Source organism: Shewanella zhuhaiensis (assembly GCF_022484835.1).
GTDB lineage: Bacteria > Pseudomonadota > Gammaproteobacteria > Enterobacterales > Shewanellaceae > Shewanella > Shewanella khirikhana.
On the sequence record NZ_JAKUDL010000006.1, the window covers coordinates 173,014 to 230,684 of the forward strand.

42 protein-coding genes (2 of these 42 only partly in view) are annotated in these 57,671 nt (G+C 54.8%); 29 read left to right on the plus strand and 13 right to left on the minus strand.

The features are described from left to right. Positions 1-777: the 3' portion of an acetyl-CoA carboxylase biotin carboxylase subunit gene (locus tag MJ923_RS16350; protein ID WP_240591993.1), read on the plus strand. Its footprint begins 561 nt before the window's first position; 777 of the gene's 1,338 nt are visible here — the last part of the coding sequence; its start codon lies off the left edge, out of view; it ends in the stop codon at positions 775-777. A 65-nt stretch (positions 778-842) separates the two neighbouring features. Here the strand turns inward: MJ923_RS16350 and MJ923_RS16355 are convergent, their stop codons facing one another. The 3 genes from MJ923_RS16355 to MJ923_RS16365 form a co-directional block, all read right to left on the minus strand. Then, entirely contained in the window at positions 843-1,898 is a 1,056-nt protein-coding gene (locus MJ923_RS16355; RefSeq protein WP_240591994.1) for an MJ1255/VC2487 family glycosyltransferase, read from the minus strand. Between the two features lie 19 nt (positions 1,899-1,917). Beyond that, complete coding sequence (locus MJ923_RS16360) at positions 1,918-2,430, minus strand: phosphatase PAP2 family protein (RefSeq protein ID WP_240591995.1); 513 nt, start codon at positions 2,428-2,430, stop codon at positions 1,918-1,920. A gap of 102 nt (positions 2,431-2,532) precedes the next feature. Then, complete coding sequence (locus MJ923_RS16365; RefSeq protein ID WP_126168371.1) at positions 2,533-2,781, minus strand: YgjV family protein; 249 nt, start codon at positions 2,779-2,781, stop codon at positions 2,533-2,535. Positions 2,782-3,120: 339 nt separating this feature from the next. On the opposite strand from MJ923_RS16365, the gene rraA reads away from it, so the two are divergent. From rraA to MJ923_RS16455, 18 genes are all read left to right on the plus strand, one after another. Further along, positions 3,121-3,606, plus strand: a complete 486-nt coding sequence (gene rraA / locus MJ923_RS16370) for a ribonuclease E activity regulator RraA (protein ID WP_126168372.1) — start codon at positions 3,121-3,123, stop codon at positions 3,604-3,606. A 149-nt stretch (positions 3,607-3,755) separates the two neighbouring features. Continuing rightward, complete coding sequence (locus tag MJ923_RS16375; RefSeq protein WP_240591996.1) at positions 3,756-4,793, plus strand: formimidoylglutamase; 1,038 nt, start codon at positions 3,756-3,758, stop codon at positions 4,791-4,793. Positions 4,794-5,046: 253 nt separating this feature from the next. Then, positions 5,047-5,802 carry a bifunctional demethylmenaquinone methyltransferase/2-methoxy-6-polyprenyl-1,4-benzoquinol methylase UbiE gene (gene ubiE, locus MJ923_RS16380; protein ID WP_240591997.1) on the plus strand — a complete coding sequence of 252 codons (756 nt, stop codon included), beginning with the start codon at positions 5,047-5,049 and terminating at the stop codon, positions 5,800-5,802. Then, on the plus strand, positions 5,802-6,419 hold the full coding sequence (locus tag MJ923_RS16385) for a ubiquinone biosynthesis accessory factor UbiJ (protein ID WP_240591998.1): 618 nt from the start codon (positions 5,802-5,804) through the stop codon (positions 6,417-6,419). The genes ubiE and MJ923_RS16385 overlap by 1 nt, the downstream gene beginning before the upstream one ends. Beyond that, entirely contained in the window at positions 6,416-8,065 is a 1,650-nt protein-coding gene (gene ubiB / locus MJ923_RS16390; protein ID WP_240591999.1) for a ubiquinone biosynthesis regulatory protein kinase UbiB, read from the plus strand. The genes MJ923_RS16385 and ubiB overlap by 4 nt, the downstream gene beginning before the upstream one ends. A 61-nt stretch (positions 8,066-8,126) precedes the next feature. After that, on the plus strand, positions 8,127-8,369 hold the full coding sequence (gene tatA / locus MJ923_RS16395) for a Sec-independent protein translocase subunit TatA (protein WP_126168377.1): 243 nt from the start codon (positions 8,127-8,129) through the stop codon (positions 8,367-8,369). A gap of 6 nt (positions 8,370-8,375) precedes the next feature. Next, positions 8,376-8,759 carry a Sec-independent protein translocase protein TatB gene (tatB, locus tag MJ923_RS16400; protein WP_126168378.1) on the plus strand — a complete coding sequence of 128 codons (384 nt, stop codon included), beginning with the start codon at positions 8,376-8,378 and terminating at the stop codon, positions 8,757-8,759. 3 nt (positions 8,760-8,762) lie between these two features. Next, entirely contained in the window at positions 8,763-9,515 is a 753-nt protein-coding gene (tatC, locus tag MJ923_RS16405; RefSeq protein ID WP_240592000.1) for a twin-arginine translocase subunit TatC, read from the plus strand. Between the two features lie 95 nt (positions 9,516-9,610). Then, positions 9,611-10,117, plus strand: a complete 507-nt coding sequence (locus MJ923_RS16410; protein WP_240592001.1) for a hypothetical protein — start codon at positions 9,611-9,613, stop codon at positions 10,115-10,117. Between the two features lie 3 nt (positions 10,118-10,120). After that, positions 10,121-10,924 (plus strand): TatD family hydrolase, encoded by an 804-nt coding sequence (locus tag MJ923_RS16415; protein WP_240592002.1) that lies wholly within the window; start codon positions 10,121-10,123, stop codon positions 10,922-10,924. Next, entirely contained in the window at positions 10,917-12,791 is a 1,875-nt protein-coding gene (locus MJ923_RS16420; RefSeq protein WP_240592003.1) for a sensor domain-containing diguanylate cyclase, read from the plus strand. Before MJ923_RS16415 ends, MJ923_RS16420 begins: the two co-directional genes overlap by 8 nt. Before the next feature lie 14 nt (positions 12,792-12,805). Then, on the plus strand, positions 12,806-13,819 hold the full coding sequence (gene hemB / locus MJ923_RS16425; RefSeq protein ID WP_126168383.1) for a porphobilinogen synthase: 1,014 nt from the start codon (positions 12,806-12,808) through the stop codon (positions 13,817-13,819). 175 nt (positions 13,820-13,994) lie between these two features. Then, positions 13,995-25,988, plus strand: a complete 11,994-nt coding sequence (locus MJ923_RS16430; RefSeq protein WP_240592004.1) for a T1SS-143 repeat domain-containing protein — start codon at positions 13,995-13,997, stop codon at positions 25,986-25,988. After that, positions 25,985-28,087: a type I secretion system permease/ATPase gene (locus MJ923_RS16435; RefSeq protein WP_240592005.1), complete on the plus strand. Its 2,103-nt coding sequence runs from the start codon at positions 25,985-25,987 to the stop codon at positions 28,085-28,087. The genes MJ923_RS16430 and MJ923_RS16435 overlap by 4 nt, the downstream gene beginning before the upstream one ends. Further along, complete coding sequence (locus tag MJ923_RS16440) at positions 28,084-29,373, plus strand: HlyD family type I secretion periplasmic adaptor subunit (protein ID WP_240592006.1); 1,290 nt, start codon at positions 28,084-28,086, stop codon at positions 29,371-29,373. Before MJ923_RS16435 ends, MJ923_RS16440 begins: the two co-directional genes overlap by 4 nt. Before the next feature lie 12 nt (positions 29,374-29,385). Then, positions 29,386-30,681, plus strand: a complete 1,296-nt coding sequence (locus MJ923_RS16445; protein ID WP_240592007.1) for a TolC family outer membrane protein — start codon at positions 29,386-29,388, stop codon at positions 30,679-30,681. A gap of 1 nt (position 30,682) precedes the next feature. Then, positions 30,683-31,294 carry an OmpA family protein gene (locus MJ923_RS16450; protein WP_240592008.1) on the plus strand — a complete coding sequence of 204 codons (612 nt, stop codon included), beginning with the start codon at positions 30,683-30,685 and terminating at the stop codon, positions 31,292-31,294. Between the two features lie 156 nt (positions 31,295-31,450). After that, positions 31,451-31,987, plus strand: a complete 537-nt coding sequence (locus MJ923_RS16455; protein WP_240592009.1) for a thioredoxin family protein — start codon at positions 31,451-31,453, stop codon at positions 31,985-31,987. A 70-nt stretch (positions 31,988-32,057) separates the two neighbouring features. Here the strand turns inward: MJ923_RS16455 and MJ923_RS16460 are convergent, their stop codons facing one another. The 3 genes from MJ923_RS16460 to rhlB form a co-directional block, all read right to left on the minus strand. Then, on the minus strand, positions 32,058-35,063 hold the full coding sequence (locus MJ923_RS16460; protein ID WP_240592010.1) for a TonB-dependent receptor: 3,006 nt from the start codon (positions 35,061-35,063) through the stop codon (positions 32,058-32,060). A 573-nt stretch (positions 35,064-35,636) separates the two neighbouring features. Continuing rightward, complete coding sequence (locus MJ923_RS16465; RefSeq protein WP_240592011.1) at positions 35,637-36,560, minus strand: Ppx/GppA phosphatase family protein; 924 nt, start codon at positions 36,558-36,560, stop codon at positions 35,637-35,639. Between the two features lie 11 nt (positions 36,561-36,571). Further along, positions 36,572-37,891 (minus strand): ATP-dependent RNA helicase RhlB, encoded by a 1,320-nt coding sequence (gene rhlB / locus MJ923_RS16470; RefSeq protein WP_126168391.1) that lies wholly within the window; start codon positions 37,889-37,891, stop codon positions 36,572-36,574. 151 nt (positions 37,892-38,042) lie between these two features. On the opposite strand from rhlB, the gene trxA reads away from it, so the two are divergent. After that, positions 38,043-38,369 (plus strand): thioredoxin TrxA, encoded by a 327-nt coding sequence (gene trxA / locus MJ923_RS16475; RefSeq protein WP_011761323.1) that lies wholly within the window; start codon positions 38,043-38,045, stop codon positions 38,367-38,369. 213 nt (positions 38,370-38,582) lie between these two features. Further along, entirely contained in the window at positions 38,583-39,848 is a 1,266-nt protein-coding gene (rho, locus tag MJ923_RS16480) for a transcription termination factor Rho (RefSeq protein ID WP_240592012.1), read from the plus strand. Positions 39,849-39,894: 46 nt separating this feature from the next. Here rho and MJ923_RS16485 read toward each other — a convergent pair whose 3' ends face one another. The 5 genes from MJ923_RS16485 to MJ923_RS16505 form a co-directional block, all read right to left on the minus strand. After that, the gene (locus MJ923_RS16485) at positions 39,895-40,812 is read right to left on the minus strand and encodes a LysR family transcriptional regulator (RefSeq protein WP_240592013.1); all 918 of its coding nucleotides are present in this window, start codon (positions 40,810-40,812) and stop codon (positions 39,895-39,897) included. Between the two features lie 142 nt (positions 40,813-40,954). After that, entirely contained in the window at positions 40,955-41,683 is a 729-nt protein-coding gene (locus MJ923_RS16490; RefSeq protein WP_240592014.1) for a fumarate reductase iron-sulfur subunit, read from the minus strand. Continuing rightward, complete coding sequence (locus tag MJ923_RS16495; RefSeq protein WP_240592015.1) at positions 41,680-43,719, minus strand: fumarate reductase flavoprotein subunit; 2,040 nt, start codon at positions 43,717-43,719, stop codon at positions 41,680-41,682. Before MJ923_RS16495 ends, MJ923_RS16490 begins: the two co-directional genes overlap by 4 nt. Positions 43,720-43,791: 72 nt before the next feature. Beyond that, positions 43,792-44,466: a fumarate reductase cytochrome b subunit gene (locus MJ923_RS16500; RefSeq protein WP_240592016.1), complete on the minus strand. Its 675-nt coding sequence runs from the start codon at positions 44,464-44,466 to the stop codon at positions 43,792-43,794. Between the two features lie 202 nt (positions 44,467-44,668). Next, positions 44,669-45,427, minus strand: coding sequence for a fumarate reductase cytochrome b subunit (locus MJ923_RS16505; RefSeq protein ID WP_240592017.1), 759 nt, complete (start codon positions 45,425-45,427; stop codon positions 44,669-44,671). Positions 45,428-45,829: 402 nt separating this feature from the next. On the opposite strand from MJ923_RS16505, the gene MJ923_RS16510 reads away from it, so the two are divergent. The 8 genes from MJ923_RS16510 to MJ923_RS16545 all read left to right on the plus strand — a co-directional run bounded on the left by MJ923_RS16510 (position 45,830) and on the right by MJ923_RS16545 (position 55,971). Beyond that, complete coding sequence (locus MJ923_RS16510; protein WP_240592018.1) at positions 45,830-47,239, plus strand: DUF4397 domain-containing protein; 1,410 nt, start codon at positions 45,830-45,832, stop codon at positions 47,237-47,239. A 170-nt stretch (positions 47,240-47,409) separates the two neighbouring features. After that, on the plus strand, positions 47,410-48,297 hold the full coding sequence (gene prmA / locus MJ923_RS16515) for a 50S ribosomal protein L11 methyltransferase (RefSeq protein WP_240592019.1): 888 nt from the start codon (positions 47,410-47,412) through the stop codon (positions 48,295-48,297). A gap of 147 nt (positions 48,298-48,444) precedes the next feature. Continuing rightward, a complete protein-coding gene (gene dusB, locus MJ923_RS16520; protein ID WP_240592020.1) occupies positions 48,445-49,416 on the plus strand; it encodes a tRNA dihydrouridine synthase DusB in 972 nt (323 codons plus the stop codon). 14 nt (positions 49,417-49,430) lie between these two features. After that, on the plus strand, positions 49,431-49,736 hold the full coding sequence (fis, locus tag MJ923_RS16525; protein WP_011761333.1) for a DNA-binding transcriptional regulator Fis: 306 nt from the start codon (positions 49,431-49,433) through the stop codon (positions 49,734-49,736). A gap of 1,388 nt (positions 49,737-51,124) precedes the next feature. Next, on the plus strand, positions 51,125-52,327 hold the full coding sequence (locus tag MJ923_RS16530; protein ID WP_240592021.1) for a hypothetical protein: 1,203 nt from the start codon (positions 51,125-51,127) through the stop codon (positions 52,325-52,327). Next, entirely contained in the window at positions 52,305-54,515 is a 2,211-nt protein-coding gene (locus MJ923_RS16535) for a hypothetical protein (protein WP_240592022.1), read from the plus strand. Before MJ923_RS16530 ends, MJ923_RS16535 begins: the two co-directional genes overlap by 23 nt. Positions 54,516-54,703: 188 nt before the next feature. Beyond that, a complete protein-coding gene (locus MJ923_RS16540) occupies positions 54,704-55,291 on the plus strand; it encodes a hypothetical protein (protein WP_240592023.1) in 588 nt (195 codons plus the stop codon). Positions 55,292-55,323: 32 nt separating this feature from the next. Continuing rightward, positions 55,324-55,971: a hypothetical protein gene (locus tag MJ923_RS16545; RefSeq protein ID WP_240592024.1), complete on the plus strand. Its 648-nt coding sequence runs from the start codon at positions 55,324-55,326 to the stop codon at positions 55,969-55,971. 337 nt (positions 55,972-56,308) lie between these two features. Here MJ923_RS16545 and MJ923_RS16550 read toward each other — a convergent pair whose 3' ends face one another. Together MJ923_RS16550 and MJ923_RS16555 are read right to left on the minus strand one after the other, a co-directional pair. Further along, positions 56,309-57,490 carry a glycerate kinase gene (locus MJ923_RS16550; protein ID WP_240592025.1) on the minus strand — a complete coding sequence of 394 codons (1,182 nt, stop codon included), beginning with the start codon at positions 57,488-57,490 and terminating at the stop codon, positions 56,309-56,311. Positions 57,491-57,499: 9 nt separating this feature from the next. Further along, positions 57,500-57,671 carry the final stretch of a GntP family permease gene (locus tag MJ923_RS16555; protein WP_240592026.1) on the minus strand. 1,091 nt of this gene lie beyond the right edge of the window, so only the last 172 of its 1,263 coding nucleotides appear in the window; its start codon lies off the right edge, out of view — the gene reads right to left on this strand; it ends in the stop codon at positions 57,500-57,502.

The window sequence follows — 57,671 nt, forward strand, 5'->3', positions numbered from 1 at the left end:
GACCTGACCCGCAGCGAGGCCAAAGCGGCCTTCGGCGATGACACCCTGTATCTGGAGAAATTCCTCACCCACCCAAGGCACATCGAATTTCAAATCATCGCCAATGGAGAAGACGCCCTGTGTCTTGGCGAGCGCGACTGCTCAGCCCAGCGCCGTCATCAAAAGTTGATTGAAGAAGCACCAGCCCCAGGTATCGACCGAGACCTTATCGAATCCATGATGCGCCACTGCGAACAGGCCTGTCGCAGCCTCAAATATCGTGGCGTGGGTACCTTTGAGTTTTTGTATCAGGACGGCGAGTTTTTCTTTATCGAAATGAACACCCGCATTCAGGTGGAGCATACGGTCACCGAGATGGTCACCGGCATCGATTTGATTGCCGCCCAGTTGCAACTGGCACAGGGCGCACCCTTGCCTGCGCCGCCGCAGGTTCGCGGCCATGCGATAGAGTGCCGTATCAACGCCGAAGATCCCCGCACCCAACTGCCAAGCCCGGGTAAGGTCAATGGGTTAATGCTGCCCGGCGGCCCCGGTGTGCGCTGGGATTCGGCACTGTTTGCTGGCGCTGCCGTGACACCCCACTATGACTCCATGGTGGGTAAGCTGATTTGTCATGGCGACAGCCGTGAGCAGGCCATAGCCAGAATGCATCAGGCTCTGACCGAGCTTCAGATTGACGGTATCCACACCAATCAGGCATTGCAGCAGAAAATACTTGCCAGCGACGACTTCAGTCCCTGGCAGCAGGATATCCACTTCGCAGCCAGGCTTATTTAACTGGCGCACCTCTTGGCCTGGCACCGGTCAGCTCTTGTTTTAAATGGCTTAAGCGGCTTTAAAGGCTAGCGCCAGGTATCCGGCAGCTTTACCTGCTCCCATAATTCGCGGCTGAGGCGCCGAGATGAGTCGCCCTTACTATCCTGCCAGTCGCCCCGGCCAAGCCAATCCACCAGGGCATCGCCCACGGCTGGGTAGCGCACCGGCTCGGGGCTTGAACGCTTAAGCCAGCTTTTGAGGGTATCCGGGCTTAACTGCATCATGCTGTCGGCAGCGCCGAGCAGTTGCAGCGCCGCCACGTTGGAGAGCTGCTCAAACTGCCCCAGCAAGGGCTTTACCAGCAGCTTCTTGCCCAGAGTCAGGGCTTCACTGGCAAGCTCAAATCCTGCGTTGGCCACCACACCTCCGGCTTCGGCCAAATGGCGGCGAAAGCCCTGCCGACAAAAGCCATGCCACTGAATATGCACAGGAATGTCACAGCCAGGCGATTGCGAGTGATACACCAAAAAGCGATAGTTTTCGAAGGGTTTCAGTAAGTTGACAATGGCCTCAGGCGCCTCAAAGGGCAGATACACCAGAATATCGTGACCGTGCTCTTCACTGACTTCATCCACCTCCACAAAGGGCGGCAGCAGTGGAAAGCCAAAGTGATGCCAGTGGCAACCCAGGGCCATATCCACCGGAGCGAAGTAATCCAGCAGCTTTTCGTTAAACCAGGTGTTGCCCACTTTGGGCACATCAAAACGGAGCGCCGCCTGATGGCTGATGCCGATACAGGGCACCTTTTGCCGCCGTGCTGCCCAGGCGCTCACCGGCTCAAAGTCGTTGAGCACCAGGTCATAAGCCGATAGATCCAGCGCGCGAATATCCTGCCACCAACGGCAATTAAGGTTTTCACGCACTGTATCGAGCGAGCTGATTTTCCCGGCCTGACTGACGAAAGTCAGCCCCTTGGCCACCCTGAAGTCGCCAAAGGCTTCCATATCAAAAAACTGCGATTTGGGTCTGCCGCTGAACAGATAATCTACCTGCACATCCCTGCGCTCCAATGCTTTGGCCATCACCCGGGCACGACTCAAATGGCCATTACCCGTGCCCTGCACACCGTACAGAATTTTCATAGATTCAATGACATCCTTATCAATAGAAGCTGTTGGCCCATGCAACCGACACTGTGCCCAGAGCCGCACCGGCGGCAATATCCATGGGATAATGCACACCCAGCGCCACCCGCGAGAGCCCAATCAGACAGGCCCAGCCATAGGCTGCAAACAGCGCCGTGGGGTAAACATCGGCAATCGCGGTTGCCATCACAAAGGCCGCCGCCGTGTGCCCCGAGGGCAGACTGAATTTATCGGAAGGCTCAAAACTGCATTCAAACCCCAATGCCGCGTGGCACGGACGGGTTCGACGGATGCTGTTTTTCAGCAACAAATAAAGGGGAATTTCCAGAGCAAAGGCCAATAATGCCAGCCTGAACAATTGGTTACCCTGAGAATCAAACAGCAGTAAGCCGATACTCAGGTATAAGTAGAGGGGACCATCGCCGGTGGCAGACACCAGCAAAGAGCTGCGCTGTAATCCATGTCGGGAAGCACCGCCGTGGATCAGCTGAAAACCGCGCCTGTCGAGCTCGGTCAGATGTGTGAGCATTCGGCCTCCAGAGAGTGCGCCAGGATAAGCCGAATACTAGAGAGCTTGCGTGACGGGGCGGTGACACCCGCCCGACACTTTTATGACATCGCCGGGGCGAAATCAGGCAGTTACTGCGCCCTGGGTTTTGGCACGGTAGATTTTGATCAGGTGATAGACGTTGATACAGGCAACGAAAGCATTCATGCCCGCCACAGGCCAGGCCGTGATGGCAACACCGTAGGCAACAAACAGGCTGCAGCCGATAAAGTTCAACCATCTCAGCCAAATAATATCTTTCATCATCAGTGAGATAGCGACCATTACCGAAGCCATGTAGCCAACGATTTCAGTCATGTTCAAAGCTTCCATAAGGCACCTCGAAATAAGGCCCTCTGCCTTCCCTGAGCTTAATGGGGGGTCCGTGCCCCTAAAGCGATTTGTTAATTGAAACTGGATTGAGACTGGGGACAATGCTAACAAAAGTGCCCACAGCGTTGTAATAAAAAACCGTCATATGATGACAGAAGTCAAAAAAATGCGCCATAAAGATTAGGCATGATGAAATTAAACTACATTTGGCATGATATATGGGGGTGAGCCAATACCGTGATTGATAACACTTTTCTTTTCAAGATTCCCTTATATACTGGCCTAAGTTCAGTGTAGAGCTGCCTAACAGCCTGATTTGAGGCGAAACAGGAGATGACTATGGAATACAACACCTCAGAATTATGTGACATGTTTCTGGACGTCGTGGATGTGGTTGAGCCCATGTTCAGTAATTACGGTGGTGTTAGCTCATTCGGTGGAGCCATCAGCACAGTCAAATGTTTCGAAGACAACGGCCTTATCGCCGACGTATTGGCTGAAGAAGGTGAAGGACGGGTATTGCTGGTCGACGGTGGCGGCTCGCTGCGCCGGGCACTGGTAGATGCCACTATTGCCGAGATTGGCGTAAACAATGGCTGGGAAGGCATTATCGTGTACGGCAGCGTGCGCGACGTTGATGCCCTCGAAGAGCTGGATATTGGTATTCAGGCCATAGCCTCCATTCCGGTCGGTGCCGACAACAATGGCACCGGTGAAGTGGATGTGCCGGTGAACTTTGGCGGCGTGTCCTTCCTGCCGGGCGACCATGTGTATGCCGACAGCACCGGGGTTATCCTGTCACCGGACCCACTGGACATCGAATAGGCCCCAGAGCCTGTTTCGCATCATAAAAGCCGGCCTAGCGCCGGCTTTTTTCATGGCGAATTTAGCCCGCCAGCGTTGCCTTTTCGGCATCCTTTGCCACAATATCGCCAACGCGCATTATCGCCACAACAACATCAGACCTCGAACCTATGCAGCACCTAATTCCCTTTACGCCACAAGACATGAGCGGCATTCTCGGGCAGCGTCCCGGCGAAACCCGCCTTGGCAATCACTTCCTTCTGCCCGAAGGCCATGACCTTGGCGCTTGCCTCGCCAACGCCAAGTCGCTCGGTGCCCGCTTTGTATTGCTTGGCGCCGGGGAAGATGCTGGCCCCCGTGCCAACCTCGGCCGTGGCGGCGCCACCAATGCCTTCGAGGCCTGCCTTAAGTGGCTGATAAACCTGCAATCGAACCGCTTCTATCGCGGCAATGACTGCCTGCTGCTGGGTCAACTCGATTTTGGCGACCTCTTGCCCGGCGAAGATGCCGAGCTGGACGCGCTGCGCCAAGCGGTGTCCCTGATGGATGAGCGGGTGATTGATGTAGTCAGCGCCATTATGGCCGCCGGGCTTGAGCCCATAGTGATTGGTGGCGGCCACAACAATGCCTTTGGCCTGTTGATGTCGGTGAAAAACGCCTTCGGCCGCCCTGCGGCTGCGGTAAACCTGGATCCCCATTCAGATTTTCGCCTGCGTGAAGGCCGCCACAGCGGCAATGGTTTCAGCTACGCCGCCGCCAGCGGTGCACTCGATTTTTACCATGTGCTTGGCCTGCACGAGCTGAAAAACAGCGAGGCCAACCTGGAGCAGCTTGAAGCCTTTGGCGGCAGCTGGCACAGCCTGCAGCAAATCTGGGTAAGGGGCGAGCTGAGTTTGGACGAAGCGCTCAAATCCATCAGCAAAAACCTTAGAACCACAGGCCTGCCGGTGGCGCTCGAGCTGGACCTGGATGCCATCGCCAATATGCCCTCCAGCGCCATGACTGCGGCTGGCGTGCCGCTGCTGGATGCCGCCCGCTACATCAGCCACATCGCCAGACACTGTGACTGCGCCTATCTGCATCTGGCAGAAGCCGCCCCCTCCTGCCACGAATCCGGTGAAAACGCCGGTCTTCGGGAAGTGGGCCAGAGCCTGACTGAGCTGGTGTACGCCTACCTGCGCGGCCGTCAACTGGCTGTTGGCGCCTGAGCCACATCCGCCCGCGGGGCAATTCAGACGGGCGAATGAGCCTGACTCAGTCGAGCTTCATTAAATTCGCATATTGTGGTCTAATGCGCAGTCATTGCGCCTGTGGCAAAACCCTACCGGGCTCACAAGCTTGACATGCTTTGGGCAGCGGGATAGGTACTGGATCACAAAGCTGATTGCTTAAGGATTCAGCAAGGGGCCGGATAGGCATACACTGGCAGTTAACAGTTTGGGAAACAATAGGAAAGAACAGATGTCCGAGGGCGCCTCAAAGAGTACCCACTTTGGTTTCAAGACCGTAGATTCCGACAAGAAGGCCGATCTGGTTGCTGGCGTATTCCACTCAGTGGCCGCCAAGTACGACATCATGAACGATGTGATGTCCTTCGGTATCCATCGCCTGTGGAAGCGATTCACCATTGAAACTGCCGGTGCCCGTCCGGGGATGAAGGTGTTGGATCTGGCCGGTGGTACCGGCGATCTGACTGCCAAGTTCTCCCGTCTGGTGGGTGAGCGTGGTCAGGTAGTACTGGCCGATATCAACGACTCCATGCTGAAAGTGGGTCGCTCCAAGCTGCGGGATCTGGGGGTGGTGGGCAACGTGAGCTACGTTCAGGCCAATGCCGAAGCGCTGCCGTTCCCCGATAACCATTTCGATATCATCACCATCGCCTTCGGCCTGCGTAACGTGACCGACAAAGACGCCGCCCTGCGCTCCATGCAGCGTGTGCTCAAGCCCGGCGGCAAACTGCTGGTGCTGGAGTTCTCCAAGCCGCAGCACGACGTGATGCGTAAACTGTACGACCTCTACAGCTTTAAAATTCTGCCCAAAATGGGGGAATTTATTGCCCAGGATGCCGGCAGTTACGAATACCTGGCCGAGTCCATCCGCATGCACCCTGATCAGGATACCCTCAAGGGCATGATGCAAAACGCTGGTCTCGAGCAAGTGGATTACATCAACATGACCGATGGCGTAGTGGCACTGCACCGGGGTTATAAGTTCTGATGCTGCCACGGGAGCTGTCACTCTTTGTCTGCGGCGCCGTAGAACTGGGCTTTGAGAAACTGCTCGCCCAAACCGGCGCCAGCCCAAGGCATTATGGCCTGCATGGCAAACGCCTCGCCATTGAATTGACCGAGCTCCCCTTCCCGCTGTTTCTTATCTTCGATGACAGCGTGACCGTGTTTAGCCGTTATGAAGCCGAAACCGATGTCAGGGTAAAGGCATCAGTTTCAGCGCTCTATGCCCTCAGCCAGGGCGAAAGCCTCAGCATGCTTATCAAGGCCGATCGGCTCGATATCGATGGCGACCTCAATGTGCTGCAGGGCTTCAGCCGCCTTATCAAAGAGCAGCAGTTCGACATCGGCGAGCCGCTGTCACGCTATATTGGTGACGGCCCGGCGCACAAGCTGCAATCCGGCGGCCGCTGGCTTGGCAGCGAACTGAAGCGCATTGGCGACAAGACCTTAAGCCACCTCGCGCAGCTTTCCACTGAGGAGTACCGGCTCGCCCCTCACCGCATTGAGTTTATTCATCTCAAGGACAACATTGACTCGCTGGTGCAGGACACTGACACTATCGAGAAAAGAATCAATCAATTAAGGGACCGTCTCACACCATGACCCTCGCCAGTCTTCGCCGTGGATATCAGGTCATTCGCACCCTGCTCCACTATGGCCTGGATGATGTACTGCCTCCTTCCCTGACTCCCTGGTATTTCAAACTGGCGCGCAAGAGCCTGTTTTGGGTGCGTAATCGTCACAAAGACAAATGTGGCGGCGAGCGACTGAAACTGGCGATGCAGGAACTGGGGCCTGTCTACATTAAATTTGGGCAGATGCTCTCTACCCGCCGCGACCTGCTCGATGATCAATGGGCCGAGCAACTGGCCATGTTGCAGGACAGGGTGCCGCCATTTGACTCAGCGCTGGCCCGCGCAGCCATCGAAGAAGAGCTGGGCTGCGCCATCGACACCCTGTTTGATGACTTCGACGACACGCCGCTGGCCTCGGCGTCGATTTCCCAGGTGCATACCGCCACCCTTAAATCCAATGGCGAGCCTGTGGTGCTCAAGGTGCTACGCCCCAATGTGGAAGCCAAAATCCATGCCGACCTGGAGCTGATGCTGCAGGTGGCGGGCTGGATGGAGCGTTTGCTTGGCAGCGGTAACCGCCTGCGGCCGCTGGAAGTGGTGGAAGACTACCAAAATACCATCCTCGGCGAGCTGAACCTCAAACTCGAAGCCCTGAATGCCACCAAGCTGCGAAACAACTTCCTCGACTCGGACGCGCTCTACATTCCTTATGTTTATGAAGAGCTTTGCCATCGCCGACTGATGGTGATGGAGCGTATCGATGGCATCCCGATTGCCGATGTTGAGGCACTCAATGCTCAGGGCACCAACCTGAAGCTGCTGGCCGAGCGTGGTGTGGAGCTGTTTTTCACCCAGGTGTTTCGCGATAACTTCTTCCATGCCGATATGCATCCGGGCAACATTTTTGTCAGCCGCGAGCACCCGGAGAATCCGTTCTATATCGGCCTGGACTGCGGCATCATGGGCAGTCTTACCGAAGAAGATAAGCGCTATCTGGCAGAGAACTTCCTCGCCTTTTTCAACCGCGACTACCACCGCATTGCCCAGCTGTATGTGGAGTCGGGTTGGGTGTCTTCCAACACCGACATTCTGGCCTTCGAGCAGGCCGTGAAGATGGTGTGCGAGCCCATGTTCAATAAGCCGCTGCATGAAATCTCCTTCGGCCATGTGCTGCTGGAGCTGTTCCGCACCGCCAGACGTTTCGATATCGTGGTGCAGCCGCAGTTGGTGCTGCTTGAGAAAACTCTGCTGTATATCGAGGGACTCGGCAGACAGCTTTACCCTCAGCTGGATTTGTGGCAGACCGCCAAGCCCTTCCTCGAGCGCTGGATGGCCGAGCAGGTTGGCCCCAAGGCAATGTTCAAAAAAGTGCAAACCAATTTGCCATTCTGGTCTGATAAACTCCCCGAGTTTCCGGAGCTTATTTATGACAATCTGAAGCTTGGCCGCAAATTGCTGGGTACCCAGCAACAGATGCTCGACCGCTATCTGAAGTATCAACAAAAGGCGCACAAGAGTAATTTTCTGCTTATCAGCTCTGCCGTTTTGTTGATCTGTGGCACTATTTTGTTTGCCCAAACCGCTACACTGTGGCTCTCGTACGCCTGTCTCGGCGCCGGTGCCCTGGTTTGGCTAGCCGGATGGAGATCCAGGCCAAAGAATCGTAAATTTTAGCTAGCACTAAATAATCACAGGTTCATAATAGAACCACTAAATTTCTAAAGAGGAATCCTTCATGGGTGGTATCAGTATTTGGCAATTGCTCATCATCGCACTTATCGTGATCCTGCTGTTCGGCACCAAAAAACTGCGTTCACTGGGCGGCGATCTCGGCGGTGCCATCAAGGGCTTCAAGAACGCCATGTCCGATGAGGAAAAAAAGGCCCTCGAAAGCAAAGAAGCTCAAGAAACTCCTGCCCAAACCTCACAGCAGGCAACTGAAAAGAAGCCTGAGGCCGAAAAGAAAGAACAGGCGTAATCCTCTATGTTTGACGGTATCGGCTTTATGGAGCTTCTGCTCATCGCCATCATAGGTTTGGTGGTGCTTGGGCCGGAGAGATTACCTGTGGCGGTGCGTACCGTGTCTGGTTGGATCCGTGCCATGAAGCGGATGGCCAACTCGGTCAAGGACGAACTGGAGCAGGAACTGAAGATCGAGCAGTTGCATGCCGATCTGAAAAAGGCCGAAAGCAAGGGGCTTTCCAACCTCTCGCCTGAGCTGCAAGAGTCCATCGACCAGCTCAAACAGGCGGCACAAGAGGTCAACCGCCCCTATCAGGTTACCGAGCCAGAGCCAGCCAAGCCCGCAGTAAGCGAAGCTGAGCCGGCAAAAGCCGCGGAAACCGAGTCGCCTAAAGCCAACGGATAATTCATGTCGTCACATCAACAACCTCTGATCAGCCATCTGCTTGAGCTGCGCACCATACTGCTCAAGTGTATTGCCGGTGTCATGCTGGTGTTTATCGGATTGGTTTACTGGGCCAACGATATTTACCACTACATGGCCATCCCCTTGATGCAGGCGCTGCCCGAAAGCTCAAGCATGATTGCCACCGATGTGGCCGCGCCCTTCTTCGCGCCCTTCAAGCTGACGCTGGTACTGTCGTTCTTTATCGCAGTGCCCTATGTGCTGTTTCAGGTATGGTCGTTTGTGGCGCCGGGGCTGTATAAGCATGAAAAGCGTCTGGTGGTACCGCTGCTGATCAGCAGTACCCTGCTGTTTTACCTCGGTATTGCCTTTGCCTACTTTGTAGTGTTTCCGGTAGTGTTTGGCTTCTTTACCAGCGTTGCGCCGGAAGGGGTGACAGTTGCCACGGATATCAGCAGTTACCTGAACTTTATTCTCAAGCTGTTCTTTGCTTTTGGTTTGTCGTTTGAAATCCCCATTGCCGTAGTGCTGCTGTGCTGGGCCGGGGTGACCAGTGTTGAGGACCTCAAGCAAAAGCGGCCGTATATCGTAGTCTCGGCCTTTATTATTGGCATGTTGCTGACGCCACCGGATGTGATTTCACAAACCATGCTGGCCATTCCCATGCTGCTGCTGTTTGAAGGCGGATTGCTTGCGGCGCGCTTTTACAGTAAAAAGGGCGAAGACGAACAAGAAGAGCAATCGCAAACCGAATAACTCCCGGTTAAGCCATTGCCATTTATCGGCCTGTCCCGTCTGGGTCGGGCCGATTCTGTATTCATAGCCAAAGTAGAAATACAAGGAACTCTATTATGCGCAGCTTATGGTTTCTGGCCCTTGGCCTGACCACCCTTCCCGCAATGGCCTCTGTCGAACAGCAACTGGCCCACTGTGCCACTATCAGCGACAAACTGGACCGACTGATTTGTTACGATAAACTCGCCGAAACCGCTGCCCGTGCGCCTGTGGCCGATGCCGCGCCTGTGCTGGTTCCTGCCGCCGCAGTAGCCGCTGCGCCTGCCACACCCGCGGCCCCTGTCTCCAAGCCCGCTCCAACCATGGAAGACAGCTTCGGCAAGACCAAAAAGTCTGAGGAAGAGCCAGACAGAATCGATTTGGAAATTGCTTCGGTGGACAAAGACCAGTACGGCAACCTCAAAATCAGCTTTACCAACGGTCAGGTGTGGAAACAAACCGACAGCCGCCGTTATAAGCTCTCCTCCGGTGAGAAGGTATTTATTGAGAAGGGCGCCTTGAGTTCGTTTTATCTCGGCAGCGACAGCCGCAACTCTACCATTCGGGTCAAGCGCATCAACTAAGCCATGCCCAAGTATCTGGACATTGCCGTCAACCTGATTGGCAGTGCACTCGAGTCCAACCTGGATGAGGTTATTTCAGGGGCAGATGCCGCAGGCGTCTCGCCTCTGATTGTCATTGGCAGTAGTCTTGATGAGAGCGAGGCGGCCATTGAGGTTTGCAACGCACATCCAGGGAAACTCTATACCACCGCCGGGGTTCACCCGCATCATGCCTCAGAATGGCATGAAGGCAGCGCCGCCATTCAGGCGAGCCTTTGCCAGGCTCCCTCGGTGGTTGCTGTGGGCGAGTGTGGTCTCGATTACAATCGCGACTTTTCACCGCGCCCGAAACAGCGCGAAGCCTTTGCCGCCCAGCTGGCTTTGGCGGCTAAGCTTGGCAAGCCGGTGTTGATGCATGAGCGTGACGCCCACGACGACTTTATTGCCATCGTCCGCGAGCACAGAGCGCATTTGACTGGCGCCCTGCTGCACTGTTTTACCGGCACCCGGGCACAGATGGAAAGCTACATTGAGCTTGGTCTGCACCTTGGCATTACCGGCTGGGTGTGCGACGAGCGCCGGGGCCAGGAGCTTGCCGAGCTGGTGAAGTACATTCCCGGCGAGCGGCTGCTGATTGAAACCGACAGCCCCTATCTGCTGCCACGGTCGATGCGACCCAAGCCCAAGTCGGGCAAGAATCTGCCCCGCTATTTGCCTTATATAGCCGCCGAGATTGCCCGTCTGCGGGGTGAAGATGAACAGGTCTTTATCGAGCGTACCTACCAAAACAGCCTCAGATTTTTCCAGCTGGAGTCGGCCCATGGTTAGGCTGATCCTGCTGTTTTGCATAAGCGTTTTTGTAAGCCCCATGGCCTTGGCGGCCAAGTCACTTATTCTCACAGAAAGCACTGCCGATGAGCTCGATCTGGCCCCCTGGACCTCCCAGTTTCAGGCCAGCGACTCCCTGGATTTTCGCGCCTTACCGCCATTTGCTGACCCGCGCTGGCGGCCGGTTGAACAAGGCGGCAAACGTGGCGTTGGTGCGCGGGCGCTGTGGCTCAGATTCGACATCGACGTGCGTGGCAACGCCGAAAACCGTATTTTGAGCATCAACAACCCACTGCTGGACAATGTGCACCTATACCATCTGGTGAATGGCAACCTGATGAGTGAACTGCACCTGGGGGACAGCCTGCCATTTGAAAGCCGGCCACTGCGTTCAACCCAATATCTGTATCCGTTTCAACTCAAACCCTGGCAGCAACACAGCTTTTTCCTGCGCATCGACACCGAGGGCAGCGCTCATGTGCCCATGAGTCTGGTCAGCCCGGGGCGCTTAAGCCAACTGTCGGAAAGTCGCAGCCTGGCCCATGGATTTCAGTTGGGGATCCTTACCGCCATCGGCCTGTTCAGCCTGTTTGTGGCCCTGGCGTCGGGTTCCTTCAGCTACAGCTATTACTCGGCCTATGTACTGAGCATGACACTGCTGGTCGCCACCATTCAGGGGGTCGCCTTTCGTTATCTGTGGCCCAACTGGCCAGCCATGCAAGCCTGGGTGATCCCCTTCCTGTTGCCGCTGGTGATGTGTTTTGCGCTGATGTTCGCCGAAAAGGTGCTGCAGCTGAAATACCACAATATCCGTATGCTGCGGATTTGCCGTTTCAGCGCTGCGTTCAGCCTGTTTTTGGCGCTCTTGTCGCCCTTTGTCAGCTACAGTCTGGCGATTTACTGCGACATAGTGGCCCTGCTGGGGATTTCCCTGGTGCTGCTCACCTTTGCACTGATCCAGGCCTTCAAGGGCCAAAAGCTGGCCCGATTGTATTTCCTTGGCTGGATAGTGCTCCTTGCCGGTGCCGCTATAAGCAGCCTGATTTACCTTGGCGTTATCAAAACCCGACTCGACCCTTTGAGCCCAGCCATGCTGGGGGTGACCTTCGAGATTGTGTTTATGGCGGCGGTATTGGCGATTCGCTACAGCGATGAGCGCAAATCCAAGCTGCGTATTCAGCACGAAGCGCTGGAGCAGGCACAAAGGATCCGCGAAGCCCGTGAAGATGCGCTCAAAATGGAGGCTGAAACCAATGAACGGCTGGAAGACATGGTGCAGGAACGCACTCTGGAGCTGGAAATTGCCCTGCGCGAGCTGAATGAGGTGAATCAAAAACTCACCGAGCAGACCACCATCGATAGCCTGACCGGGGTGAAGAACCGCGCTGCCTTCGATAAACGGCTGCAGGCCGAGGGCCGTATCAGCCGTCGCCAGCAAACCCCGATGGCGGTGCTGATGCTGGATATCGACCACTTTAAACGCATCAACGATCAGTACGGCCATCTGGCCGGCGATCAGACCTTGCGGGTAATTGCTGACAGCATGAGTTCACATCTCAAGCGTCCAACGGATCTCGTGTCACGTTTTGGCGGTGAGGAGTTTGCTATCATCCTGCCATCCACAGATAACGAGGGTGCCCTGGCTGTAGCCGAAAACATCCGCCGCGGCATAGAAGAACTCGCCATTCACTGGGAGAGTCAGAACATCCCGCTGACCCTGAGTATCGGGGTCAGCTGCAACATCATCGAGAGCGAAGATCATCCTCTGGAACTGCTGGAACAGGCAGACAGGGCGCTCTATCAGGCCAAACATCAGGGCCGTAACCGGGTGTGTCTGTTCGACAGCACCCCCGACTCCCAATCTTAGTCGAGGAGACGATAGTGAACATCATCACCAGTGCCTTCCCACAGCGCAGAATGCGCCGCATGCGCAAACACGATTTCAGCCGTCGCCTGATGGCGGAAAACACCCTGACGGTCAACGACCTGATTTATCCGATGTTTGTATTGGAAGGGAACCATCGCACCGAGCAGGTTGCCTCCATGCCCGGTATTGAGCGTTACAGCATCGATTTGCTGCTCAAGGAAGCCGAAGAACTGGTCGAACTGGGCGTGCCGCTGGTGGCACTTTTCCCGGTAACACCGCTGGAGAAAAAGTCCCTGCTGGCCGAAGAAGCCTACAACCCGGATGGTCTGGCCCAACGTGCCGTGCGCGCACTCAAGCGTGAATTCCCGCAGCTGGGGGTGATGACCGACGTGGCACTGGATCCCTTCACCACCCACGGTCAGGATGGCATCATCGATGACACCGGCTATATCGTCAACGACATCACTACCGAGATCCTGGTAAAGCAGGCGCTGTCCCATGCCCAGGCGGGTGCCGACATAGTGGCGCCTTCGGACATGATGGACGGCCGCATCGGCGCCATCCGTGAAGCGCTGGAAGCCGCAGGTCATGTGAACACCCAAATCATGGCGTACTCGGCCAAGTATTCCTCCAGCTACTACGGTCCTTTCCGCGATGCAGTCGGCTCTGCCGGTAACCTCAAGGGCGGTAACAAGCACAGCTATCAGATGGATCCTGCCAATACCGACGAAGCGCTGCACGAAGTGGCGCTGGATATTCAGGAAGGCGCCGACATGGTAATGGTCAAGCCTGGCATGCCTTATCTGGATGTGGTACGCCGCGTGAAGAGCGAACTTGCAGTGCCCACCTTTGCCTATCAGGTGAGTGGCGAGTACGCCATGCACATGGCCGCCATTCAAAACGGCTGGCTGGCAGAAAAAGCCATAGTAATGGAATCTTTGTTGTGCTTTAAGCGCGCTGGTGCCGATGGCATTTTGACCTACTTTGCCAAGCGCGCTGCCCAGTGGCTGAAGGACGATGCCAGGTAGTCGCCCAAAGGTATGAAAACCGCAATTTCCGAAGCCACCCAATGGGTGGCTTTATTGTATTCCGCCATAAAACACAGGATGATACAAAGTTAGGCCAAGTGTTTGCTTTTAGTGCTTATATCAACAAAAGCCGCCACACTTGAACCGTAAAATGTGATGCAGTAAGGACACAGGCATGGCAGATTTCGCGCGCGCGGATGTACTCTTTTTTGTTCAGGTTGGCTCCAGAGTCTGGGCGGTGAGCCGTCAGGGTGAATGGCGTGAACTCGAACCGCCCTTCGATGTAGCCGAGCTGGAACAGCAAGCCGGCCTGGTGGTACTGGATGCCGATGCCTTGCAATATTCTGCAAACGGCATCGCTATGGTGGTTATCAATGACACCCCACTGGCGGTGCCCTCCGACTTGGTGACCGCCCTTAAAGCACTGCCTGCCGTACCCGCCAGCCCCGATGGCACCTCAGACTCCCTTGCTGCCATGCCAGGCCAACCTTCCCAGGACGCAAGCTCAGATCCCGATCAGCAGGGGGTCAACTTCGGCTTTAACCTTTACCGCCAACAACACGAGAAAGTCGTCCCACGCTCTGGTTTTACTACCGAAGGCGACAGCCTCGGCGACGCAGAGACAAACAATGAGCATCAGGGCGACAACAATCCGCTGCTGCCGCTGGTGCTTGGTATTCAGATTGAAGATGGCGGCGATAACTTCCTGAATCAGGCTGAAATTGGCTCTGTCACCATCAGCGGCGATGCCATTAATGGTCGCGACGGCGACACTTTACTGCTGGAAATCATCGACAGTGCCGGCAACCGCCTGAGCTTTACCGTCACCATCCAAAATGAGCGCTGGTCCATCGAGGGGCTGGACTTGTCCGCCCTCGCCGAAGGTCCGCTGACCGCGACTATCTCAGCACCCGACTACCCGGGCCAGGTTGAAAACGCCAGCGACGACACCATCAAAGACACCCTCGCCAGCATCAGCATTGAGGTCGATACCGGTGAAGATGAATACCTCGACCGCGCCGAGCAAACCGCCGTCGATATTTTCGGTACCGTCGAGAACATTCAGGATGGCCAAACGGTTTGGCTGACAGTAACCGATGAAGCAGGCAACAGCTTAAGCTTTGAAACCACAGTCGTGGACGGACAGTGGCGGATTGAAGACGCCGACCTTTCCTCCCTCAGCAATGGCGAGCTTAAGTTTCAGGCACAATCCCAGGATGTGGCCGGTAACCCGGCCGATGCCCAAACCCAGGCGCCAAAAGACAGCAACGCCCGCATTTTTGTGTGGTTTGCCGATGCCGACCAGGTGATAAACGCCGCCGAACAAGGCGCCGTCGATATCCGGGGTCTGGTGCTGAACGTTGAAAACGGTCAGCCAATTCTGGTCACATTGAGCGATGGTCAGGGCAACACCAAAACCCTGGTTACCCTGGTTGAGGGCAACTTCTGGCAGATTGACGATGTGGATCTCACCGGTTTTGCCGATGGCCAGTTGTTTGTCAATGCCGACACCCTGGATGTGGCAGGCAATACCGCCCATGGCCAAAATCAGATTGCGGTGGATTTGATTGCCAAACTCACCATCGATGTTATCACCGGCAGTGATGAAGTGATTAACGGCATCGAGAGCCGCGCCACCGATATTCGCGGCACAGCCACCGATATCGAAGATGGCCAACAGGTGCTGGTCACAGTCACCGACGCCAATGGCACTCAGCTTAGCTTCACCACCATGGTCACAGCCGGGCAGTGGCAGCTGGATGATGTTGACCTCACAGCACTTGCCGATGGCCAGCTCGACTTCAGCGCCTCGGCGGTGGATGTGGCAGGCAATCCCGCTAGCGCCGCCACCAGCCATTGGATGGATACCAAAATCAGCATCAGCATTGATGTTGAAACCGGCGAAGATGAATATATCGACCGCGCCGAACAAACCGCTGTGGATATGTCCGGCAGTGTCAGCAACATTGAAGATGGCCAGCAAGTTACCATCCAGATCACCGACAAAAATGGCACCAATCTGAGTTTTACCACTACAGTGGTGGGCGGCAGCTGGCAGCTCGACGATGTGGATTTATCCTCCCTTGCCAACGGCGAGCTGACCTTCACGGCCAGCGCGACCGACGTCGCAGGCAACCAGGCCTCGGCCAGTGTGGTTCATGAAAAGGACATCAACGCGCGGATTTTTGTGTGGGTTGCCGACAACGACCATGTGATTAACGCCGCCGAACAGAGCTCAGTCACGGTACGCGGCGTGGTCCTCAACGTCGAAAACGGCCAGCCCATTACAGTTACCCTGAGTGATGGCATGGGCAAAAGCCTGACCCTTACTACAGTGGTGAATGGCAACCTCTGGACCATCCCGGATCTGGATTTAACCGGCTTTGCCGATGGCATGCTCTATGTCACGGCCGATGTCAGCGATGTGGCTGGCAACCCGACTCACGCCGAGAACAGCATTCCAGTGGATTTGTATGCCGGGGTGCAAATCGATATCAATGCCGGCAGCGACGATGTCATCAATGCCCTCGAAAGCAAGACAACGGATATCTTCGGCAATGTGTCGGATATTGAAGACGGCCGCGCTGTTACAGTAACAGTCACCGATAAAAACGGCGTCAGCCTGACATTCAGCGCAGTGGTCAGCGGCGGCGCTTATCTGGTTGATGATGCGGATATTTCTGCCCTTGCCGATGGCGAGCTAACCTTCACTGCAACAGTAACCGATGCTGCCGGCAATCCGGCTACCGCCAGCACCAGCAATATCAAAGACAGCATCGCCCTTATCAGCATAGATGTGAAAACCGGGCTGGATGATTACATCGACCGCGCCGAGCAAACGGCGGTGGATATCGCGGGCACAGTCACCAACATCGAAGATGGCCAGACAGTCACCCTGACCATTACCGATAAAAATGGCAGCAGCTTAAGCTTCACCACCACAGTGGTGGCCGGTGCCTGGCAAGTGAACGATGTGGATTTATCCTCCCTTGCCAATGGCGAGCTCAGCTTCAGCGCCAGCGCGGCGGATGTTGCCGGCAATCCGGCCGAGGCGAACGTGGTGCATGAAAAAGACACCAGCGCACGGATTTTCGTCTGGGTCGCCGATAACAACCATGTGATCAATGCCGCCGAACAAAGCTCAGTTACTGTGCGCGGCGTGGTGCTGAATGTCGAAAATGGCCAGACCATCACTGTCACCCTGAGTGATGGCGCAGGCAAGAGCATGACACTGACCACAGTGGTCAGCGGCAACCTCTGGAGCATCCCCGACCTCGATTTAACCGGCTTTGCCGATGGCATGCTCTATGTCACAGCCGATGTCACCGATGTCGCAGGTAATCCCGACCACGCGGAAAACAGCATTCCGGTGGATTTGTACGCCAGCATCACCATCGACGTGGCCGCTGGCATTGATAATGTGATTAACGGCCGCGAGGCAGGCGTTACCGATATTTTCGGCACTGTTACTGATATCGAAGATGGCCGCACAGTGACGGTCACAGTCACTGATAAAAACGGCGCCACCCTCACCTTCACAGCCCTTGTCAGCAGCGGCGAGTATCGTATTGAAGATGCCGATATCAGCGCCCTCGCCGACGGCACCCTCACCTTTCACGCCAGCGCCACCGATCAGGCCGGAAACCCGGCGACAGCGGCCACCAGCAATGTGAAGGACTCGCTGGCGAGCATCAGCATTCAGATTTTCGATGGCGGCGATGAGCTTATCAGTCAGGATGAAGTGCGCGCCATTTCTGTCGGCGGCACCGCCAGCAATATAGAACCCGGCAAGGGGCTGCTGGTGCTGCTGGTCGACAGTCAGGGCCACAGATACCTTACCAGCACCCAGGTTCAGGCCGACGGCAGTTGGCGTATCGATGGACTGGATCTGAATGCCCTGGATTTTGCCGAAGGAGAGGTCAGCGCCTGGGTGGCCAGCGCCGACAATGCAGGCAATATCGGCTGGGCCAAAGACACCAGCCTTATCGATACCCAAATCAGCATCGATATAGACACTGGTGAAGGCTATGGCGGCTCGCAGCTGATTTTCGGCATGGAAGATGAGCTCAAAGGCACCACCACTGGGGTGGAAGTCGGGCAAACCGTGACCCTGACTATCTCTGACGGCAAGGAAACCCGCACCTTTACTACCATGGTTCAGGCCGATGGCAGCTGGCAGTTCAGCGGTCTCGATGTAGCCGGTATGGATAAGCGCGCGCCCTGGATGGTGGATGTCACTGTGTCCGATCTGGCCGGTAACAGTGCAGCCGATGCCTTACCAACTCTGTATCAGCCAAGGGATGTTACCCTGTATGAAGCCGGCTTGATCCTGTTCAATTCCCTCGCTACCGAGTTAAGTTATCAAATTCCCGACGGTGCGCTCAGTATCAGCCTTAATCAGCTTTACCTCGAAGGTATCACGTCACTGGGGCAGAACTTGCTGGTCACAGTGGCCGCCGACGGCATGAGCCTAACTGCCAGCCGCGCAGGTGATGGCGAACTGGTGTTCAGCGCAGTATTGACCGGCGATACACTCAAGGTGCAACTCTTTGAGCCGCTTGATCAAACTGGCCGCGCTGCCACCCTGTTTATTCAGCTTGAAGCGCTGCAAAACGATGCCGATGGCACCTTTGAAACCATCTTCACTTACGCCATCGTCAATGTGCTGGATGCGCCAGAGCTGACCCTGCCGGACTTTTACCTTACCGAAGAGCTGCAAGATGTGAGTGGTTCGGTGTTTGCCAACGACTTCAGCCTGGAAGGTCTGACCCTGGTTGCCATTGAGATAGAAGGCACCCGCTACAATGTGCAGCCCGGCACACCGCTTGTGGTTGCCACCCGCTTTGGTGAACTGACCATCGACAGCAAGGGCGTATGGCACCTTCAAACCGCTGGGGACTTGGACAATCAGGTTCAACAAGTGCTCGACTTCCGTTACTTCGCAGTAGACTCCGACGGTTCCAAGTCCAGCTCCTCTGCCTACATTGTTATCAGCGACGGTTCAGCGGCCAATATTGGCCAGTACCGCGACACCCTCACTGAACCCAAGGTCGATACTGACTTACTCGAAAGCCGCGACTTTGTCATAGTGGCAAGCTCAGATGCCTTGGTGGCCGACTCGCTGGTATTCAACCCGCTCACGCCTTTTGAACTGGAAGCCCTTGGGCTCAAGAGCGAAGGGGTGGCGCTGAGCTATAGCCTGTCGTCCGATGGCAAGCTACTTACCGCCACCGCTGGCTCCGAGGTGGCATTTACCCTCACACTGTCCGCCACTCAAAGTGGACGGGATCTTAAAGCCAGCGTGCTGATGGACTTAAAGCTGCCACTGGATCATCCATCGTCCGACATCCTCAGCCTCAGGCTGAAGCTCGATGCCAGCGACACCGATGGCAGCCCCGCCACTGGCGGCAATATCACCATCGATTTGCTGGATGGCGCAAACCCCGAACTCATCAACAACAGCTTTCTGCAATTTGATGAAAACGATTTAATCGGCACTCCGCTGGTGCAACAGGGCAGCGTTGACATTATCGCAGGCAGCGACAGCATAAAAAGCCTCACCTTCGATGATATTCGCAAGATGCCCAGGCTCACCGCCGGGCTGGAGCCGATGCAATTTACTGTGTCGGCCGATGGCACCCTGCTGACCGCCCACACCGGCGACCTAACCAAGCCTGTGTTTGAAATTCGCTTGCTTGGGGGCTGGAACAGCGGCAGCGACACCCTGGGGCACCCCTATGAAATCACGCTCTACCGCGCCTTCGATCAGAACGGCGGCCAGATTTCAGTGCCTGTAGTACTGAAAGACTATGATGGTGACAGCAGCAAGGTACTGATTAATTTTGAGGTAAATGATGGCAGCCCAGGGGCGGCCACCAATGTAACCCTCGATGTGTATGAGTTGCCAAACAGCAGCAGCGACCTCAACAAAGATACCGCCAGCATCGAGGTTACCGCCAGTCGCGACCCAATAGTCGACGTTCGCTTCGATGTCAGCCCCGGCCCCATGACCGATAAGGACGGCAATCCTCTGACCCAAAATGGCGATGCGCTGAGCTGGAGCCTGAAAGATGATGGCGCAGTGCTCGAAGGGCGCAATAGCAAAGGAGAATTGGTACTGAGCGTCACCCTGCCCAAGGACATCCTTATAGACGCCGGCAGCAATAGCAACATCGCCATCAGTGCCAAACTCTATGGCCCCATCGATCAGCTTCAGGGCGACGGCACTGTGAATGCATTGAGTTTGCCCATCCAGTTCGTCGACTCGGACGGCAGCGTGGCCAGCAGCACTGTCAGCCTGACCATCCACGACGGCCTGGCCGCCATCATTGACGGCCCACTGAACCTTGCCCTGAACGAGCAGGATGTGCCTAAGGATGGCAGCCTGACCGTAAGCGGCAACTTTGCAATTGACTCAGGCAGTGACAGTGTAGAAGCCCTGATACTGGCGGACGGCTTTAGCTTCAGCGGTTACAGCAGTCAGGGCAAGGCGATTACCCTGGCCTCCAGCGTGGATGCCAACGGCTGGTACCTTGCTACCCGCAGCGATGGTAAAGAAGTGTTCCGCCTTAAGCTGGATGCCGATGGCACAGTCACCTTCAAGCAGAGCCTGCCGCTGGATCATCCGGATCCAAACGGTGCAGACGTGCTGGATTTAACCTTCTCGGTTCAGGCGGTCGATGCCGATAAAGATAAATCTGCGCCACAGACGTTGACAGTGTCGGTGACCGATGCCATTCCCACCGCCGTGGATAAAACCATGTCGTTCTTTGAAACGGACGACTCTTTGCAACTGGATTTATTCAACCTGAACCAGACCGGCCGGGATAATGGCACGCTGCAATCCTTTACCTACAAGGGAGTGAACTATAACCCGGGCGATACCGTGGCGCTGCTGACCGATACCGGCGTGCGCTACGGCACCCTCACAATTGCCGCCAATGGCATGGCCACTGTCACACCTGAGCCCTTCGTATATTCAAGCTCGCTGTTCAGCGAAGATATCAGCTTTACCATAGTTGACAGCGATGGCGATACCGACACGGGCATCCTGACCCTCAACGCCAAAGACTCCGACGGCAAGGTAGTGGTGCTGGATCCTGTATTCCACGAAGATACCGAAGGTCGTCTGGAAATTGTTGCTTACCCCGGCGATAAGGATGAAAACGAGCAGATTGTCAGTATCAAACTCGATAGCGCCTCCCTCGCCGGGGGTAGCCTGTTTATCGATGGGATCCAGATTTTCCCCACTGCTGGCGAGTTTATCTTCAGCGGCGGCGACCTGCTGGTCGACCCCATAACCGGCACAGCAACCATCCGCGGTGCCCTGACCTACTTGCCAGCGGACGACCTGTCCGATGCCACCGATAAGGTTAACTTGCTGGTTACTGTAGTGATTGACCGTAACGGTGCGCTATCGGATGTGGTGACCGAGTTGCCGTTGAGTATTATCTCGGTGGCCGATACCCCTGAGTGGACTCAAAGCAGTGAGTTCAGCTACAGCCTGCTGGAAGATGCTGGCACCATAGCACTGAATCTTGCCGCCAGCTCCAAAGATGAAACAGGTGCAGACGCCCAGGGCTCTGAAACCCTGAGCTACCTTATCAGCAACATCAGCGAAGGTCTGACGCTCACGTCGGGCGGCAAAACCATCACTGATGGCATGATTATTACTCCTGCCGAGCTGGCAAATCTGCAGGCCACAGCGGCCGATAATATTGCCGGTAAGCTGACCTTTGATATCATCCCCACCAGCACTGAAAGCGATAACGGCGATGCCGTCACTGGCGCGCTGAAAACCGTGGAGCTGGACATCACCCCAGTGGCCGACAAAACCAGCCTCGAAACCCGTGATATCAGCAGCCAGGAAGATAAGCCCATCGCCCTTGGCGATATCGTCAGTGGCAGCTTAAGCGACAGCTCTGAAACTCTGGGATTCGAGTTTACCCTGCCGGAAGGCTGGAGTATCAGTGCGCCCACGGCCGTGCAGGTCAGTGCCACCATGTGGATGGTGAGCGGAGCCGACGTGCTGGCCAATAACGCCTTTTTAATTCCCAAAGAGGATGTCAGCTCAGCCACCTTTGGCACTTTCAGTATCAGTGTCAGGAGCTTTTCGATTGAGAATAGCCAGGATGGGATTCCGCCCATTAATGACACCCTCAACCCCAACCCAAATTACAGCGATCCCCAGAGTCTGACCATCAAGCTCAGAGGGGTGGCCAACGATGCGCCCACCATAGATGCCGACCCGGCACGTTGGACCATGGATGAAACCAGCAGCACTATCAGCAACCTCGCCACGCTGGCGGAAGATGTGCCCATCAAGCTCGACTTCCTGCTGAAAACCTCGGACGACGATGGCTCTGAAACCCTGGATTTAACCCTCACGGGCCTGCCTGAGGGCGCCAAATTGCTGGATGCCTCGGGGGTTCAGGTCAATCTGCCGGTGGTCGACTTTGTTGGCGGTCAGCCGGTGTACAGTGTGTCGGCGGCTCAGCTGGCGACCCTGAGCCTGCTGCCCATCACCGATTTCAGTGGCGACATCAGGCTCACCCTCAATGCCCAGAGCACCGAGAAAGACGGTGACAGCGAAACCTTTGAATTGACAGTGGCACTCAAGGTATCGCCGGTTATCGATGAAACCGCCTCCAATTTGCAAACCACCACGGAAGGGCTTGAGAATCGCCCCACAGTAATCGACTTCCGCCCCTTCCTCGATGCTGACAACGACGGCAGTGAGGCAATTACCGGCGCCATAGTGATGCCCAATTCCTTGGGAGTGGGTCTGCTGTTTGATGGCCGGCCAATCAATATTCCTGCCGAAGGCCTGGACCTGTCGACCCTGACCGACTCATCCAGCCCCACTCTGGAGCAGTTGATTGCGTCCGGTCGTCTTGCGGTATTGCCACCCCAGGATGCCGATGGCGAGTTTACGCTGCCGGTGCGCTATCAAATCACCGACACATCGGAAAATGGCGAAACCGTCAGCAGTTGGATAGATACCGCGGTGCGGCTTATCGTGGATGCCCAGGTCAACCTCACCACCGAAATCAAGGCGACTGAGCCCTCGTTAACCAGCAGCGATGGTGCAGCGCTGGATATCACAGGTCAGGTGAAGTTTTTCGAAGCCGACATTGATGGTTCAGAACGGCTCGACTATGTCGAAATTGTGCTGCCCAGTGGCGATGGCTGGTTTGTAGAGCACCCCCTTGGCGCCATTCATGACGGCAACGGCCGCTGGCTTATCAAGGTGCCGGGCGTCACATCCGATACAGTACGCGAGTGGGATCTGGATATCCTGAAAGATGTGAAAATCCATCACGATACCCCAATCACTGACGCTCTGGTTACCGTCAACGCCCGGGTACTCGACCGCGACGATGGCGAAATCATCTCCACAGAATTCAAGGTGACCTTTGAGCAGGGCACGGGTGTCAGTTTGGCAACCGAGGTTGGCGACTTGCAGCTCACAGTGGCAGATGCCATCGAAGATGAGGCCATCAGCTTTGCCGGACATTTGAACCCCAATATCACCACCGACAGCAACGATGTGGTGAGTTTCCGCATTCTGGCAGGCGATCTGCCCGAGGGCGGTTACTTCACCGGTGCCGACGTTGAAACCGTGTATAACAGCACAGGTAAAGCCGTGGTGGAGTGGGTATTTACCACAGCCTCTCTTGGCAATCTCACCCTGCATGGCATCAATGAGCATTTCGCCGGCGATTTATCGATTCCAATTCGGATAATTGCCACCGACTCCGAAAGCGGCGACACCAAGATTGATGACAGCCAGACTCTGGAAGCCCAGATCCAGCCAAGGGCCGATGGCGCCTTCTTCAACATCACCAATGCCACCATGGAAGAAGATACACCGGTGCCGCTGGGGATAAAACTGAATCTAATTGACAAGGATCTTCTACCCGAAACCGGCGGCAGCGAAACCATGATATTCGGTGATCCCAGCCAGCCTATCGAGCTTAGACTGCTCAATGGCGGAGCCCTGGCAGATGATTCCGGCCTGTTCCAGTTAAAAGCTGGCACCACAGATACCTGGCTGTTTACCGGCAGCAGTATCGCCGAACTCAACAGCGCCCTAACTAACCTCAGATTTGTGCCGCCGCTGCACCTGTCCGGGGTTTTCTCCATAGAATTCAATGCGATTGCTATCGACACCGCACTGGTTGGCGGCAGTCTGGTAACAGATACCACGCCTGTCTCTGCCACCCTGAACATAGTGGTCACCCCAGTGACAGATGCATCAAACCTGCCAGGCACCACGGTAGAAATTCTCGGTGACGAAGACAGCTTAATAAGCCTCGCAGGACTGGACACTGCAGGTTCAGGCTTGATTGACCAGGACGGCTCAGAGGTCATTTATCTTACAGTGTCCGGCGTGCCTGCAGGCGCAGTGCTCTACTATCAGGACAGCGGTGGTAATCTTATCCAACTGCCCAATACAGGCCACGATGGCGGTAGCTTTAATGGCAAACCCACTTATGCCTGGTCAGTTGAGCCCTCCCAAATAGGCGGCCTGGTATTGCTGCCACCGGAAAACTTCAGTGGCGATATTCCTCTGAAAGTGGGCACTGTTACCTGGGAGCAAGGCACCAACGATTATGTCAGCAATGGCACCGACGTCATTGTGGGCGTGCGGCCCATCGCCGATGGCATTCAGATTATTGTGCCGCCCCAAACCGATTACAGCGGCGAAGAAGACGAAGTCATTGAGGTTAGCTTCAAGGCCGAAACCCTGGATTTAACCGGTCAGGAACAGGTGAGAGTTACAGTGATTGTTACCTCCTCGGGCTCCCTCGAGGGACTCGAAGGGGTCACGATTGCGGGCAGCTTTGTGTCATTTACCGAGTCTGGCGGTGTTTACAGCGCCACGGTTGAGGTGGCAGCTACAGCAGTCAATGGTCTGCTTCTTCACCCGGGGCCGCTGGCATTTGGCACACTCAGCGCCGAGGTGAGGCTCGAGAGCATCGACAGCAACACAGTGCTGGGAACCGACATCACCGACATCAGTGCCGCTGAGGTGCTGAATTTTGATATAGAGCTGACCCCTGAGGTCGACCCTCCCGTGTGGACCGCCGTCGCGGATGTAACCGCCAACCCCGCCAATGTGTTGCTGGGACTGGGGCTTAGCCTGCAAAATCCCGCTCCCGGCGAAACCGGCAAGCTCGAAATCACGGGTCTGCCTGCGGGTATGACGCTGGAGGGCGCCACCCAGTCCGGCGACAAGTGGATTGCCGACATCAATGATGTCGCCAGCCTCAAAGTGATCGGCGCCAGTGATGGCGACAGCTTTATCCTGACCCTCAAGCCCAGCGCCAGCCTGAGCGGCGAAACGGCCAAGGGTACCACTGAAACCATTAGTGTCACTGTCGACAATAGCGCCCCCCTGATGGCGCCTGTTATGACGTCATCCTTCAGCGCCTTTGCAGACGGCGGCTTTACCGATGGCAGTTTTGACGATGCCTTCTATTGGGGCGCCGACAATCTGGAAACACGCCTTGACCCCATGCTGTGGCGCGGCAACGAATGGCTGTTGCAACCTCGATTTGTGCTGGCAGATAACAGCAACCCAGTGACTATCCAGCCGGCCGTGGCGGATGAACCAACGCCCATCAAGGTCACTCAGCCAACTCTGTATCGCTATCTTGGTTCCCAGTGGAGCACTGAGCTGGATGATAACAAGGGCGCAGCCGGGGATGAGGGTACGCTTATCAGCCTGGATGGCGGCGACAGAATGCCGCAGGTTCTGGAGCCTGACAGCCCCATGATAAAGCCCTGGCTGGACCTGCATTTGGACGAAAATATCAATGAGTTAGATGCTGCAGTAACGGCGCCTTTGATACCTCAAATCCAAACCGCCAACTTCACAACCCCGACAGTGCTGACCGAGTTGCAAGACCTTGGAGACATAAGCCTGACTGACAGCCTGCGGTTGAAGCTCCCTCATCCTGAACCCGTACCTGAGCCGGATCCCGACTATCTGGCGTCGCTGTCGAGCCTTATCCAGCAGAGCATAGATAAGGGCAACAGCTCTGAGGGCGGCTTTATTGCCGGCATGGACACAGGTACTGATATCGTCAGCGGCGCACTGGATGGCACCGAACAACTCACCCGGCTTATGGAAGAGCAGCAACTGACAGGACAACACCGATGAGCGCTGACTTCCACCACAGCCGAGCCTTTATCAGCCAATGCTGCGCCGCCATGGGGATGACTCCTCCGGCGGGGCAACTGGCTGAACTCATGGCCGGGTTGACGCCCGAGACGCTGGAAGAGATTCTCGGGCGTTTTCAGCTGGGCGCTTCGCTGCAAAGACTGCCTCCGGCGGACATAGCGCTGCCCGCCATCCTCTTTGTAGATGGTGCCCCCTGGCTCGCCAGACGCAGAAGCAAAGAAGGCCTGCTGCTGGAATCCCCCGATGGTGAGCAGCGCCAGCTTGCCCACAGTGAGTGGCAAACCACCTGCGAGGGTCGCAGCTGGTATTTGCAGGCCCGGGAACTTGCCGACTACCGCGCCACCGAGCATCAGCAAAGCCGCCCGCGCCATTATCTGGCCGAAGCCTTCGATGAGATGCGCCCCTTTCTCAAAAGCTTTTTGCTGGCCTCCTTTGCCGCCAACCTGCTGGCGCTGGTGACGCCGCTCTTTACCATGAACGTGTACGACCGGGTGGTGCCCAATCAGGCCACAGATACCCTGTGGGTGCTGGCAAGTGGCGTGTGCGTGGCCATGCTGTTCGATTTTTTGCTGCGTCAATCCAGAGCGCGACTGGCCGATGTGGCGGGCAAACATGTGGATCAACAGGTTTCCGCCAAGCTGTTCGACCGCTTACTGGGCATGCGGCTCGAGCACAGACCCGCTTCTGCGGGTGCCTTTGCCAAGCAGCTACAGGAGTTTGATTCAATTCGGGATTTCCTTACCAGCGCCACCTTGGTTGCGCTGGTCGACCTGCCCTTTACCGTGCTGTTTCTGGCGCTGATGGCCTGGCTCGGTGGCTGGATGGTGATGGTGCCCGTGCTTGCCATGCTGTGCCTGATTGGCATGAGCCTTATTCTCGAGCGGCGCATTGCTGCGGCGGTGGAAAAGTCAGGCCAGCTGTCTACCCAAAAGCAGGCGCATCTCATTGAAACCCTGAACCTGCTGCCGGAAATCAAACAGGCCGGAGCCCAGCACAAGGCCCAGCGCCTGTGGGATGCCAATATCCGCGAGCTGGCCGACTGGCAGAATGAGTCGCGCATCGCCTCCAACACCCTGAGCCACCTGGTGGCGGCCAGCCAGCAGTTGGTGACTGTGGGGTTGGTAGTCACAGGGGTGTATCAGATTTATGCGGGCAACATCAGCATGGGCGCTCTGATTGCCATGGTGATGCTCAGTGGCCGCGCCGCGTCCGCCATTAATCAAATCGCAATTTTGCTGCTCAAATACCGTCAGACCCGCGCTGCCATGACCGCCGTGGAGTCCATCCTCGCCCTGCCCCAGGAGACCCGCGCTCAGAGCCTCAATGCCGGAAAACTGGGATTCGATGGCTCGGTGGCACTGCGAAACGCCAGTTTCAGCTACCCCGACCAACCCATGCCCGCTTTCAGCGACATCAACTTAAGCATTCAGCCGGGTGAGCGAATCGGCCTGTTTGGCGCTGCAGGCGCAGGCAAGTCGAGCCTGCTGTCTGTCCTCGCCGCTCAATATCAGCCCTCCAGCGGCCAGTTGTTTTATCACGGCCTCGAGGCCTCCCAGTGGTCCCAGGACTATCTGCGCCGCCACATCGGCTGGGTCGGCCAGCAGCCGCTGCTGAGCTATGGCACCGTGCTGGACAACCTGCTGCTGGGGCTAACCGAGGTGGACGAGCAAAAGCTTGCCCGTGTGCTGGTGACCAGTGGTATAGACAAGCTTCTCGATCGCATGGGCGCTGGACTTTCTACTCAGGTGGGGGAATTTGGCCGCCAGCTCTCCGGCGGTCAGCGCCAGGCTATTTTGCTTGGCCGGGCCCTGCTTCGTGAGCCTAAGTTACTGCTGCTCGATGAGCCCACCAGCGCCCTGGATGAGCGGGCCGAGAATCAAATTATCGCCAGCCTCAAGGCACTGGAGCGGGACGTGACCCTGGTGATTGCCTCCCACCAGCCCAAGGTGCTGGCCATGTGCGACCGAGTGCTCATCATAGATAAGGGCCGGATTGTGGCCGAGCAGCGCCCATCCGAGCTGCAACCGGGCAAACGCCTCAAGTCAGTGAGTGTTACCCGCAGGGAGGCCGAGCAATGAGCCTGCACCTGAGACACCTGGAGGCGGCGCAGCGCGCCAATCAGATTATCTATTTGGTCATAGGCCTGATTGCGGCCTGCCTGGTGTGGGCCTCCTTCGCCACGCTGGAAGAAGTAGTAGTGGGCCAGGGCCAGGTGGTGCCATCCCTCAAGGTGCATCGAATTCAGAGCCTCGATGGCGGCCTGCTCAAGACCATGCATGTGACCGATGGTCAGCGGGTGAAGGCCGGTGAGCCGCTGCTGGAGCTTGATAGCCTGAGATTCGCTTCGGCCGTGGATGAAGCCAGGGTCTCCAGCGAGGCACTGAGTCTGCTTATCCGCCGCCTCAATGCCGAGATAGCCTCGGTGACGCTGTCCTCCGCTGACAACTGGCAGGAGCGCATCAGCCTCGAGCCTGCCCGGGCACAGCTGGATCCGCGCAGCCTCACCATCTTCAACGCCAGACTGTCGCAACTGGCCGCCCAGCTGGAACAGGCCAGCGAGTCGGTACGCCAGAAGCTGCAGGCCCGGGAAGAAGCTGGTATCCGTGAGAGCGCCGAGCGGCGCAGCCTCAAGCTGGCCGAGCAGGAGCTGGCCATGACCCGGGATGCAGTGAATGAAGGTGCCGTGGCCGAGCTTGAGCTGATTAAACTTGAGCGCGACACCATCCGCCTGCGCGGTGAGCTGTCGGCCACCCAGAGCAGCCTGGTGCAGCTCGATGCCGCAGTGAAAGAAGCCATAGCACAGCGCCGCACCCTGGCGCTGGACTTTATCAACCGCGCCGAGGCCGAGCGCCACGAAGCCCAGAACAAGCTCGATGGCCTGACCGAGAATATGAAGGCGCTGGCGGATAGGCTGCAACGCACCCGCATCGAGGCGCCCATCGATGGCAGCATCAACAATATCGCCATTCGCACCCCCGGCAGTGTGATTGAACCCGGCCAGACCATTATGGAGCTGGTGCCCAGCAACGGCGCCCTGATTGTCGAGAGCCGCATCGATCCCAAGGACATCGCCTTTGTACACCCGGGGCTCGCCGCCACGGTCAAGTTCAGCGCCTATGATTTTGTGATTTACGGCGGCCTCAAAGGCGAAGTCGTTTATGTCAGCCCGGATGCGCACCACCTGGACGATGGCACCACCTATTTTGAGGCCCATATCCGCACCGACAGCGGCGATTTGAGCGGCCGCCCCATTATTCCGGGGATGCAAACCACAACAGATATACAAACTGGCAGTAAAACCGTTTTGGACTATTGGCTTAAACCCGTATTGCGGGCCAAGGCCAATGCCCTGCGTGAACCATAAGGTAAGGACACTATGCGTAAACTCCTGATACTTCCCCTGCTGGCACTGACGGTGCCCGCTCAGGCACTGACGCTGGAGCAGTCAGTGGCCGAAGCCATCAACAAGCATCCGCGAATACTGGAAAAATATGCCGGTTTCGAAGCCGCCGTGCGCGAAAAGCGGGCCGCCCGTGGCAATTATCTGCCTCAGGTGGATCTCTACGGCGCCGCCGGTTATGAATACGTGCGCTATAACAACGGCAAACAGGTCGATTCCGAACTGGACCGCACCGAAGTCGGCCTCAAGGTGACGCAGCTGCTGTTTGATGGCTTTCGCACCCCCAACGAAGTCGACCGGCTGCAGTTCGAGCAGGAGGCCGAGCAGTTCGGGCTGCTGTCGCTGGCGGAAAACTTAAGCCTGGAGGTAGCCGAGGTCTATCTGCAACTGGCCCGCATTAATCAGGTGGTCCAACTTTCCGAACAGAATGTGAAAGAACATCAGGAAATTCAGCGCAATATCGAGTCGCGCCAGGGCCGGGGTTTGTCGAGCGACTCGGATGTAGCTCAGGTTCGTGCCCGGGTTGCCACCGCGCAGTCGGCGTATCTTGCCGCCCGCAACGAACAGATGGATTTGGAAGCCCGCTATTTCGATCTGGTGGGGCAAATGCCACGGGATCTTATCGATCCGCGCCCTGACTTCGAGTATGTGCCGCAAAACCTCGGCGACGCCCTGCGCCTGGCGGTAGAGAAGCACCCTGAAATCGATGCCGCCGGTAAGGATTTGGCGGCGGCCAACTCCCAGTACGAGCGCGATAAGAGCAGCTTCCTGCCCAAACTGTCGCTGGAGTTGCAGGCCAATCGCAACGACAACATGGGGGGGATTGCCGGTCCCGACGAAGATGCCCGCGCCATGCTGGTGCTGTCTTACAACCTGTTTAACGGCGGCAGCGATGTCGACCGCGCCGAGGCTGCCAGCTGGCGGGTTCAGCAGGCATTGTCTATTCGCAAACAAACCGAATTGCAGGTGATTGAAGCCACCCGTCTTGCCTGGAACGCTTACAGCTTTGTCGGCGAGCAGCGCTCGTTTTACCGTGAAAACGTGGATCAGGCCGTGAAGGCAGAGCAAGGTTATCAGCGCCAGTTTGAGCTGGGCCGCCGTTCGCTGCTGGATGTACTGGATGCCAAGGTGGAGGTGTTCCTCGCCCGTAAAAATTACCTCGACGCCCACTACAAGTATCAGGGCGCGGCCTACCGGCTTATCAACGCCACCGGCAGCCTGATGGAGTCATTCAGGGTCGATACCCCCGAGAGCTGGACCGAGGAGAAATAACATGAAAAAGCCAAGCACACTCGCCCTGCCAGCACTGATGTCCCTGCTTATCCTCGGTGGCTGCGCCATCGAGCCCGGCAATGGTTTTGAGCCCCAGCCCCAAACCCGCGCCCTGAGCGACATAGACCACGATGGGGTTATCGATGCCCGCGACAAGTGCGAAACCACCCCCACCGGCGCCAGCATCAGCAATAGCGGCTGTGAAACCACCACCGCCAGCACCCGCAAGGTCAACCGGGTCATCATGTTCGGTTACGATCAAGATACCCTGCCCGACGGCGAACGGGCCGAACTGATTGCTCTGATGCGCAAACTCGGTGACAAACAGGGCGCCGAACTGGTGCTGATTGGCGACACCAGCCCAGAGGGCTCTGAGTCATACAATCATGCGCTGGCGCAGCGGCGCAGCGAGTATCTTAAAGCCATGGCGCTGGAAGCAGGTCTGTCAGCTGCTCAGCTGAAGGAAGAGGTGTATTTCGAGCGCAATCAAATCCCCAACGAGCTGCAGGGACGCGACCATCGCCTTATCGCCGTGGCGCGCTGGCAAGAAGCCGGGGTAGACATGGACTGGACCATTTTCACTTCGGACAAGGCGCCAAAAGTTAAGCGTTGATACCGCTCCTATCCCTTTGTCGCCCTTCATTTGGCGACAAAGGGTGATCCAGCCCAAAGGCTGGCATCTGCAAACTTCCTTTGTGCTCACAGCCATGGTTGGATAATCACATGACGCGAGGCGATACCGCTTCCCCTTCGCTTGTGAGGAAACATGATGCACAATAACGTCAAAGCTTTATTGGCCACCACCGCCCTCTTTTTTGCCGCGCCTTCAATGGCCGACTCTGGCTGTGGTTTCGAGAACAAATCCGGTGGCGTATTTGCCACCTGCAGCGAGGAGAAGCAGGAAGTGATCCTGACCGGCATCGTTGAGGCCCAGCGCCTCGTGACTGAATTACCCGAATTTACCGAAGGTTATAAAACCTACGAGGTGGATACCGCCGCCCTTGCACCCATCAAAGCCGTGACCGAGCCCACCGAAATCGTGGTGATCATCGGCACCTGGTGCCCGGACTGCCACCGCGAAACGCCGCGCTTTATCCGCATTATGGAAGAAGTGAGCAACCCCAATATCAAGGTCACTTACATTGGCGTAGACCGCGCCAAAGCCGACCCTGATGGCCTTGCTGCAAAGTATGAGTTCAAGCGCATCCCCACCTTTATCGTGCTGCAAAAAGGTGAGGAAATCGGCCGTATCGTCGAGCGTCCCACAGAGTCGCTGGAAAAAGACCTGGCGAACATTCTGAAGTAAGTCTCAAGCACAAAAAGGCCGGCAATTGCCGGCCTTTTTGTGTCCTGGGTTCCAAAGCCTTAAAGGGCTATCAGAACTCGTAACGGGCAATCAACGACATGTAACGCGCTTCCTGACGGCCGGTCACCATGCCGTAGTCCGGGTTCAGCTCCAGGCCCGAGGCGGTATCGGCATAGCGGGTACGCTCTTCCCACACCGAGGTGGCGCTGTCGGCGTTGAGCAGATTGTACACAGTGCCCTTGAGCATCAGGTCGCCACCAAACAGCTCGGTGTTGTAGGTCAGCGACAGATCCACATTGGTCACCCAAGGCAGATTACCGGCGCTGCCGCGGGGTGATGGATTGCCGTTTTCATCGTAGTGCGACACATGGTCGTAGTAACGGCTGATACAGTCTTCCCATGGGCTGCCTGCGGCGCAGCTGTCAACGCCCTGCGGGTGCTGGGAGAAGTAGCTCTGCGGACGGCCCGAGGTTGTGCGGGCCACCAGACCCAGCACCAGATTATCGGTGATGTTGTAGGCGCCACTTACCTTAAACGCATGGCGGTGATCGTTTGGCAGGTCACCGTAGCCGTGGTCCATCAGGTCAGCATAGTCGTATGAGGTCGTCCAACCCGGATCGGCCTGATCGTTGTCGGTCTTCACCAGGCCTTCGGTATTACCGTAGCTGTGTGACCAGGTGTAAGAGCTGTTGATGGTCAGGTCGTCATTCACACGGCCATCCAGAGTCAGCTCCACCGCCAGATACTTACGCTTGGCTTCGGGCAGTTGCAGCTCATCCTGAGTAAGAGTGACATTGTCCACCTGTCCATCACCATCGAAGTCGTAGGACATGGTGATGTCTTCACCCGGGTTATTAAGCACGTAGTAAGAGCCCTGACCCACGTTGTCGGCAATGCCGAGCTCCGCCAGCTTCTTCGCCAGCACTGGGCCCACGTCTGTGTCTTCTACGCTGCGGCCAAGGTCTCGGTAGATAAAGCGCACGCCGCCGCTCATGGTATCGAACAGCTCCTGCTGATAGCCCAGCGTAAACTCATCGCTGTACATTGGTTTAAGACTGCTTGAGGCAATCAGCCCCGGCTCAGTAATACCGCGCTGACGCCAGTAGCGGTCACGCAGCATATCGCCGCGGCTTGGCGAACCATCAGGCAAGAGCACAGGCGCACCTGAGCCATCCACCTGATCGAGCGCAAAATACTCAAACCACTCGATGGAGGAAGAGCCCTGGGTGATGTTCATATTGGCCGACACCGGCTGGAAGTAACGGCCATAAGTGGCGTACACCTTGGCGCTGCCGTCGCCGTGCAGATCGTAGATGGCCTGCAGACGCGGGGCGATTTGGTTGTCGATGGACACATAGGCGCGACCATCGGAAACCGTGTTTTCAAAGCCGCTGTAACGAAGGCCGAGATTCAGCACCAACTGGTCGGTCACCTGCCAGGAATCGTTGGCATAAAACGCCAGCGAGGTGATTTCTGAGTCGGTATAGCGGGTGCGCACGCGGCGCTCAATATAGTCTTCACCGGCGGCAGCGCCAGAAACACTGTTGTTACCGGCGGTCTTCACGCCCCACCAGCCCTGGGCATCGCCAATGCCGTTCTGGGCCGAAGTGTAGTCCACCAGCACCCGGGTGTAATCCACACCGAATTGCAGTGAGTGATTGTCCAGATCCCAGTTAAAGTCCACCCGAGCCTGATCGCGGATAAACTCCTGTTCAGACACCGACGAATTGGTGTGCTGGCTGAGGGTGGTGCTGGTGCGATAGTCGTATACCGATGGATTGGTGGATGCCACCACGTTATCGATATTTTCAGAAGTACGACCCACCACAGCCGACACCGAGAAGCTGTCGGTGAAGTAACCGTTGTAGTTCAGGCTGTAAACCTTACCGCCATCGCGGCCGGGAGCGTTTTCACCAATCTGGTCGCCCACCTCGTTGGTGTGCCAGTCGTAGGCGAAGGTGCCTGTATCCCAGGTGCGCTCGTTGCTCATGGCCGACAGGCCAATGGAGTGATCTTCCGAGATGTACCAGTCAAGCTTGGCAAACCAGCGGTCTTCTTCACGCTCTCTGTGACCTGCTGTGGTTTGTCCGGCCCAGTCGCTGTCATCGCGGCGGGGGTTGAACAAACCGTAGTAGAACAACTTGTCCTGAATGATGGCGCCGCTGGCCCACAATTGCAGCTCACGGAAATCGTAGCCATCCTGCATGGTGTTGGAGGAAATATTGCCGGCACTGTCGAAAATCGAGTCGTGATTGGCGCGCAGGCTGTCCGGCTCCCAACGTATCTGGGTTCCGAACTTGAATTCATTGTCACCGGACTTGGACACGGCGTTGACGATACCGCCCATGGCGCCACCAAACTCGGGGCTGACACCACCGGTCATGACCTGGGTTTGACTGATGGCTTCCCACGGCAGGTTAATGGAACCCAGACCGGTGCGGATGCTGGTAACGTTCATCCCGTTGAAGTAATAGCCGTTTTCGGCAGATGATGCACCGCCAAAGCTGGAAGCACCACGGAACGACGAGCCACCTGGCGCGGCCGTACCCGGAGCCAGCAGGGCAATGCTTTCAAAGCCCGAGTTCACCGGCATCTGGTTTAAGTCTTCCTGGGTGAAGGTGACACCCGACGTGGAAGATGCCATATCGACCCTACGGATCATGCTGCCAGTAACGGCCAGACGCTCCATGGAGGTATCACCTGCGCCATACAGCTGACCGTCGAGGATCAGCGCCTGACCCACTTCCACCCGCACATCGGACTCTTTGGAGTCGCTGTAGCCGTCTTTGTGGATTTCAATGTCGTACTCGCCCACAGGCACGTTACGCAGCAGGTACTCGCCCTTCTCGTTGGTCGATACTGTGTACACCAAGCCTTTGGTCTTGTGTCTTAAAGTGATGGTTGCGCCGCCAAGGCCAGCACCTTCGGCGCTGATAACCTGACCCTTAACGATACTGGAGCCATCTACTGCCATCGCGGGTGATGACAGCATCAAGGCCGCGCCTACGGCCGCAGCGGCCAGGGTCTTGCGGGCAGAAAAGACGCTCTTTGGCGTCTGATATCTTGTTTGGTACATGAGGTTTTCCTTCTTCCCTTTGCCTGAAATGATTCTCGGCCCCTGTCCTTCTGGTGGGCAGTCTGCGGTCGAAAACGCAAAAAACCTTAACACCATTTACATAATGTATACAATCTATTTTATTTGATCTATTTCATGCACTTGTAAGCGCAAGTAACAGGAGTCAGGTTTTCAATGGATTGGAAAAACCTGACCCCAATCAGCCTTGCAGGCGACCCGAGGTGGCTAATCTGCCCCCGAAACCATGTCGCAAGCCAATGTAAATAAAAGGTTATTTTTAAAGTGGCGCTAATAAGGGAAAGGCGATGGCGAATGCCATCAGCGGTTAACTGCCGGATTTCCGACCTTGACGGCGGATATAGGTAACGCGGGAAACGAAGGGATGGGATTGCTCCAAATTGGGGCGCATAGTATCGAGGGTGATACATAAGACTCAGCGCTGCGCATTCTATAGCTACAAAAAACGCCGCTATGCGGCGTGTTGGCTTAGTGGTCGATCAGGCGTCAGCACATGACCGGCAAAAGTGCAGATTGGTGCATGCTGCAAACGACCTTGTTGCGCCGGTTAGCCGGTTACTGAGCAGAGCCCAGTCGGCGGGAGAGCTCCAGCAGCACCCCTTCACGCAGGGCACCACCGGATAGTGCAAGGCTTTCCAGCCCCAGCAAACGGAACAATGCCAGCAGCACGGCAATACCGGCGGCAAAGGTCGGGGCGCGCTCGGGGCAAAGACCATTGATGCCATCGAGGCTGGCATCTTCGTGCAGCAGAATTTCGCCTTTGAGCCGCTCAAGTACATCCAGGGTAATCAGCTGTGACTCGCCGCGGTGTGCCAGCAGCTCCACCACCGACTGCACAGTGCCGGAGGCGCCCACCACAGTGTGCCAGCCAAGGCGCTTAAGCTCCGCTTCGGCAGGCCCGAGAATGCGATGCACTTCGGCCTCAGCGTCGTCAAAGTCGCGCTCTTGCAGCGGCAAATCGGTGAAGAACTGCTTTTTGAAGGTCACGCAGCCCATGGGCAGGCTGGTTTTGAACAACAGCTTGTCGCCGTCGCCGACAATAAACTCGGTGCTGGCACCGCCGATGTCGATGACCAAACGACGTCCATCACCTGCGGTGGTGGCAACCATGCCGCGATAAATCAACTCGGCCTCACGCATGCCACAGATAACGTCGATTGGCACCCCCAAAATGGGCAGGGCGCGGGATTTGAACTCGTCGGCATTGCCGATGGCACGCAGGGTGGCCGTTGCTACTACGGCCACATTCTCAATGGCAATATGATGCTTGGCCAGCATCTCTGCGAACATGCCAAGACACTCCAGACCGCGCTGCATCACCCCTTCACTGAGCATGCCATCACAGCCGATCCCTTCGGCAAGACGCACCTTGCGTTTGTATTTGGCCTCAACCCTGGGCTTTCCTGCCACTGTGGTGGCCACCAGCATGTTAAAGCTGTTGGAGCCCAGGGTGATTGCGGCGTATGCGGGTGTCTGCATCTACGACTGTCTTATGAGTGTCTGCGGGTCCTGTCGTGACGGGGAGGACGGCCACCACCGCTGCGATGGGCACCGGATGGACGTGGTGAACCATTGCGATCGCGTAGGTTACGGCCACCGGTATGGGGCTTACGATGGATTTTCACCGGCGGTGGAATATCAATCAGGGCATCGCGATCGTAAGAAGTCACAGGGATGCTGTGCTTGATATAGTCTTCGATGGCCGGCAGGTTGAGGGCATATTCCTCACAGGCAAAGCTCACCGACACGCCTTTTTGACCGGCGCGGCCAGTACGACCAATACGGTGTACATAGTCTTCGCAGTCGTCGGGCAGGTCGTAGTTGTACACGTGGGACACATCAGAGATGTGCAGACCACGGGCGGCTACGTCGGTGGCCACCAGGATATCGAGCTCACTCTGGGTGAACTGCTCGAGGATCTTCAAACGCTTTTTCTGCGGCACATCACCGGTCAGCAGGCCCACACGGTGGCCATCGGCCTCCAGGCTCGCCCACAGGTTTTCACACTGATATTTGGTGTTGGCAAACACAATGGCCTTTTCGGGCCAGTCTTCTTCAATCAGTGAGTGCAGCAGCTTGAGCTTGTCTTCCATGGAAGGGTAGAAGATTTCTTCTTTGATATTGCGGGAAGTCTTTTCTTCCGGGGCAATTTCTACCTTCACGGGGTCGTTCATGTGATCGTACGCCAGCTCCTGTACCTTCATCGACAGGGTGGCAGAAAACAGCATGTTCAGACGGTCTTTGGCATCTGGCATACGGCGGAACAGGAAGCGGATGTCTTTGATAAAGCCGAGGTCAAACATGCGGTCGGCTTCATCCAGCACCACAGCCTGGATAGCGCTTAAGTTGATAACGCCCTGACGCACGTAGTCGATGATACGGCCGGTGGTACCAATCAGTACGTCCACGCCTTTATCCAGCACCTTGCGCTGGGTCTCGTAGCCTTCACCGCCGTAAACAATACCCACCTTGAGGCCGCTGTGCTTGGACAGCAGGGTCGCATCTTTGGCGATCTGAATCGCCAGTTCGCGGGTTGGCGCCATGACAATCGCGCGCGGCTGATTCAGCTGGCGGTTGTCAGGAATCGGGGTAGTCAGCAGGTGGTTAAAAGTGGCAACCAGGAAGGCGAGGGTTTTACCAGTGCCGGTTTGGGCCTGGCCGGCGATATCTTTTTTCTCAAGCAGTACCGGAAGGGAAAGCGCCTGGATTGGCGTACAATGCTCGAAGCCGTTTTCGTTAAGTGCCTGTTTGACCTCGTCACACAAGGGCAGGTCGGCAAATTTTTGTTGGGTTAAGTGTGTTTCGCTCATAGCGGCAGCATACCAGTTAGGGTTGCAATAAGATACTCGATCGTTTGAAATAGCGACAACAAATCGGTGGGCACTTGAATTCCTGTAAATCCGCCCCAATATACATGCTAAGCCATTCACAGACCAGCGATGGCATCATTTGGAGAACATCATGAGCGACAAAATTGTAACCCTGAGCGACGACAGCTTTGAAAACGACGTACTGAAGTCTGAACTGCCAGTTCTGGTAGACTTCTGGGCAGAATGGTGCGGCCCTTGCAAAATGATCGCCCCAATTCTGGACGACGTAGCTGCCGAATACGAAGGTAAGGTTACAGTTGCCAAGCTGAACGTTGACCACAACAACGCCTCTCCCGCCAAGTATGGCGTGCGTGGTATCCCAACGCTGCTGATGTTCAAAGGCGGCGAGCTGGTAGCCACCAAAGTAGGCGCGCTGTCTAAGACTCAACTGAAAGAGTTCATCGACGCTCAGCTCTAATCTTCGCCTATCGGCGTGATGCCCGGCACACCTTTTAGCCATAAATGTGCCGGGCTGCCGTAAAATTCTGGACGCACCCGTGCATCGGTGCTACTTTAATAACCAGATTCTTATCGATTAACCCACTTCCTCGCAGTTCAATCTTTTCAATACCCTCTGTAAGCATTGCAGATTGAATGCGGCAAACTTTTCTCGCGTAAAAAGACCCATCACATGAACCTAAACGAACTGAAAAACATGTCCATCGCCGACCTGGTGGCCTTGGCGGAGAGCATGAATCTCGAAAATATGGCCCGTGCCCGCAAGCAGGACATCATTTTCTCCATCCTCAAAGCCCACGCCAAAAGCGGTGAAGACATCTTCGGTGGCGGTGTACTGGAAATCCTGCAAGACGGTTTTGGCTTCCTGCGCAGTGCCGATGGTTCTTACCTCGCCGGGCCGGACGATATCTACGTCTCCCCCAGCCAGGTGCGTCGCTTCAACCTGCGAACGGGCGATACCATTGCCGGTAAAATCCGTCCTCCCAAAGAAGGTGAACGCTACTTTGCGCTGCTGAAAGTCAACGAAGTTAACTTCGATAAGCCAGAAATCTCCCGCAACAAGATCCTGTTTGAAAACTTAACGCCCCTGCACGCCGAAGAGCGTCTGCGCATGGAGCGTGGTAACGGTTCTACCGAAGACATTACCGCCCGTATCCTGGATCTCTGTTCTCCTGTCGGTAAAGGTCAGCGTGGTCTGATTGTGGCCCCGCCAAAAGCCGGTAAAACCATGCTGCTGCAGAACATTGCCCAGTCCATCAGCTACAACAACCCAGAAGTGGTGTTGATGGTACTGCTGATTGACGAGCGTCCTGAAGAAGTGACCGAGATGCAGCGTCTGGTGCATGGCGAAGTGATTGCCTCAACCTTCGACGAGCCAGCCAGCCGCCACGTACAGGTTGCTGAAATGGTTATCGAAAAAGCCAAGCGCCTGGTTGAACACAAGAAAGACGTAGTGATTCTGCTCGACTCCATCACCCGTCTGGCCCGCGCCTACAACACAGTAGTGCCTTCTTCAGGCAAGGTACTGACCGGTGGTGTGGATGCCAACGCCCTGCACCGTCCAAAGCGTTTCTTCGGTGCTGCCCGTAACATCGAAAACGGCGGTTCGCTGACCATCATCGCCACTGCCCTTATCGACACCGGCTCCAAGATGGACGAAGTGATTTACGAAGAATTCAAAGGTACGGGTAACCAGGAACTGCACCTGTCACGCAAGGCCGCCGAGAAGCGCGTGTTCCCTGCGATTGACTTCAACCGCTCCGGTACCCGCCGCGAAGAGAAGCTGACCACCAGCGATGAGCTGCAGAAGATGTGGATCCTGCGTAAGATTTTGAACCCAATGGACGAAGTGTCGGCCATGGAATTCCTTATCGACAAGCTGGCCATGACCAAGACCAACGACGAGTTCTTCACCGCGATGAAACGTGCCAAGTCGTAAGCTTGCCTGCCATAAAAAACGCCGCTCAATGAGCGGCGTTTTTGTTTTATAACTGCAGCGCCTCATCCAGCGCAGCCAGCCGCTCAGCCACCTTGTCTTTCAGCATGTCACGCAGCGCCAACACAGCCGGTGTCACCTGCGAGCGCCCCGGGCAAAGCAGGTACAGTTCCAACGGCTCGCCCTGCCAGTCTTTTAGCAGCGGCTGCAACCGCCCGGCAATCAGATCGCTTGCCAAATCGAGGCGAGATTTATATACCAGCCCCTTACCCGCCACCGCCCAGCGACGGGCGATTTCGGCATCATTGCTGCTGCGCCTGCCACTGACCCGGATTTGCTTCACATCACCGCCGCGAAAGAAACTCCACTGATCGTGGGTACGTTCGGCCCGTTTGTATAACAGACACTGATGCGCCGCCACCGCATCCGGGGTTTCCGGTGCTCCCCGTGCGGCAATGTACTCCGGCGACGCCGCGAGCTGGCGCCACATGCGGCCGATTAAAAACGCCACAGCTTCCGGATCCGTGGGCTTGCCATACCGCAGCGCCACATCAATGTTGTCGCGAAACAAGCTGTTAATCCGATCGCCCAGGGCCAGTTGCACTTCAAGCCCCGGGTGTTGCTCCATCAGATCATCGAGCCAGGGCAGAAAAATATTGCGGCCAAAATCCGACGATACAGAAATTCTGAGGCTGCCTTCCACCGTTCCCTTGGCGCTCGCCAATGCCATGCGACCATGCTCGAGGGCGGCCAAGGCCTCACGGCAGTGCAGCAGATAACGCTCGCCGGCGCTGGAGAGCCGCAAACTGCGGGTGGTACGGATAAAAAGCGGCGTACCCAGCTGTTTTTCCAGCCGTTTAATGGCAGCACTGGCGGTGGCAGGCGTTAAATCCAGCTCCAGCGCCGCAGCACTGATGCTGCCCGCTTCGGCCACGTGCACAAAGAGTTCCAAATCAGAGGTCAGCACTTCCTATCCCCGACGATTAACTACCGGCTAACACTAAACCCAAATGACGGCCAAAAGAAAGTACGACCAAAAGAAAGTGGTGGTCAAAAGAAAGCCCGCACTGGTTTCCCGGCGCGGGCGTTAGGCTTTTGCGAGGTAGACCTCAAAGCAGGGTCGAGGCCATCTTGCGGCGCAGATAGGCAATCTGCTGCATATGGGGCAAGTCTTTGGGGCAGTTGTCCTGACAGCCAAGCAGCGTCATACAACCAAAAACCCCGTCCTGATTGCCAATCACATGGTAGAAGTCATCGGCGCTGCGGCCATCGCGGCTGTCGAGTTCGAAGCGAGCGATTTTCATCATGCCCACGGCGCCAACAAAGGTGTCGCGCATCTGCTTGGTGGCACAGGCCGACACACAAACCCCACATTCCACGCAGCGCTCCAGCTCATACAGTCTGGCGGCTTCTTCGGGATCCATGGGGTCTTCCAGCCGGTGAATATCCAAATCGCTGCCTTTGGGGTGCAGCCACAATTTCAGCCGCTCGGCCAGCTCACGCATAAACTTGCCGGTGTTCACCGACAAATCACCAATCAGCTCAAACCCAGGCAGCGGCATCAGGGTGATTTCACCCTTGGAATACTTGGCCGTTAAGGTGCGGCACGCCAGGGTGGGAAAGCCATTGATGACCATGGCGCAGCTGCCGCAAATGCCGGCACGGCAAACAAAGTCAAATTGCAGCGACGGGTCCTGCTCCTGACGCAGGCGGTTAAGGGCGATAAACACCGTCATACCGGCGGTTTCTTCCAGCTGGTATTTGACCATTTTGGGCTCATCGCCGGGCTGCTGCGGGTCGTAGCGGAAAATATTGAAAGTCAGAATGCGGCCGCTCATGAGTTATCGTCTCCGGCAAGGTTTTGCGATGGGATGGTTTCGGCGCTTGCAGGCTCAGGCAACTGGCTCAAGCTGTCACTGAGGCGCTCATTACCAGGCTGCAGACTTGCAGGCAGCTCGAACGGCATCAACGCCTGTTGACGGGCTTCGCGGCTGGCATCTGGGCCAAGGGAGGCAAGCAGCTCGGCAATTTCGGCCTCGCGTTTGGCAGTGTCGGGATGAGCAATGGCATTGTCGGCGCCGTAGCCGCGGTAGCCCGGCGGCAGCTCCATCTTCATCACATCCAGCGCCTCGTAGCTCAGTGTCGGCTCAAGGGCATTGGCATCGGGCCAGCTTGCCAGGGTGCGGCTCAGCCAGTCTTTATCGTTACGCTGGGGGAAATCTTCCCGGGCGTGAGCGCCACGGCTCTCGGTGCGGGCAGCCGCGCCGCAGGCAACCGTCAGCGCGACTTTCAGCATTCTTCGCACCCGCAGCGCCTCCACCAGCTCTGGGTTGGCATGGCGTTTTTTACAGGTCACGCCTAGCTTGGCAGCGCGCTGCAGCAACGCCTTCAGTTGGGTCACGGCTTCCTCAAGCTCAGGGCCATTACGGAAAATGCCCACATAATCCATCATCACCTTTTGCATGGCGGCCTTGAGCTGCCAGGCGTTTTCACGGCCATCGCCATCAATCAGGTCATCGATTTCGGCGCGTACCTTGTCGACAAAGCCCTGGGCCAAACCGGTATCCAACACCAGATCATTGTTATCGCAAAAATCGGCCACGTATTTACCGATGATCATCCCGCCCACCACGGTTTCGGCCAGCGAGTTGCCACCGAGGCGGTTAAAGCCGTGCATATCCCAACAAGCCGCTTCGCCCACGGAAAACAGCCCTTTTAGCTGGGGGCTTTCGCCAGTTGGGGTGGTACGAATGCCGCCCATGGAATAGTGCTGGGTCGGCCGCACCGGGATCCACTCTTCAGCCGGGTCAATGCCGAGGAAGTTTTCACAGATTTCTTTCACTTCCCGCAGATTGGTCTCGATATGTTTGCGGCCAAGCAGGGTGATATCGAGCCACAGGTGCGGACCGTAGGGGCTGTCGACCCCCTTGCCCTTGCGCATGTGCTCGGTCATGCGCCGCGACACCACATCGCGGGAAGCGAGTTCTTTCTTTTCCGGCTCATAATCCGGCATAAAGCGGTAGCCGTCTTTGTCGCGCAGCAGGCCGCCGTCACCGCGGCAACCTTCGGTGGTAAGAATGCCCACGGGCACAATGGCCGTAGGGTGAAACTGCACCGCTTCCATGTTGCCCAGGGTGGCAACGCCGGTTTCCAGCGCCAGCGCCTGGCCTATGCCTTCGCAAATAATGGCGTTGGTAGAGACTTCATAAATCCGGCCATAACCGCCGGTGGCGATAGTGGTGGACTTGGCGATATAAGCGCGCAGCTCACCTGTGATAAGACAGCGAGCCACCACCCCGTGGCAGCGCTTGCCGTCATGGATAATCGCCAGCGCCTCTACCCGTTCATGCACCTGTATACCGAGGGAAATGGCTTTGTTGTCCACCGCATACAGGAGCGAGTGGCCAGTGCCGTCGGCGGTGTAGCAGGTGCGCCATTTTTTGGTGCCACCAAAGTCGCGGGCGTTAATCAGGCCATGGGCGGCTTCGGCCTCTTCGATGGTGATACGCTCGGCGTTTACCACCACTTCGCGCTTGCCCTTGGTCACCCGGGTCCAGGGCACGCCCCAGTGGGTCAGCTCCCGCACCGCCTTGGGGGCGCAGTGGGCAAACATCCGCGCCACTGTTTGGTCGCAGCCCCAGTCGGAGCCTTTTACCGTGTCCTGAAAATGCACATCTTCGTTATCGCCAAGGCCCTTGACCGTATTGCCAAGGCTTGCCTGCATGCCGCCCTGGGCCGCCGCCGAGTGGGAACGCTTGGCCGGAATGAGGGACAACACCAGGGTGTCGTGGCCACGCTCCTTGGCGGCGATGGCAACCCTCAGGCCCGCCAGCCCGGCACCAACCACCAGACAGTCTGTGTAGATGAGTTTCACATTTGCTCCTTGGCACACTTTTGCAAAGTACGTCGTTGGCAGTTGCCCGCCTTATAGTTAATTTGTTCGGCCTCAGGCCGGGGTGTGGGGGATAAACGCCAGCAAGGCCGCCAGCCCTATACCCACAAACAGCACGCTGAGCACTGTCTTGATGGTTCTTAATCTCGCCCGGGTATTGAGGTCCCGTGCCGCGCCCCATTTAAGCGCCACCCGGTAAAGCCCTATGGCGGCATGCAGCTCCACCGTCAGCAGCAGCGGCAAGTAAATGAGGTAGCCGTATTCGCCCCAAATCCGCTGGGCACTGCCCACGGGACCTATGGTTTCAGGCGCGCTGCCCACCAGCCACAGGTGCACCGGCAACAGCATTAAAATCACAATGCCGGTCCCCGCCTGCCAGCTCCACAACCGGGTATCGCTGTGATTGATGACCCGCATCTGACTTTTAAGCGCCTTTTGCTGACGCAGGCTAAGCGGCAGCTTGTGAATCGCCACCAGCACATGGAAAGCCGCAAGCAGGGCCACCCCAATGGCAATCAGGCTCACTACCCAGGGATAGCCATGGCCGTCACTGGACAGAAACGCCAGTTCCATATTGCGTGCCACCCAGGTCATGGCCTCCGGCCCCAGCAATATGGACGACACCAGCAACAGGTGGGTCCACAAAAAAAGCGCCAGCACCACACCACTGAGGCTCTGCCCCAAATCCAGCACGCCGCTCCAGCGCCGTATGTCCAGTTTGCCCGCCATGCTCGTCCCTCTTTACCTGTTATTTTTGTGTTGGTTCTGATTGCCAATGTCGCTCACAAAACCAAGCTAAACCCTGAGACAGATCAAGACAATGTTCGTTATTTCATCAAACTCTGAATCAGGATCTACATCACAATCCCGCAGGGCAGCGCGTTCGGTTAGCGCTGCGCTCTGGCATCACAGGAGGTCGAGCCCAAACGCCTTACTGCCCGGGCACAAAGGGCATGACAGGTACAGATAATCCCTGACCAATCAGCATGTAAGCCACCAAACTTGCCGACCCCAAACATAAAAGGTAGACGATAAGTCCCTTAATGGTGTGACGCATGCGTTTACGGTTTTGAACCCAGCCCCATTTCACCGACACCCGATACAGGCCAATCATGGCGTGCACCACCACCGCAGGCAGCAGCAGGCCATAGAGTACCCAGGCGTTGTCATGAAACACCCGCTCGGCCGACAGATGCGGGCCAATCTCTGGATTTAAAATCATGGTGAACAGGTGCACAGGCACCAGGAAAAACAGCACAAAGCCGGTCACCAGCTGCCAAAACCAGGCATGGGTGTCCTTGTGGGCGATAGAGCCCAAGTGGGCACGCAACTGGCGCCACTGGCCAAGCTGAGTTGGGAAGCGTCTGAGCGCCAGCGCGGCATGCAGGCACACCACAATCAGCATCAATACCGAGAATGCCTTGGTCACCCAGGGAAAGCCGTGACCCGAGCTTGAGAACATGCCGCCTTCCAGCAGCTGAACCACCTGATAAAACACCTCTTTGCCCAGCAGAATGCTCGACTCAAAGTGCATATGCAGCAATAAGAAACCACCCAGCGCCAGGCCGGTGATGCTTTGCAGTCTGTCGGCCCGGGCCGACCAGGGGTGCCCTGCCTGCCTCGGGTTCAATGTGTGTTGTGTCAGGACTCTCGCCTTGAGCCCCGTCGCTGCCAGTGTTTTTGCCGTCATCTTGTTTGCCCGCCCACGCCTGATATTGCCCGCCGTCGAACCCGGTTATCTCCCGGGCTTTTGCTGCATGGCGCAGCCCAAAAGCCTCGGGCGACAGTACCGAGAGCATCACAATATCAGCTGAAAAAAACGTGGCGAGGCGGGCAAAAGCAAAGCGTGAAGCATCTCACCGCTACCGTGGTATTTATTGGAAGCGGATCACAAACAAGGGCATAAAAACAAACAGAGGTCATACCATTTAACCGCAATAAATCATGACGTTAAATGATCTTTAAAACAGAAAAACCAGAAAGGATCGCCCCAAAGATACCTCTAAGTAGGTAAAAAGTGAGCAAAAAGTGATCCTGTTTCATGCCATCACTCGTAGCTAATAACGCCAATCATCAGCTAAGAGGAAATAACATGAAAAGGATCACTGGCATCATCTTACCGCTAATGGCGGCGACATTCATCATCGGCTGCTCGGACGACGATGATAATCCCACCAAGGAACCAGGAACCCCGGTCGCCATGGCCGACATTCGGGTTATCCACGGCAGTGCCGATGCCCCCATGGTCAACATCAACGCCAACGGCGCGCTGTTTGCCGGGTTGGAAAAGGTCGACTACCTGCAGGGCAGCGGCTTTATCGAAGTGGCAGAAGGCAGCTATGACCTGGCGGTCGATGCTCTGCTACCCGATGGCTCCGCCGCCGAAGTACTGTCACTGAGCGGCGCAGCATTGGCCGGTGACACCCAGTACACAGTGCTGGCCCACGGCAAAGTGACGGAGGACAACAACAGCGACAACGATTTGGGACTGCTGGTGATTGCCAACCCCAAACAGGCCATCAGCAGCGGCAATATCCGCTTGCAGGTGGTGCACGCCGCCCCTGATGCGCCCACGGTCGATGTCCATCTCACCGCCCAGGGCGCCGAACTTGGCAGCAGCGCCGCAACCCTGAGTTACGGCCAGTACACTCCCCCCATCGAAGCCGCCGCCGGCAGTTATCAGGTGAGATTGGTACTGCCCCAGGGCAGCGATGGCGCAGGGACTGTAGCTTATGATGTTGACCTGCCGCAGCTCGACGCCGGTCAGGATTGGTTTATTGCCGCCCTGCCAAACACAGGTGTTACTACCTCCCCTGTGGTGCTGCTTGCCAATAATGGTACCGATACCCTGGTGTTCAATGACAAACGCACCCAGGCCAGCATCCGGGTCGCCCACAGCGCCGCCGATGTGCCTCAGGTGGATATTCTGGCCAACGGCAGCAAGGTGGATGCCCTCAGTGGTGCCGCCTTTGGCCAGGCCAGTGGATATCTGAACCTGGATGCAGGTGAATATCAGGTCGATACAGTGCTGAGCAGTGACAACAGCGTAGTGGGTATCAGCGGCAGCTTAACCCTGAGCGCCAACCAGATGCTGACCGTAGCTGCCGTTGGCACCCTGGCCAGCGAGTCACCCGACGTGCCGCTGGAGTACCTGCCGCTGGATGACAGCCGTCGACGGGTCGCCACCGAAGCGCAGCTGCGCCTCACCCACGCTCATCCTGCGGTGGGCAATGTCGACATTTATGTCACTGCCGATGGCGTACTCGACAACGCCACGCCTGCCTTCACCAATGTGGCCTACAAGGCGACTACCGGCTGGGTCAGCGTGGCACCGGGGGATTATGTGGTCAGCGTCACCGCCACCGGCAGCAAAGCCGTGGCAATTGAAACCCCAACACTGAGTCTGGCCGCCCTTGGCAAATACTCGGCACTGGCCGTGGATAACCCCGCCGCCATGCCCGCCAACCTGCTGCTGATGGATGATTTCATCAACGCCAACTAAACCGGAGCTTTTAATGTCGCTGCGCTCAAGCTGCTGTTGCCGATAAGGTGCCAATGCGCCTTATCGGCAACCCTTTCGGGCAAATCCCTGCACAATCACAGTTGCCAGATGCCAGTCAGCCACAGCTGGGGTAGAATATGGCCTTTAGCCAAATTGCCACAGGATGAGCCATGCCCTGGATCCAATTGCGTCTGCACACCAGCAGCGAACACGCCGAAGCCCTAAGCGAACTGTTAATGGACGAAGGTTCCGTTTCCATCACCTTTGAAGATGGTCAGGACCAGCCCATTTTTGAACCCAAGCTCGGCGAAACCCCACTGTGGAACGACACCGTTGTCGTAGCCCTGTTCGATGCCGCATTCGATTTGGCGCCTGTGGTTGAACTGCTCAAAGGCCTGCCGTATCTGGGCGCCGACTTCCATCACAAGATTGAGCAAATCGAAGACAAAGACTGGGTCCGCGAGTGGATGGACAGCTTCCACCCCATTCAGTTTGGCAAGCGCCTGTGGGTGTGCCCAAGCTGGCGCGAAATCCCCGACCCAGATGCGGTTAACGTGATTTTGGATCCGGGTCTGGCCTTCGGTACCGGCACCCACCCCACCACGGCTCTGTGCCTCGAGTGGCTCGACGGCCTGGATCTGGCCGGTAAAGAAGTCATCGACTTTGGCTGTGGCTCAGGCATCCTCGCCGTGGCCGCCCTCAAGCTGGGCGCAGTGCGCGCCACTGGTATCGATATCGACTACCAGGCCATCGACGCCTCCAAGGCCAATGCCGAGCGCAATGAAGTGAGCGATCGCCTCGCCCTCTACCTGCCCGAAGCTCAGCCCGAAGGCCTCAAGGCCGAGGTACTGGTTGCCAACATCCTCGCCGGTCCACTGCGCGAATTGGCGCCGCTTATTCAGGCACTGGTTCAGCCCGGTGGCAAGCTGGCATTGTCCGGTTTGCTTAAAGAGCAAGCCGAAGAAATCCGTGCCTGTTATGCCCAATGGTTTGACATGGACGAACCTGCCCACAAAGACGACTGGAGTCGCTTGACAGGGGTACGCAAATCGCTGTAAAAGGCGCGCCAACCCGCATTGGGGCGGGAAACCCCGCCCCGTAAAAGTCAAGCAAAAAAGTTGCGCTCAGGTCATTTATTGACCTTTTTTTCCCTCGCAAAAAGGCGTACTATAGCGCCCCTTTGACGCACAAGGTGAAACGCGAAAATGCAGATTGGACCCTATCAACTGACGAATCAGCTGATCGTGGCACCAATGGCAGGTGTCACCGATCAAGCGTTCAGAAATCTCTGTCTACGTTATGGCGCCGCCATGGCTGTGTCAGAGATGTTGTCTGCCAATCCCGAACTCTGGGACACAGACAAAAGCCGACAGCGCATGGCGCATTCGGGAGAGGAAGGCATCCGCTCAGTGCAGATTGCCGGTGCCGATCCCGAACAGATGGCTTGGGCCGCCCGCTTCAACGTGGAGCAAGGCGCGCAGATCATCGACATCAACATGGGCTGTCCGGCAAAAAAAGTGAATAAAAAGCAGGCAGGTTCTGCACTGATGCAATACCCCGAACTGGTGGAGCAAATCCTCAGGGCTGTGGTAGGCGCAGTCGAAGTTCCTGTCACGCTGAAGATTCGCACAGGGTGGGAGCCCGAACACAGGAATGGTGTTCAAATCGCCCGGATAGCAGAGGATTGTGGCATCGCTTCGCTGGCCGTTCACGGTCGCACCAGGCAGTGCATGTACAAAGGCAACGCCGAGTACGACACCATCCGAGCCATCAAACAGAGCGTCTCGATTCCTGTTGTCGCCAATGGGGACATCGTCAGTCCGGAGAAAGCGCGTTTCGTGCTTGATTACACCGGTGCCGATGCCTTGATGATAGGACGGGGAGCCCAGGGACGGCCTTGGATTTTCAGAGAGATCCAGCATTTTCTTGATACCGGGGAGCAACTGGCACCGGTGGGAGATGAAGAAAAGCGTCGCGTGATGCTCGAACATCTCTCCAAACTGTATGACTTGTATGGCGAATTCAAGGGGATCCGTTTCGCCAGAAAGCATATGGGCTGGTACCTGGATCAGGAGGAGCAGCGTGATTTCCGTTCCCAGTTTAATGCGCTGGAAACCGCTGCCGAGCAACGTTCCGCCGTGGAACGTTATTTCGACGAATTAGTACAGTATCAATAAAGAGCAGAATACGAATGTTTGATCAGACAACTCACACTGAAGCTCATCCGCTTACCGTAGGCAAAATCGAAACCGCAAACGGCACCATCAAGCCGCAACTGCTGCGTGATGCCGTTAAGCGCGCTGTTAGCAACTTCTTCGCCCAGCTGGATGGCCAGGAAGCCCAGGAAGTCTACGAAATGGTGCTTTGCGAAGTTGAAGCCCCTCTGCTTGATATCATCATGCAACACACCCGCGGTAACCAAACCCGCGCAGCCAACATGCTGGGTATCAACCGTGGCACCCTGCGCAAGAAGCTGAAAAAGTACGGCATGAACTAATCCTTCGGGATTAACATACTGTTTGAAAAGGGCCTGGTATTCGTACCGGGCCCTTTTTCATTTTGGCGTTTGCGCTTTAGCCTTAGGTTGGGTTGCCACCAGTTTATTCCCTGTCTGTTTCCCGCTCTCTGTTTCCCCGCTCTCTGTTTCCAGGCCCCCCCTTTTAGCTTTGGTATAAATGGCTGTTTTCGCGTTTATTGTCAGTATCTCTTTTTGGATTTTGTGTCTGTGGCAGCAGGCCGTTCCTTATCCTTTGTAACTATTGCTGCGGTAGATTTTTTATCGTACGCTGGTGCAACTTTTGTATAAAGAATGCTTTAAAAACAATACTTAAGCGGCGGCTAAATCAGGCCGTAATCGCAGGGATGACGTGGAGTACACCTGTCTTTCGTTTTCGATTGATGGGAAGTACCGGTGGCAAGGAGTGCTGATGTGAGTCTCCTTTCCTTTGTTCGATAACTTCCCTTCCTCTGTTGGCTCAGAGGTTCCGCCTGTGTTGTTCACAGTTTCTGTGCTGTTTTGCGTGTTAATTTGGTTGGGTTAGCACTGGGAGAGATACGCCCGAGAGTATGGGGCGGTAGCGTGGCTGAAAGCGGGTAGGCCGACCTGCCTGCGGCTTGGTTTTAGATGCCAAGCTGCGCTTGGCGAACCCTGCGGGTTTGTCGCTTTGCAAGCGACGGTAAAGCGCGGCCTTCCAGCCCGCCTCCGGGCAAGGGGCTTTGCGCGTCCAAAGCCCCTTGCAACCCAAAGGACGCCCCTGACGGTGCCGAAAGCCCTTCGGGTTTATGGGATTGCTCTAGCTACTGGTTCGGACTCACATCCCTGTTCGACCGAACCAGCCTCGACATCCTGTCTCGGCTACGCGCCCAATCCCAACACCCTCAGCGGCACCGAAGGGGAATAAGCGTGTCATCTGACAGTAAGATGAACAGTTTCATCTTACTAGCGTTTCCCGAAGGCCTCTGGCCGCCACGCGGAGAATAAGCGTGTCATCTGACAGTAAGATGAACAGTTTCATCTTACTAGCGTTTCCCGCAAATAACTGTCAGGAACAGTTATTAACAGCGATAGCTGGCCCGAAGGGTGCCTTGCAGGAAGCAAGGCATAAGGCCTCTGGCCGCCACGCGGAGGAATAGAAGTGAAGCCTTCGGGTGTAGTGTTAAGGGAAAGAGTTGTGGGTGTTCGCACTTTTCGACGTCTTTTGGGAAAAATCGTAGGTGACCTTGTTTTGCTTAGTCTGTCTGGTCGCCGATGATTGGGTTTAATTAACTCCGACCCCTTTAACCTAACCAAACTTGATTCTATAACCAAAAATCTTGTAGGTTTATGATTTGCGATACTTGATTTCCACAAGGTCGCTTTAATAAAGAAATACACAGGGCTCGTAAATGGAACAGCTGAATGAGTTTGCTTTTGAATCCCTAAGTGATACTGAAGCAATAATTAAAAAAGCTAACGAATTAAAAGTGGTTGAACTTGCATTTCACTCCATATCAAAAAGGCATGGTGCTTTGAGAGATGCCGCTAGGCTACAAGCAATGGTTACAGTTTCACGCAAGTCCAAAGACAAAACTCTAATAGTAAGAAACGCTCCACATCCAGATATTGCTCTAAATGATTTATGTGGATATGCACCTGGTCTAGTTTCCATAAGACTAAATAAAGCTGTAAGCATTGACAGTCATATAATCAACAGACGCAATGCACTGTTGCCAGCAAAAAGTAAAATGATTGCCACTGACAGTCAAAACTATACAGAGATTATACGTGGAAGATCTATTGACTTAAATTGTATAAGTGGAGCCGAACGACAGTATCTATCACCTCTATTTACCAGTAAAAATAGCAGTTGCGTCAGAAATAGTTCGCTTATGAAGCAAACTATGATTTCTATTTTTAAGCAAATTAACAAACAAGAGTTCAGTAAGCTAGATGGAGATTTAATTGATGCATTTGGAATCTTTGCTTGTGAATTATTTAAAAATACACAAGAGCACGCTTGCCGTGATGCAAACGGATTCCAATACATAGAGCATGCTGAAGGTATTATTTTCTCATGGAATGATATGTTGAGTGAAATGTACGAAAGTGATTTCGCTGGACATCCCAAACTTCAGCAATATTGGGATGATAACTTGGTTATCTCCGAAGATGGTTCAAAGAAGTCCTTGCGTTGCATGCAAGTAAGTTTCTTCGATACTGGACCTGGTTTAGTAGGAAGAGCATTTGGTGGAAATATTAAATCGAGTTTTGAAAGAGAATTATTACTTAAATGCATAGAAAAAAACTTCTCTACAAAGACAGAAAGTGGCTCTGGAAATGGTTACCCTACAATTTTAACACAACTAAGTAAAGTTGGCGGACTGATAAGAATAAGATCCGGAAATCAATGTTTGTTTAATTGCTTCGATAGGAATAACCATGGATTTTGGGAGAGCGAATCTTCTCCAGATGTGAAATTCAAGGTTAAAAATGAATATTTAATGGATTTTAAAAACTGGGACACAAAAAGTTTATCACAAGTATCAGGAACTGTGGTATCAATTATTGTTCCTTTAAGGAAAGACAGTGGACAACGTAGTTTACTTTAATACCTCGAAAAACATTGAAAATCAAAAATATGACTTCTTATGTGTATATATGGGAGGCAAGTCCTGCAATGACTCCAGCAGATTTTATTCAGCATTAGAAGTATCGCTTAAAAGCTGTGGTTCACTGCCAGATGGTATAGTTATATATTGCAACAATGACAAAATAGAAGAGTGCAATAATTACTGGAGTGATAGCGACCTAAGAGACAATTTTTACAATCGCCTCTCAATTAATAACATTAGATATACAAAGTCAATATTTTTTATTGAAATATGTACTAATGGATTTAATATAATGGGTTGTGATAATAATTCTAATAACTCAAAAATTCTTTCCGTTGAGGATATTAAGAGATTTTTCAAAGATGGAATTAAGCATCTTATCGACATCAATGATGTAATACATGTGGCTCCCGCAGGTCACACATTTAAGCACCCTTCAGGCCGAACGACTAAGTTGTTTATTCAGTCAAGAGATATTGCAAGAACTGAAACTGAATTGCAGTTTATAGGGAGAGGTTTAAATGTTTTAGTTGAAGAAATAAACTGGTCCAAAATTGAAACCGTTTATATAGATACCATGGGTGTTTACCCAATTGTAAAAGAAGCAGTATCAATTGCAAGATGTAGCGCAAACATAGAGAGCTTTCATTCTTACTCTTATTTTGAGAGGCTAAACCCACCGGATGGAGAATACTTAATTATAATATCTGCTTCAACATCTGGAAATATGGCTAAAGCATTGACTGAAAGAGGTTTCAATAAAGATAAAATTATTACACTAATTGATCTTACGCAGAGGGATGATTACTGTAAAGTTCTTATAGACCTTTCTTCTACAAGATTATTAAAAGATTTAAGTAAAATAGATGGAAGTGAAACTGACATAGAATTAGTTGGTGAGCACTTTTCTTATAAGGCAAAACCCGCAAAAGCAATTACCATTGGTGTCCCACATCGCCCAACTTGTCTGTTAGATATTCTAAAAGATTTTGGTGTATCCGGCATAAATGAAATTAACAAAAGAATTGAAGCCATTGGAAAAAATCCTCTTTTGAGTCTTAAGCCAGAAGGTCTTTATGGCAGCAAAAAATTCTTAAAATGGTTGCAAGATGAATTAAGTTGGTCATTATCATCAAAAATTAACACCGTTGTTTACAGCGATGACGGCGCATCAGAGCAGCTTGCAGAATTAACATATGACTTCATTAAAAATTCAAAAGATAAAAGCACCAAGACATCTATAGTAAAATGGCAAGATATAAGTAAAAAAAGCCTTGAGGAAAGTACAGGAATTATTGTTGTGTCTGCATTTTCCGGTGATGGTGGTACATTGAGGCAAATAAGCAGAGATCTTAGAGAATACGAAGAAAGCACTATACCAAGGCATTTTTTAATTGGGGTCGGTTTACCGCAAAGTATGGAGTCTTGGGCAAGACTTGAACAGTTTCTTGTTCGCAATGCAACATCTCGTTCCTACAACTTCTCAACTTGGAAAGTACTACCGTTAGGACCTGATAATGTTAAGAATTCCTGGAGTGAATTGATGCAGCTTGCGTCAACGGCCGAAAATATGAGTGAATGTCCTCTAGAATTCCTTTCGTATGATGATGCAAGTTTATATTTTGATGCTATGACAGAAGTTATTTCAAATTCAAAAAATAGCTTACTCCCAAATACTAAGAGTGAACAATTAAAAATCACAGAAGGATTTGTATTTTTTAATGGGATTTTTGATAGTAGAATTGACGAGTTGAGCCAGTGTGAAACCCTCATGGCCATTACTTCTGCATTACAAACAGCAAGAGAGCACAAAGATGACGATAAGTGCTTGCGACCAACAAGCTACCAATCAGTTGTAATATCACCTGAAAATTTCCTCAGGTTCAATGATCCGATCTTACAGGCTTCTATTTTGCGAGCGAGCTTACCTTCAGAATTGGATTACTCATCTGATCAACATCTCAGCGAGCTAATGAAAGAGTTTCTCTTCAAAGTATTCTCTAGGAATATGCATCCATTTGGACATGCCGCATTGGAATTCGGCGCAGCCTTGGCAATAGGAAAACTTAAATTAAAGAATGAACATTGCAGAGATTTAATTGAAAATATTCTTAAGGATTCAAACATATCAGATCTTGCTCTAAAAGGATTTTTGTTAATGGCATTTATAAATCAAAGTCTTTAAAATTCAAGGAAATGATAAAATGGTCGGGATGAATTAAAAAGTAAAGACAGCGGACAGCAAAACTTTTTAATGTTTCGCATACCCTCAGCTAGGCTTTGAAGTAGCCCTCTGCACCCTTTGATGCTTGTTTACACTAATTCTCATAGTTTGACTTCAACAAAAAAATTAGCACATAATAAAAAACCCTTATGAGTATTAATAACTTAATAAGTTACTATCAGTCTTTCGAGACAGACATTGAAAACTTATCTAGATACATAGAAATATGTGAGGATAACTTCCAAACATATTCAGTAGAGTTAACTAGGCTGTATCTTTCGATATGCTCCGAAGTAGATGTTGCCCTTAAATATTTGTGTAACTTATTAGGGGCGTGTGATGTCAATAACATAAATGACTATTCAAGAGCTATTAAAAAATGGTGCCCAGAGCTAATTGACAAAAAAGTTTCTTTAAAAGGCTGCTCGGTGTATTTTAGTCCATGGGCTGAATTACATAATGCCGATAACACCACTTGGTGGCGGGAGCACAATGACGTTAAGCATGGCAGAATACAACACTATAAGAATGCTTCTCTGAAAAACGTATTAACGGCGTTCTGCGCCCTATACACTATAAATGTTTTTATTGTATTTAAGCAGAGTTGCAAGCAAGATCCTATGGCTAAATTTGATTTTGCAAGTATGTTATACCAAACCAAGGGATACTTTAGACTCGCACAAATGAAAGATATTCCTTTTGCATACAGCATTGGTGAACACAGCCTATTTATCTAATTTATATAGATATTTAAAGGTAGGAACTCTAAATGTCAATGGATTTAGTGGTAAAGCTACTAAGCGAGGGCAGCTTCTCGCTACTGGCTGGTGTGTTTGTTTTCTACTTACTGTTTAATTACGAAAAGGCATTTACCTTTTATGACTCCAGCAAGAAGCTGAGAAGTGGCGCGATTTCTGCCGCGTTGGCCGATCCGCATCTGTCCGATGAGTTGAAAAGCCACCTGATAGATGAAAGCAATCTGGAGCATTTCCGCATAGTCCATGGTGTGAGGTTGAGTACGCCACTGCTGAATGCGGCATTGGTGCTAAAGGAGCGTATGGCGGGGCAGGTGCAGTTCCGACACGTGCTCAATGTGATAAAAACCTCGCCGGATATCAGCAACCTCGCCTCCCCCAGCTATCGTGCGCAGCTGAGCCGATTTGATAGATGTGCCGGTTGGTACAATCTGATCTTCGGGGCACTGATTGCGTTGGCAGGCATTCCACTACTCGTCGCTGCAATTTACACCCTCACCACTAGCTTCAATGTCAGCTTAATGTTGATTGGCCTGTTCTTCTTCGGCACGGGTTTTTATATGCTGCGGGATGGTGTGGTGATAGCCTCGGTGCGCCATGTAAACAATGCCCTCGCAGAATATGAGCAGTCCCAGTTAAAAATGAAATCGACCAAGACTTAAAAAACCGAGATAAAGGGGTCGGAGTGAATTAAAAGGACAGCCATACCTTTTAAATGCTTCGCACAACCTCGACCAAGCATTGAAGCTTCCATCAACGACCAAAAAACCGGACAGCCAAGAAGTTACAGGACAGCCGGATCTTTTCTGGGCTGGCCTGCGGAGCAAGGCTTTGACAGCGTGCTGGCCATACTCGACAACGAATCGGCTGAAGTCTTACCGGCTTGAGCACATCTCCGATAGCTTAAAGAGTGGCTTGGCTTGTAGCAGCGAAGGTTTAAGCGTCTACCAACCCAAAAAAAAGGCCGAAGCATCTGCTTCGGCCTTTTGTCATTCTTGCTCAGCGTGGTAAGCGGTACAGCGCAGCAACGTTGCGGGCAGTCAGCTCAAGGTTGGTGCGGGCAGTGGCAAGCGCCTCCGGCAGTGCCATGGCGCGGTTTACCACGGCAAATACGGCATCTATGCCGTGGTCGTGTACCACGCCGCAGTCGTCGGTAAGGCAACCTGCTATGCCAATCACCGGCTTGCCAAACTGCTTGGCGAAGCGGGCCACGCCGATGGGGGTTTTGCCATGAATAGTCTGGCTGTCGATACGGCCCTCACCGGTAACAACCAAATCGGCATCGGCCACAGCATCAGCAAGGTTCAGCGCTTCAATCACAATCTGGATGCCGGGCTTAAGCTCGGCGCCAAGTAAACCCACCAGCGCCGCGCCCATGCCACCGGCCGCCCCCGCGCCGGGGATGTCTTTGACTGACTTGCCAAGGGTGCTTTCGATAAAGTCGGCATAGCGGGCAAGGTTGGCATCGAGCGTGGCCACCATCTCAGGTGTGGCGCCCTTTTGCGGGCCAAACACCGCCGAGGCACCTTTGGGGCCGCACAGTGGATTATTCACATCGCAGGCCACTTCGATGGTCAGCCCCGCCAAACGTGGGTCGAGGCCGGATAAATCTATTTTGCAAAGCTCGGCCAGACCGCCGCCGCCAAGGGCTATCGGGCTGCCATCGGCTTTCAGCAGTTTGCCGCCAAGGGCAGTTATCATGCCTGCTCCGCCGTCATTGGTGGCGCTGCCGCCAATCCCCAAAATCAGGTGAGTCACGCCCCGCTCCAGCGCCGCCAAAATCAGCTCGCCGGTGCCAAAGCTTGACGTCAGCAGCGGATTTCGCTGCTCGGGCGCCACCAGATGAATACCCGATGCCGCCGCCATCTCGATAACGGCACGTTTGCCTGTTGCAGCGCGGCCTTGCTTATCAGCGCCATCATCCGAACAAGAATCAGAGCCGAGCAGCCCCAAAAAGCCTTCTATTTTATTCCCCAGCGGCGCTGTCACCTCGACCGGCACTATGGCGCCGCCGGTGGCGTCCACCAGAGATTGCACCGTGCCTTCGCCGCCATCGGCCATCGGCAGTTTCACGTAACTGGCATCGGGCATTACCTGCTTGAAACCGGCCTCTATCATATCGGCCACTTCCATGGCGCTCAGGCTTTCCTTGAATGAATCAGGGGCAATTACAATTTTCATATCAAATCCTTAGGCGAGGCCGAATACACCAAACATCAGGGTAGAAACAGTGGCAATGGTCAGGCCGACAGCGGTTTCGTATGGCAGCAGCTTTAGGCGCTCGCCCACACCCATGTGCACGCTGCCGCCGGTGGCATGGAAGAAGGAGCCGTGTGGCATATGGTCAAATACAGTGGCACCG

Bases quoted from the DNA above. Each gene is read 5' to 3' on its own strand.
- MJ923_RS16355 (WP_240591994.1), bottom strand. From the start codon at position 1,898: ATGAAAATTCTGTACGGTGTGCAGGGCACGGGTAATGGCCATTTGAGT.
- MJ923_RS16360 (WP_240591995.1), bottom strand. From the start codon at position 2,430: ATGCTCACACATCTGACCGAGCTCGACAGGCGCGGTTTTCAGCTGATC.
- MJ923_RS16365 (WP_126168371.1), bottom strand. From the start codon at position 2,781: ATGGAAGCTTTGAACATGACTGAAATCGTTGGCTACATGGCTTCGGTA.
- rraA (WP_126168372.1), top strand. From the start codon at position 3,121: ATGGAATACAACACCTCAGAATTATGTGACATGTTTCTGGACGTCGTG.
- MJ923_RS16375 (WP_240591996.1), top strand. From the start codon at position 3,756: ATGCAGCACCTAATTCCCTTTACGCCACAAGACATGAGCGGCATTCTC.
- ubiE (WP_240591997.1), top strand. From the start codon at position 5,047: ATGTCCGAGGGCGCCTCAAAGAGTACCCACTTTGGTTTCAAGACCGTA.
- MJ923_RS16385 (WP_240591998.1), top strand. From the start codon at position 5,802: ATGCTGCCACGGGAGCTGTCACTCTTTGTCTGCGGCGCCGTAGAACTG.
- ubiB (WP_240591999.1), top strand. From the start codon at position 6,416: ATGACCCTCGCCAGTCTTCGCCGTGGATATCAGGTCATTCGCACCCTG.
- tatA (WP_126168377.1), top strand. From the start codon at position 8,127: ATGGGTGGTATCAGTATTTGGCAATTGCTCATCATCGCACTTATCGTG.
- tatB (WP_126168378.1), top strand. From the start codon at position 8,376: ATGTTTGACGGTATCGGCTTTATGGAGCTTCTGCTCATCGCCATCATA.
- tatC (WP_240592000.1), top strand. From the start codon at position 8,763: ATGTCGTCACATCAACAACCTCTGATCAGCCATCTGCTTGAGCTGCGC.
- MJ923_RS16410 (WP_240592001.1), top strand. From the start codon at position 9,611: ATGCGCAGCTTATGGTTTCTGGCCCTTGGCCTGACCACCCTTCCCGCA.
- MJ923_RS16415 (WP_240592002.1), top strand. From the start codon at position 10,121: ATGCCCAAGTATCTGGACATTGCCGTCAACCTGATTGGCAGTGCACTC.
- MJ923_RS16420 (WP_240592003.1), top strand. From the start codon at position 10,917: ATGGTTAGGCTGATCCTGCTGTTTTGCATAAGCGTTTTTGTAAGCCCC.
- MJ923_RS16430 (WP_240592004.1), top strand. From the start codon at position 13,995: ATGGCAGATTTCGCGCGCGCGGATGTACTCTTTTTTGTTCAGGTTGGC.
- MJ923_RS16435 (WP_240592005.1), top strand. From the start codon at position 25,985: ATGAGCGCTGACTTCCACCACAGCCGAGCCTTTATCAGCCAATGCTGC.
- MJ923_RS16440 (WP_240592006.1), top strand. From the start codon at position 28,084: ATGAGCCTGCACCTGAGACACCTGGAGGCGGCGCAGCGCGCCAATCAG.
- MJ923_RS16445 (WP_240592007.1), top strand. From the start codon at position 29,386: ATGCGTAAACTCCTGATACTTCCCCTGCTGGCACTGACGGTGCCCGCT.
- MJ923_RS16450 (WP_240592008.1), top strand. From the start codon at position 30,683: ATGAAAAAGCCAAGCACACTCGCCCTGCCAGCACTGATGTCCCTGCTT.
- MJ923_RS16455 (WP_240592009.1), top strand. From the start codon at position 31,451: ATGCACAATAACGTCAAAGCTTTATTGGCCACCACCGCCCTCTTTTTT.
- MJ923_RS16460 (WP_240592010.1), bottom strand. From the start codon at position 35,063: ATGTACCAAACAAGATATCAGACGCCAAAGAGCGTCTTTTCTGCCCGC.
- MJ923_RS16465 (WP_240592011.1), bottom strand. From the start codon at position 36,560: ATGCAGACACCCGCATACGCCGCAATCACCCTGGGCTCCAACAGCTTT.
- rhlB (WP_126168391.1), bottom strand. From the start codon at position 37,891: ATGAGCGAAACACACTTAACCCAACAAAAATTTGCCGACCTGCCCTTG.
- trxA (WP_011761323.1), top strand. From the start codon at position 38,043: ATGAGCGACAAAATTGTAACCCTGAGCGACGACAGCTTTGAAAACGAC.
- rho (WP_240592012.1), top strand. From the start codon at position 38,583: ATGAACCTAAACGAACTGAAAAACATGTCCATCGCCGACCTGGTGGCC.
- MJ923_RS16490 (WP_240592014.1), bottom strand. From the start codon at position 41,683: ATGAGCGGCCGCATTCTGACTTTCAATATTTTCCGCTACGACCCGCAG.
- MJ923_RS16500 (WP_240592016.1), bottom strand. From the start codon at position 44,466: ATGGCGGGCAAACTGGACATACGGCGCTGGAGCGGCGTGCTGGATTTG.
- MJ923_RS16505 (WP_240592017.1), bottom strand. From the start codon at position 45,427: ATGACGGCAAAAACACTGGCAGCGACGGGGCTCAAGGCGAGAGTCCTG.
- MJ923_RS16510 (WP_240592018.1), top strand. From the start codon at position 45,830: ATGAAAAGGATCACTGGCATCATCTTACCGCTAATGGCGGCGACATTC.
- prmA (WP_240592019.1), top strand. From the start codon at position 47,410: ATGCCCTGGATCCAATTGCGTCTGCACACCAGCAGCGAACACGCCGAA.
- dusB (WP_240592020.1), top strand. From the start codon at position 48,445: ATGCAGATTGGACCCTATCAACTGACGAATCAGCTGATCGTGGCACCA.
- fis (WP_011761333.1), top strand. From the start codon at position 49,431: ATGTTTGATCAGACAACTCACACTGAAGCTCATCCGCTTACCGTAGGC.
- MJ923_RS16530 (WP_240592021.1), top strand. From the start codon at position 51,125: ATGGAACAGCTGAATGAGTTTGCTTTTGAATCCCTAAGTGATACTGAA.
- MJ923_RS16540 (WP_240592023.1), top strand. From the start codon at position 54,704: ATGAGTATTAATAACTTAATAAGTTACTATCAGTCTTTCGAGACAGAC.
- MJ923_RS16545 (WP_240592024.1), top strand. From the start codon at position 55,324: ATGTCAATGGATTTAGTGGTAAAGCTACTAAGCGAGGGCAGCTTCTCG.
- MJ923_RS16550 (WP_240592025.1), bottom strand. From the start codon at position 57,490: ATGAAAATTGTAATTGCCCCTGATTCATTCAAGGAAAGCCTGAGCGCC.